The following is a 57,671-nucleotide window of genomic DNA, read 5'->3' on the forward strand; positions in this document are numbered from 1 at the left end:
ATTTCCCCTTCGTTTCCGTTGGGAGTGCAAAGGTAGGAATCTTTTACCAAATTCCAAATAAAATAAATTTTATTTTTAAACCCGTATCCCTAATTTGCTTTTCAATCCTGCCAACCTCTCAGTCAGCAATCCATTCCTTCCGGAGCGGGTGGCAAAGATAGAAAAATAAGTTAACTCATTATAAAAAAAATGTAACCAATGCAATAAATAGAGTTATTAAGCTTATAATCAATTAGTAAATTTCTGAAATAACTTTTTGAAATTATGGCCCGTTTAATATTGTTAGATGATATCTTGTTGGGGAAAGAAGGGCTTATCCATCATAGTGATGGGGATACAATACTGTTGCAGTGAATATGTACAAATGATAAACCATTTCAATATCCGGCTATCAATGACCGAAAAGGTTGCTCCATACGAAAACCCCATTGCAGAAAGAATCAAGGGGATTCTAGCGCATTGATCATGGCCATACCTCTATTGAGCAAGCAATAACTGTAGGGGATGCCACAAACATATATAACAATATCAAAATTCATGACAGTTGTGGGAGGCTTACCCCAATAATGGCACACGAAAGAAATAGGCTGAAAAAGCCTTAGTATTAACAATCAAAACTGTTGCGCTTTCTATTTAATCAAATTGTAGAGTTCATCCAATTTTGGCGACAATACAATTTCAATTCGCCTATTTTTACTTCTGTTTTCCGCATTGGTATTTGCACCTAAAGGCTGGAATTCTCCTTTTCCTGTAGCCGTCATTCTTACACTTTCTACCTTCTCGTTTTCGGTTAAATAGCGCACCACCGATGTTGCCCTTAATACACTTAAATCCCAGTTATCTTTAATCTGACCAAGGTTATTTATTTTCTGATTATCAGTATGCCCTTCTACCGCGATATTAATTTCAGGCTGTTGCTTTAATACATTAGCCAATTGGGTTAAGGCTTGTTTGCCTTTTTCATCAATAACAATACTTCCAGAAGGGAATAATAACTTGTCTGTTAAGGAAACGTAAACCTTGCCGTTTTTAATTTCTACCGTCAGGCCACTTTTAGTAAAGCCTAATAATGCCTGCTGAAGCTTTTCTTTTAACGAGTTGGTTGCTTCATCGCGTTTCCGCAGTACTTCTTCTACCTCTTTTAAACGCTTTTCTCTCGCAGCTAAATCTCCTGATAATTTAGTGATTTCGCTGGTTGAGTTATTCTTAAGTTTTTTGTAATTCGCATCAACTTCATTGTAGTTATGCTGTAAGTCTCTTAACTCTTCAGCCATTAAGGTGGTATCCTTTTTTAGCTTGGAAACTTCTTTTTCCAGGTTTTCAATTTTAACCAATCCTTCATTAAAAGCGGTATACAAAGAATCTTTACTGCCCAACAATGCTTTATACTTTTTTGGAGATAAAACCACACAGGAGGTTAGCGCGGAGATAAACAATAAAACGGCAAAAGTTAAAAAGGTATTTTTCATGTTTAGTACAGAATATTTAGTATAAAATTTAGTTGCAGAAAATTTATCAATAGTCAAATCAAAACTTTAGAACTGGCATTAGGCAATTTAAACAATGGTTTATTGAGTGTTAACTGAAAACTACCAATTGAAAACTGATTATTGATCGATAGCATTTCGTAAAAATGCAATTAATGGATTTACTGTTCTAAAAGAACTTATTAACTTATTAACGAGTGTAGGCTTAAAGAATTCTTCATCAGCTAATTCCATTGTGGCTTCAAAACTTTTTAATTTCAGAAATTCGATATTGGGATCAGCAGGATCATACCCTTTTGGCGCATTTTTTAAAGCATTTGAAGTGCCTAGTTTAAAACTACTTTTAAAATCCTTATTGTTGATAATATCTTTGAATTCGCCAATGTTATAATCTATCTCCTGCCTGATGAGTTTAACGTGTGGGGCCTCTGGCATCCAATATCCGCCGGCAATAAAACTTTTTCCCGGCTGAATGTGCAGGTAATACCCCGGTTCGTTTCCGCCTTTACTTTTTGCAGAAAACCAAACGCCAAAATTATTTTTATAAGGATCTTTATTTTTACTGAAGCGAACATCACGATAAATACGCATCAGGCTTTTCTTCGCATCTGTTTCTGCAGAAATTAATGGATCAACTTTAGACAGATCCGGAATCAGCGCTGAGATTAAGTTTAACGCATCTTGCTTTGCTTCTTCATATCTTGGTTTATTTTCAGCAAACCACTCACGGTTATTGTGATCCGCAACATCTTTTATAAATTTTAACGTTTCTTTCTTTAACATAAATAGGGTATTGAATTTAAACCGTTCAACCGGCTCAGATCATAAACGCAGGTAAAACAGTTAAAACGCCTAAAGGTTGGTGTGATCTGCTTTCATTTTTACAACTAATTGGCTAAACTACTTATCGTAATATGGCTTATACTTGATATTGGGCGATAAAACATGAAGCAATATAATTCTGGAATACCGGTAATTGAAAGGATAAAGGATAAAGCAGCCGGCAAAAATAACAATCAGATAATGCCAGAAGGTATCATCCGTTAAAGGGCCAAAAAGAAGATAGGTGGCAAAACTTGCAGTAAGCATTTCGATCACATTCATGGCGTAACTTACATACATAGCCGCATAAAAGTAACCCGGTTCAATTTCTATCCGCTGGCCGCAATGGCCGCAAACCTCTTTTGTATGTTGAATGTTCCAGCCATACATACTGCCTGTAAAAATATCACCTCTACGGCAATGCGGGCATTTACAATGCACAATGGCGTAAAGTTTTGAGGTTTGTTCAGCCATTGATTAATTCAAATTAAATGGCTCTTTTTTCATCTCCAGATGAATATTTTTCTTCCGATATTTTTTATACCAAACCACTCCAACTACAATAGCCATGAGATACGGAATGGCCAGAAGATAAATTACACCAGTGTTTAAGCCGGCGGAAACCGTGTTTCCATTTTTGTTACCCTGTTCAGCGTTAATACTGCACATGGCACATTGGGCATTAACCGGTAATACCGTTACGAAGTTTAGCGCCGCCAGAAATAAGATAAAAATGATTTTCCTTTTCATGTTTACAAATATACTGATTTAACGATTGGAGCAGGTTAAAAATTATGTCATAAAAAACCCCCGCTGATGAGGCGGGGGTTAAGAGCGTGTATAAAAAGAATCTACCTAAAATAGCGAACCTGAAAACGTGAAGTTAGGATTTTGCACACTTCTAAACTGACCGAGATTTTCACCAGTTATCGGATTGTTGAAATACTCCAGCGTAAAGGTATCTGTATTAATGCGTTGGGTAGTTAAAGGCCCCATTTGTGTTACGATTAATGCAGCATTACCTGTTGGTGCAGAAGCCGTAAATTTATAAACGCCAGCAGTAGTTTTCGTAAACGTATAAGGAAAATCGGCAATAAATCTGTTTGCACCCTGGTATACATCTGCGCTGAGCAACATTGTATTATTAATTGTATTAAATACAAATGCCATTTGATCTAATCTCAGATTATATCCGGATGCAAGCGTACCTGCTGCTGCTGCTGCTCTACGCGTAATAAATTCTGTTCCCCACCCCGGATAACTTGTACCATTTGGAACGATGATTGCAGAATATTGTATACCAATTAACAAGTGTAGCGGGTAAATGCCAGTAGGAGATGATAATACTTCCAGCCTTGTGCCTTCCACGGTAGTAAAGAAAAGCTGCTTTACCGGGTCCCAGGTAAGTTCACTGATAGATTTACCTTTGTATAATAAACGTTCTTTAAACCTGATCCCATTTAAAGTAAAGGCAAATCCTGTAGCTGTTGTACTCACACCACCATTGCCATTATCCCAAATTAAGGTAACTACCTTTTGGCTGTAATTGATAGAAGTTTGAACCTTCACTGCATCAACTAAAGTAAAATACAAACTTCCGTTAAAATCAATATAGTTAACTATATCTGAAATCGAGTTGCCAAATTCCTTTGAATCATAGAAGTTTTTTTCGGCCAAAGTAGCTTTAACTAATACCAGTTTACTTTTCAGCAATTTACCGGTTAACATAATCGAATCACCCACCTGTTTATCAAATGTAAATTCGAAATCAGAATAAACACCCCAACCAGCAACACCACCAAAAGTATTAGGATCTGGGTCGGCCAGAATATGCATATAACTATAGGTATCAAACGATAATGTTGGATTTTGCTGCGCTTTTATACGGTACGTGCTCTCCATGCTTTCAACAGCCAGGTCATAGTCAATATCGGCATACATGTTAACTTTATTATCCTTCGTAAAATTAAAATAGAATGAATAACCACCACCACCTTCAGGATATAAAAATGCTTTCCAGCCGTTTGTACTTCCTATAAGTTCATTATTGTACTTTGTTACTGTAGCCGAAACCCTTTCTTCAGGTCTCTGGCCGTCAATCAATACCTCTTCCTTTTTACAACCAGTAAACAGGGCAAGAGATAAAAGTGTATATATTAATATTTTTTTCATGTTGATTTCTCCTTAATTAATGCCCCATTGTTCCATAAAAATAAGAATTGGTATTTGTGCTTTTGTAAAATGCACCCAATGATCCAACGAATCCAATTTCGCCTGGAATGATTTGATTGATCCAGTTCGCTCTAAAAGAACCTGTTCTGAAATAGCTGTTAACACCAGCCATTCGAGCATTAATTACACCCATGTTGCCGTAGGGTACAGGATCCACGGCTGGAACTGTAGCGGTAGGTTGTGTAGCGTTCAAGGTAAAAGTAGTAACCCCGGTAGCTGCATTTAATGCCAAAGTGTAGTCAGCATCGGCAGAATAGGTTGTCGTACCAGCAGCATTCGTGAAAGTATATCTTAAAGTCATCAGATTAGCAGCTCTAAAAGTCATTTTAAAATCTTTAAGAACAAATCCACCAGCAGCCATAGAAGTTTTAGCTGCATTCCATAAAGCTAAGAATTCAGCAGACTGATTAGGATCAGTAGTAGGATTACTAGTAAGCGTGGTATAGCCTATTCCAACACCGATCATTCTGGAAAGAACAGGGGCAGAAACTTTGAACAATGCTAATTGCACCTCCCTTTGTAACTGATAAAAATCTATATTAAATGAAGTTTTAAAATAGTCTACCACATATTGCTCTTTCTTTCTGAGTTTTAACTGCGCATCTGCCGGTAATGAGGCTACTAATCCATTATATTGCACTCTACCTAACATCAGCATGTTAGATGATTGCTCTGCAAAATCTTCTAAAGGAGATACCCTGGCATACTGCGTAATAAAACCTAAAGAATATGCTTCTGCAAGAGATCGTTGTGTCCAGTTGGCTTCGTAACCACCCCGAGAAACAGTTTGATATTCAGGTGTAAAATCTACCGTTTGGTTCAAAATGTGGGTATATTCATGCTGAATTACCTGAATCATCTGTTTAACAGAATTGATGTCGGTTTTATCGAACGAATTGATTACATAAAGTACAATCTTACGGCCACCCTCTGCAGTTCCTAAAGTGATTGTTCCGTTACTGTTATATTCAGCACTACCAGCCAAAACAAATTGTTTTGGCGATATTTTCTTTATAAAATCAGCGCCTCCTGCAGCCTCGAACGGACGAATCCATACATCGCGAACCATTTCCATTGCAGGGATAACCTGCTCCTCTAAAGGCGGCGTAATATTTTTCCCAGATGGTAATTCAAAACGATCAAATCTGTATTTCGTTTCAATATTGTACGGATTTAAAAAATTCTGATCTAACCAGATATCAGTTGAATTTTTATTGGTAATAATATTTTGATCTATTGCATTAAGATTGGCATTTAGCTTACTTTCCTTTTTACAAGATGCCAGAATTGTTAACATCACTAATGCCACAAATCCATATTTAAATGTCTTTTTCATAATTATCTTGGATTTAAAGTGATACCGGATAGTGTTACTTGAGATGGAAGCTGAAATAATTTACGAGGATCATCAGCTGCTAGTTCAATTGTTGTAAAAGAACCATTTAGGGCATAAACCCTATGTGTAACCGGAATTTTGTATCTCAAAATATCGAACCAGCGTAAGCCCTCCTGAGTAAACTCCTTTTTCTTAAAATCGAGAATAGTGGTAATGAGCCCTGTCTTTGGGTCTGTTGTGCCATAAAAAGCAGCAATTTTTGCTAATGTTACAGCATGGGCTGTAGCACTATAGTTTAAGATTCTTGTACTCGCATACATATTCAGATCTTGTATTGCCAGCGAATTTTGTCCTGTCGATGCGTAAGCTTCTGCGCGGTTTAACAGCGTTTCATCTGCTGTAAGTACCGGTACAATTGTATAAGGATCTCCAATAGTTGCATTCGGACTTGTTTTAACAAAATATTCCTTCCACTTTAACATGCTATAATGCGGCTGGCCATAGTAAGCTGATTTATACGACCATCTTGCTCCCGTAACATTAACTGTAAAAACTTCATTATTTATGGTTTGACCATATCCATAACGAGGGGTATATGTTCTTGCCCATGAGGAGGGTGTTTCGATAAGCAGTAAAGTAGATGGTTCTGTAGCCTGAGTAAAATACAGGTACATTTCATCAAGCGTATAGGTATTGTAACGCGTATTCCATGGCCTTAATATCGTTGCAAATGTATTGGAAGGAGAAACTGCACTCGAATATTGAATTACCTTATCATAATCTTTCTTGAATAAGAAGAATCTTGCAGCAAATGCATTTCCTGCAGCAACATTAAAGTGATATTTTGGAATTTTATAGGCGGTATTTTTTAAAAGGGGTAATCCTTCCATGAGGTCTTTTTCAATACCGGCATATACAGATGCAACAGTCCCTCTTGAATATTGACCTATCACAACCTTTTCTGGTGAGGTTACATATGGAATTCCCGGAGAATCATTCGCTGTTCCAGCCTCATATGTCTTCGAAAAAAGTGTAACCAACATAAAATGGGCATAAGCTCTGGCTACTAAAGCCTCACCTTTGTAAGGCAAATATGCAGTTTGATCAGAAGCTTTATTAATGGCCTCTAAAGCTGCATTCGCAGAAGCAATTGCGGTATAACATGCATTCCAATAATTCGTTGGTGTATCTTCTGTGTAATTATCATTATCTTTCCAATAATAAGGAAATACGATTTCCCTTGCCTCATCGCCTATTCCAGGGCCTTTGTCTTCTGCATTATCTGATGATGTTTCCGTAAATGCAATATAATTTCCTTCCGGATAAGCGCTGGTTAATAGCTCTGCCACTTTATCAACGGAATTCAATTGCGTCCGCTGATCTGGCGATTGCTCCAGAAGCTTCTTGCACCCAAAGTTAGAGATTAAAGCAAGCGCGACAATTGATATATATAATTTTTTCATGATATTTTTATTTAGAATCCTACTTTTAATGATAAGGTAAACTGACGGGGAATAGGCAAGGCTACACCGCCAGACCCAAAGAATTCCGGATCCTGCCCATTCAGTTTTTTATCAGAATAAATCAAAAATAAATTATTACCTACAGCACTAATTGATGAGTTTGTTAAGCCAAGTTTCTTCGTGTATTTTGGCGGAATATTATAACTTAAGATCACTTGTTTCATTCTCACAAATCCACCGTCCGCTACTCGTTCTGTAGAATAGTTGTAATTGTTATAAGCGTAAATACTTCTAAAGCCTATCGCTTCGTAAGCATCCAAAATTGAAGGTACATTTGTTTTCAACTCATCTCCCTGCATTTCCCACCGGCTTAAAAATGCTTTAGGCATAGCATCTAAATCAGTATAGCTTGTCTTGAAAGCTGGCGAAAGGCGTACTTTATTACCCGCTGCAAAAGTAACTAAAGCTGAAAGCGTAAAATCTTTGTACTTGAAGGTATTAGAGAAACCTCCTGTATATTTTGGATCAATCGGCCCTTCATATTTCAGGTATTTAATAACGTTACTCTGAAGATACACGTCTCCACTTACAACACCTTCGTTATTGATAAACTTCGGGGATCCATTTAAGGGATCTAAGCCCTGGAAATCGAGAGAAAATAAGCCTCGTTGAGCATAACCTTCTAAAGCACCTCCATCTGCACCAATTAATCCAAATATCAATGGCTGGTTTTTCAGATTAGTAATTTCATTTTTATTAAACCCGAATATCATTTGAGAAGACCAGCTAAAATCAGTGCTCTTTAAAACCCGGGCACCAAGAGCAGCCTCTATGCCCTGCGATTTCATATCTGCATAGTTAGCTTGTTTAACAGATTCACCTCCTATTCCACCATTTCTAAACTCTCCTATCAGATCGAAACTTTTACGCTTATAAGCGTCCACGGTAAGTGTTAGCCTGTCATTAAAAAAACCTAAATCTAAGCCGACATTCAATTCATTCAACTTTTCAAAAGTTAACTCAGAATTTTCAAGGCCATCTATATATAATTTAGTTTCTTTTTCAGGAATATATGGCCTTCTGGTTGCCATACTTCTTAATACCAGGCTAGAATTTTGAGCAGTACCCATGCTTGCAACTAAACCATAGGTTGCACGAAGCGTAGCACGATTAACTATTCTTTTTATACGTTCATTTTGCATAAAATTTTCTGTATCTATATTCCAGGCTCCCGAAACGTTCCATGTTGGTAACCATCTTGCTGTAGGTGATTCACCCAGTAAGTTAGACCCATCATAACGGCCTGTTGCATTGATGCTGTATTTACCTTTATAAGAATATGCACCTCTTAAAGAATAGTTAAGGTATCTTTCATAGCGATAATTCATGCTATAATAATTGAAACCACCTTCTACATTTGATTTTACGATATTTGGATCTATAAATGGAACACCGCCTTTATCATACTGGTAACCATAACCGTCAAACACCTTATTTTGTCTGTTGATATAACGCATCTCTTGGGTTGCAAAGAAGTTAACCAAGTGATCGGTGTTAAAGGTTTTATCATACTCCAGACTGTTCCGAACATAGTAATTGACAATATTATCGTCGTTTGTTTTATAAAATCCGCCATAAGGCAACACTGAGACTGGCAAAGCATTGACATCATCCGGATTGCGGTATAAAAATTTATTGTTTGATCTTATAGTCGCATCATTGGGACTTATACCCGCCCGATATGCTTCAGCCATATTAGAATTTTCGGTTATCTTATGCTCCTGGCTTGTTTTAGCATAACGGTAAGCACCATCAAACGAGTACTTTAAATCTTTTGTAATTTTGTATCGCACACCACCCTGAACTTTAAAATCAATTAGGTTAAGCTCTAAAGTATTGTTTTCTAACTCATGCAGAATGTTAAAAGGCGCATAATTCTGGGTAAAGAATTCACGGTTTCCGTTTGCGTCATATGCGGTTAATGTTCGGCTGGTATTTAATGAATAACTGAATGGATTGATGTCAAAATCACGATCATATGTGCCGTAAACCGGGTTACCGTTTCTACCCAATGTACCCGGCGCTTTCTGGTCGCGGATTGAACCCTGTGTAATTAGCTCAATACTTAACCTATCATTGATTTCAAAATTGCCACGAAGGTTACCTGTAAAACGTTTCACGTTATCACCAACAGTCCATCCGTTATCTTGTAAATAACTGGTTGATGCATAAATTTTGGACTTTTCAGTTCCTGTTGAGATACCAATTGAATGTTCCTGCATAAAAGACTGCTTGAATAAAATATCAAACCAGTCTGTATTGGTATCTGCGTAACGTTGTAAAAATTGTTTCTGGCTAAACGCATCATTTTTTAAGCCATATGTTCCGGTAGCCGGATCATATTTATACATTTCATTGTACATTTTAGTAAATACGCCACCGTTTGCACTCCGTGATGAGCTTGAATGGTTTAACCACCCTTTATTTTGCATTTCCAGATAAACATTCATCTGATCAGCAGAATTCAGGATATCGAAGTTATCATAGGAAGGTTTCATGTAGCTGGAGAAGTTACCGGTATAAGAAATTACTGGTTTCCCTTGTGTATTCCTACCTTTCTTGGTCGTAATAATCACCACACCATTCATTGCTCTTGCACCATACTGGGCTGTAGCAGCAGCATCTTTTAAAATATTAAAGCTTTCAATGTCATCAGGATTAAGTCCGGCCACTGAAGATCCAACCAGGGTAGATGGATCGCCTGTTGATAATTGTTCGTTCGATATGTTTACTACATCTTCCAGAATAATTCCATCAACTACCCAGAGCGGTTTGTTATCACCCGAGATAGAGGTAGCACCACGAACGCGAATCTTTGGTGCAGCACCGAAAGTACCCGATACGTTTTGTACTGAAACGCCGGCAACACGCCCTTCAAGCATTCTACTTACATCGTTAATACCGTCTCTTTTTACATCAGATGCCTTGAGAGAAGTGGCAGAACCGGTAAATAACTTTTTATTTAAATCCTGATATCCGGTAGAAACGATATTAACCTCGCTAAGTTGCTCTGCATCTTCACTTAAGATAACATTTATCAGCGTTTTACCTCCTATTTCAACCTCTGTGGTTTTATAACCTATATAGCTAAAAATCAAAGTGGCACCTTCTTTTACCGTGATTACATAATCTCCGGATGATGTAGTAGATACCGCATTTGAAGCGCCTTTTTCACGAACACTAACCCCAGGGAGCCCATTTCCATTTTTATCTTTTACTTTACCCGTAATCTTTACAGCAGCGAAATAGTCGGCCACTTTATCAAAGAGTGTTTTGTCTTTTGGTTTTATTAAGATTGTTTTGTCTTCAATACTATAGCTTAAATCCCTGCCGGAAATGATTTTTGTCATCACTTCTTCAATAGTTGATTGATTAAAGTCTGCATTGAATGTAGTTGTACTTTTTATTTTATTGGTTGATAATAAAACGTCGTAACCAGATTGCTTTCTGATTTCTTTGATCATTCTCTCTAACGTTACATTTTTAGCCTTTAATGTAACAAGCTGGCCAAAAGACGCTGCACTAACCTGCATTAGGGAGGCAAGCAATATGACCGTAATTAACTTCATCATCAATAGCAATTTAGGTATGTAGCGGCGATGCATACATAAAATTCTAACATAAATTTTGTACATTTAATAGTCTGTTTTTTGCGAGACACAATACTGTTTAAGCGCATCATGTGCCTTCGCGGTTATCCAAGAAATAATTGATTTTGTATCGTTTCCGGTTTGCCGGAAATAGCCAGACAGATAAATAGAGGGGTGTTGCAAGCACTCCTCTATTATTTATTCAGCTTTCGATCCTCAGAAGTGTTGTCGAAGTTGGTTCATAGTTTTTTGGTTTAGGTTATGGTTGATAGTTAATAATATTTTTAGAGATAAAGGTTAGTTACTCCTCCATCTGTACACGTTAATCTTTGTAAACAATCAGTTTATTTCCCTGCATCTCAAAACGCACCTCTCCGGTTTGTTCAAATTTGTGTAATACCTTAGAAATTTTATCAAACCTGCTTACTGTTCCATAATACATTACATCTTTGGCTTCTTTGTCTGCATATTCTACTTTGACATTGTACCATCTGGCAATTTTACGGAGAATACTTACTTGTTTCTCGTTATTGAACATGAAGTATCCATTTTTCCATGCTATAGATTCATCTGTATCCACTGCATTTATTTCAATTCCATTTTCGGATAATACAGATTGCTGACCCGGTTTCAGGATTTCGTAATCTGATAAGTTTTTGAGTGCCGAAATGCGTACACTACCCTCTAATAGGGTCGTTTTGGTAGCATTTTCATCTGTATAACTACTAATATTAAAGTGCGTGCCCAAAACTTCCAGTTTCTGTTTTTCTGTTTCAACAATGAAGGGATGTGCAGCGTCTTTTGCCACTTCAAAATATGCTTCTCCTTTTAATTTCACTTTACGATTACCCGCAGTGCCGATATTTAAGGGATATTCCAGTGAGGACGCTGCATTTAACCAAACGTTAGACCCATCAGGGAGTCGTATTTGCCATTCCCCACCATTTGGTGTTGAAATGGTATTCGTTTTATTGCTATCAGTTTCATCAGCAAGGTTTACAACATTATAAACCAAATGACCACTGGCAGTTTTTGAAATGGATAAACCAGCTTCCCTAATCAAATCGCCATCGGCAATGTCATTCAAAGAAATTTTCTTGCCATTGGCCAGCGTTAAAATTGCCTTATTACTACCGGGAGCAATATCGGTTGCTAAAACATATTGTCTTTCTTTACCCGATTGGATCCGTAATGTTACCGCCAATGCAAGGGCAAGAACTGCAGCCACTGCAAGCCATTTTAAATAAATCTTAACTGGAGATTTTTTAACAACCAAAAGCCTGTCGGCAGATAGAATTTCCCCCAGTACCTGATTCCACTTATAATGATCAACACTTTTAGAATGTTCTGCTTCTTTAGCAGCTTCATATGCATAGAGCAGATTGGTTATTTCTGCGGATACCATGGAAGGATATTCCTCAATCAGAATGAGCAACTCTGCTTTTTCATCTGCCGCCAATTGGCCAGACTGAAACTTCGCAATCAGAAATTTAACTCTTTCTTCCATAGATCTTATACTAAGAAGCTGCAAGCACAAAAAAGGACTACCGGAAATTGAATTTTTTTTATTTTTTTATTGATAACTCCAATAAAATCAACCAGAATAGCGAAATACCATGCTGAATCAGGTTTTCGCGAATGGTTTTTAATGCAATTACCAAAGCATTTTTGACGGTACTTGAAGATAACCCTAAAATCTCGGAAATTTCAGGGATGGTTTTTCCCTCTCCCCTACTTAGTTCATAAATTTTACGCCGCTGTTGAGGTAAAGCTTCTACTGCTGATGCAACTAATCTGTTGATCTCGTTAAGATGAATGGAGTCCAGCGTTACATTATCCTGATCAGAATGACGACTTTTTAACAGATTGATAGCCTTATCTTCTTTGATTTTTTTTCTAAGATGACTTAAACATTCATTAGAAACATATTTATAAAGATAAGCTTTTACGTTTTCAACATGCTCCAATTTATCTCTGTTTAACCAGATGCGAAGAAAAGCATCCTGAATAACTTCTTCTGCAGCATGTTCGGATTTGGTAAACTTAAGGGCAAATGATGCTAAAACAGAAACGTAATTATAAAAAAGAACGGAAAATGCTTTTTCACTTCCTTCAATAATCTCCCTAATCAGCTCCCGCTCTTTATCACTATCCTTAAAAGCCATACATCAATCAGTCATCGTTCTTTTGAAAATTAAAATAAATGAGGATAACAATAGAGATATGCGAAAGCTATCTAACCAGACGGCAATAAGCATGTACCAATAATACAAAATATTGCCTAATGTTCAACAAAAAACAACACTAAAAACGAGAATCTTTTAATATTGATAATAAGGAGAGATCATCAGGTAAACCACCACACCGGTAATGGCCACATACAGCCATAAGGGAAAAGTTATTCTGGCAATTTTACGGTGTTTATCGAAACGCTGAGCCAAAGCCCTCACATAAGTAACCAATACCAATGGAATAATGGCGATAGATAATAAAATATGGGTAAGCAGAATAAAAAAGTAAACATATTTAATTGCGCCTTCTCCTCCAAATTTCGTGGAAGGGGTAGTCATATGATAAGCGATATACATCACCAGAAATAATAACGAACAACCTATTGCAGATTTCATTAAATTTTGGTGGAGTGCAATCTTGCCATTCTTAATGGCCCAAACCGCAATAACCAATAGCACGGCAGTAATGCCGTTAATGGTGGCGTAGATCGGTGGTAAAAACGGAAGCGTAGGTGTATCGATCCCCAAATCCTTAAGCTTTACTACAAATAAAAATGCAACTGCTACAGGTATGAAGATGGAAAGAATGATAATCCACTTGCTATACTTTTTTTCAATCGAAGTATTTTCCATGAGTATTTTAATCTCTTTATTTTTTATGATTTATTCGAACATCCATTTATGATGATAGATGTTCGATTATAGTTGACTGTGGACTAATGACTCCAGACTCACGACTGAGAACTGCAAACTATCGCCCGTCTTTAACATTCCTCAAATACTCTGCAATCAATACTTTGATCTCATCTTCCAGCCGGGCTGTAGATTCCGGGCTGTCAGTTTCATAAATACCTCTTATGCGATGCTGTACATCGATTAATAAAATCCTGCTGCTAAAAATGTAACGGGGCTTTTCCTGACTTTCGTCGCTAATGACATCCAACAACAGGCCTTTGCGAATGAGTGGATAAGTGATGCTGGTATCGCCTGCAAGGACATTCCATTTCTCGGCCTTAGCACCTAACTGATCAGCATATGCTTTAATCTTCAATACGTCCGCAGGGTTTACAGACAAGCTTAAGAACTTCACCAAAGGTTTCTTTTCATATCCTGCTGCCAATTGCTGGAGGTATTTAGTTACACCTGCATTAGGTGCATCAGTATTAATCAAATTTAATACGATGATTTTGTTTTTTAGGGTTGCCCAGGAAACGCTGTCTCCACTTTGGTTAACCAATTTAAAATCCGGCACCTGATGATAGATGGTATCTGGAATCTTTTTACCCTTCACCGAATGAAATGTTGAGGCAACAACCTTTTCTCCAAAGATTGGAAGGCTTTTATACCGGTTCTTGGCGAACTGTGGCAATAAGTAAAAAAACAAAAATCCCGGTACAGCTAAAGTGCTTACCAGGATTAATACTTTTTGGATGGATTTTCCTTTCATTAATGATTCATCATGTGGATATTCAAAAATCCACCTTCAATTAACATTAAAACAATAAAGTAGATAATGAAAATTAATGATAATGTTAAAGAAAGCTGAAAACCAAGTTTCTCATATTTCAGGTGCATAAAATATGCAACAATATAAAATGCTTTTACCAAGGTTAAAGCGATATAAACGAAGTTACCAACGGCATGACTCATGTAATGGTTTGGTAGAACCCAAAGGGCAATAATAAACTCAATTACAGTAATCATTAACAGGATTCCAAACACCTGCCAGATTTTACCTTTTGATAAACCTGCGTGCTCCTCGTGCCCTTCTGTATGTGCGTGATGTTCTGACATGATAATATTTTTAAATGTGATGAATTAAACCAAATAGAAGAATGTAAATACAAACACCCATACTAAATCTACAAAGTGCCAGTATAAACCAACCTTCTCAACCATTAAATAATGACCTCTCTTTTCAAACGTGCCATTGATGGTCATTATCAATACAATGATGTTAATGATTACTCCACTAAATACGTGGAAACCGTGAAATCCGGTAATGGTGAAAAACAAGTTAGCAAACTGCTGTGCCGCAACGAAAGAAACATCTCCATTAAAGAATTCTTTCAATTTCTCAGCTGTTGGAATTTGAGCAAACCAAAACCCTTCATGGTGTAAGTGTGTCCACTCTAACGCCTGACAGCCCAAGAACATGAAACCACCAATAATGGTAGCAACCATCCACCAGATTACTTCTTTCTTTGCACGGCGATGACCTGCTTCAACCGCTAAAACCATTGTTACAGAACTCATGATTAAGATAAAAGTCATGATGCCTACGAAAACAAGTGGTGCACCTGAATCGGTGATACCCGGAACCGATTGGAAAACCAAATCAGGATCTGGCCAGGTCAATTTAGAAAAACGCTGAGCGCCGTAATAGATTAATAAAGAGGAAAAGGTAAAAGCATCTGACAAAAGGAAAAACCACATCATGATTTTGCCATATTCTACCGACCACGGAGAACGGCCACCATTCCATGGCCCGGTTTTAACTTGATCTAATTGTGATACTGAATTCATTTGGAAATAGTATAATAGTTTGTTAACAAATTTAACGGTTCAAAAGTAAAAAAACATACAGATATATCCATAATATATCTATAAAATGCCAAAAAATAGAAGCAATTTCCATTCTATATTTGCTTTTTGCAGGCGAGATGTTCTTGTAACTCCCCACCAAAGCATTAATAATCAATCCAACGCCACCTATAATGTGCAATAAGTGCAGGCCGGAAACCACATAAATAAAAGAAATTGCCGCATTATTACCCACAAGCGTTGCACCGGTTTTCACCATGCTTCCCCAGGCATTAAACTGCATAACACCAAATGCAATGGCCAAAATAACCGTTACCCATAACATATTGCGTTGCAGGCTGAAATTCAACTTTCTCATCGCCTTTGCTGCGAGCACCAGTGAAATACTGCTGGCAATAATTACCAAACTGCTATAAATAAATGCATCAGGTAATACCAAACCATGTCCTTTACCTTTTGATGCTGCAAATACCAGATAGTAACTGGTAAACCCACCAAACATAATGGTAGATGAAACCACAAAAAGCCAGACAATAAACTTCCGGGGTTTTGGGTCAAATGTATCTTGGATCTTTTCCATTGTTAGCTCCATAAAATTATTTTGCTATAAAATTTAATAATAATCCCAGCTGTACAGCGGGAATGTAAAAAAACGAGCAGAACATTACTTTTCTTGCATCTGCAAGGTCTCTGCTTAATAAAAGTTTTAATGCGAGCCAGCTAAATATCAAGCCTGCAATTAAAGATAAACCAGCAATGTAATAACCGCCAAAACCATAAAAAGTTGGAAGCAAACTCACCGGAATCAAAATCAAAGTACTCAAAAAAGTAAGCAATGCCGATGTCTTATCCCTCTTCTTAGTAGGTAGTAACCTAAAGCCTGCCTTCTTATAATCATCATCCAATACCCAGGCAATAGCCCAGAAATGTGGAAACTGCCAAACGAATTGAATTAGGAATAAAACGATTGCTACCCAATAATCAACTGGTTGAAACATCTCCGCCTTTAAATTCCCAAAAGCCGCAAGGTAGCCGATAAGTGGCGGCAAAGCCCCGGGGATGGCCCCAACAAATACTGCAATAGGTGATTTTCTTTTTAGGGGAGTATACACAAATGCATATAAAAAAATGGAGAAAACAGATAATAAACCCGTCTCCAGATTTAGCTTACCTAACAGCCAAGTGCCCAGAAAAGCCATAAAAACGCCAATAATTAAGCCTTGTCCGGTGGTCATTCTTCCTGCAGGCATTGGCCGGTCTTTGGTCCTGGCCATTAACTTGTCCAGATCCTTTTCAATAATTTCATTGAAACAATTGGCCGCGGCAGTAACTAAAAATCCACCTGCAATCAGGATCAACCAGTTTCCCCAATTTATAGATTGAACAATGTTGGTCTCACCCAACTCATTCATCCGTTTTACCCAATTGATGTCATGGCTTCTGCCAATCTGCATCTTCTGCCCGATCAAAAATGATATCGATGCCGAAAACACCACCGTAAACGATAGCCTGAATTTGATGAGTTTAGAAAAATCTGAGAAAACCTGTTTCAACTTCCTTAAATATTATTGCTTATAAGTACTGGTGCGATAAACCAACAAGTACAAATAAAACTGTAAACTAAATAACAACGTAGAGAATAATATATGCAATGCCTGCGCTGCCGGTGGAAATGCAAAATATGCTAATGCAAAACCACTTAATAATTGAATGAGCAGCGTAACTAAAATAAACCTCGCCGTTAATAACGGTGCGGCTTTGCCACTAAACCGGTCGATAACCATTTTGTATACAATTGCGTTAGCGATAACCACCAATATTGCCAGATCCCTATGGTAAGTAAAAATGGAATCCAGTCTTGAAATCCAGGTGTCCCTTAAACCATTCGACAATGATTTTGCCACTACATCAACAGACTCTCTTACTTCTGTACCTAAAATGATCTGAAGGATACTCAACATTACCGTAAATAGTAAAAATCCCTTTAACCAAAGTATCCGGTACATTATCACAGAAGGTGTTTTATTCAGCTGCTTGGCATAATTATAGGTATAGATTGAAATTGCCAAAATAACCAACGCCAGAAGCATGTGTACCGTAACTACCCATTGCGCCAGATTCGTAGACACTACTATAGAACCTAACCAGGCTTGATAACCAACCACCAGAATATTCAGCGCACTTAAAACGATGATTCTCTTTGCGATCTTTCTATAAGTAAAAGAATAAACCAATGTTAAAAACAAAAATATTCCTGCCAAAACTCCGGTTAACCTATTAATATACTCAACCCAGGTTTTAGTTGCGTTAAATTCTTCAGGAACGGTGATGCTTCGATCATGTCTGATTGAATCGGCCAATGCAACTTTACCCATACTTTCTAAGTATTTGGCAAATTTTTCATTTTTCTTTAACCGTCCTGCTACATACTTCTCTTTATAATCTGCCGGCAATTGCGAAACATCTGTAGGCGGAATATAACGATCGAAACATTTAGGCCAGTCAGGGCAACCCATTCCAGACCCTGTACTTCTTACAATACCGCCGGCAAGGATAACCATCAACGTAACGATAATGGTTATTAAATTAATCCTGATGAAATGTTGTTCTGATCTGCTGATCATTATACTTTTTTATGTGAAAGGGGTATCTGGATAAGCAGAAACTTAATCAGATACCCCTTTTAAATTGTATTAAAGCTTTCTAATTAGCCTTTATTTTCTTCAACAGGATTAGCTAATTCCCAATCTTGCTGTATTTTTTCTGCTTCTGCATTTCCTTCAAAATCGTGAGGCAAGTTAGAGCTCATGGTTTGAGAGAAAGGAACAGTTTGTGGAATAAAATCTGCGTCATGACCAGGTTTACTGTAGTCATATGGCCATCTGTAAACTGTTGGAATTTCTCCCGGCCAGTTACCGTGAATGTGTTCTACTGGTGCAGTCCATTCTAAAGTATTTGCTTCCCAAGGGTTTTGCGGAGCAACTTTACCTTTAAAGATTGAATAGAAGAAGTTAAACAAGAACGCCACTTGCGCTAAAGCCGCTATAATCGCTGCCCAGGTTACAAATACGTTTACCGTTAACCACTTCTTCATGAATTCAAATTCAGTGAACGCATAGTAACGACGTGGTACACCATCTAAACCTAAGAAGTGTAATGGGAAGAATACCAGATAAGCCGCAATAAAAGTTAACCAGAAGTGTAAATAACCTAACTTAGGATTTAACATTCTTCCGAACATTCTGGGAAACCAGTGATAAACACCTGCAAGCATTCCGAAGATCGCTGCAGAACCCATTACCAGGTGAAAGTGGGCAACAACGAAGTAAGTATCGTGTAAGTTAATATCTAATGATGCGTTACCTAAGAAAATACCGGTTAAACCGCCAGAAATAAAGAATGAAACTAAACCGATTGCAAACAACATTGCCGGTGTAAAACGGATATTACCGCGCCATAATGTAGCTAAGTAGTTAAATGTTTTTACGGCAGATGGTACTGCGATAATTAAGGTGGTAATCATAAATACACCACCCAATAATGGATTCATTCCCGTTACAAACATATGGTGACCCCAAACGATGAACGAAAGTACAGTGATACCAATCAGGGAGTAAACCATTGCATGGTAACCAAAGATTGGTTTACGTGAGTTTACAGAAATAACTTCTGATGAGATACCCAACGCTGGCATAATTACAATATATACCTCAGGGTGACCTAAGAACCAGAATAAGTGTTGCCATAAAATTGGAGAACCACCTTCATTCGGTAAAATATCAGTACCCATTACGATATCAGAAAGATAGAAACTGGTACCAAAACTCCGGTCAAATACCATTAACACAACCCCGGCCACAAGAACAGGGAAAGATAAGATACCTAAGATAGCGGTTAAGAAAAGTGCCCAGATGGTTAAAGGCATTTTCCAAAGATCCATACCTTTTGTACGCATGTTTAAAATTGTACTTACGTAGTTAATACCACCCATTAAAGATGATGCTACGAAAAGGACCATACTCACTAACCACAATGTCATCCCCATACCAGATCCCGGCATTGCCTTGGCAATAATAGAGAGCGGCGGATAAACTGTCCAACCACCAGATGCTGGACCTGTTTGTACAAAGAATGAAGACATCATGATCACACAGGCCATAAAGAATAACCAGTATGAAAGCATGTTCAAAAACGGCGATGCCATATCCCTGGCACCCAACTGTAAAGGAATTAATAAATTACTAAAAGTTCCACTCAACCCCGCTGTTAATACGAAGAATACCATAATGGTACCGTGAATGGTTACTAAAGCAAGATAAAAATCAGACTTGATACGACCGCCTTCAGCCCATTTTCCTAAAAATGTTTCTAAGAAAGGGAAGCTTTTATCCGGCCATGCCAATTGAATACGGAATAAAATTGATAAGCCCATCGCAATCACTGCCATGATAATACCCGTGATTAGATATTGCTTAGCAATCATTTTATGATCCATGCTGAAGATATACTTGGAAATTAAGGTTTCCTTGTGGTGTCCATGATCAGCGTGATCGTGATTGTGTTCGTCGTGTAATGCTATTGTTGACATAATTCTTTCGCTCTGCGGTAATATTATTTATTTAAAGCCATTTGGTTTGTTTTCACAGCTGCTGAATCAGTAGCTGATGAATCTGATGCCGCTTTAGGAGCAGCAGGAGCAACCGGCAAATTAAATTCTTTTCTCAAATCGTCGTTTAAATATGTTTTCTGTTCTGCCAGCCAGGTTTTGTACTCTGCTTCAGAAACTACACGTACTACTTTCTGCATGTTGTAGTGCCCTGATCCACAGATTTTAGCACAAAGAAGAACAAACTTAAAGTTTGGATCATTTGTTTCCTGCTGCATCTGTGCAGTAGTTTTTGTTGGCGTAAACTCAAAGAATGTTCTCATACCTGGTACAGTATTCAATTGAATTCTGAAATGTGGCATATAGAAACTGTGAATTACATCTTTACTGGTTAAGATTAATTTAATCGGTTTTCCTACCGGAAGAACCATTTCATCTGCCATCTCATCATCACGGGAGTGGATATCTTTAAAATCAATACCTAAAAGATTGGTTGCAGTAGTAAGTTTATAGTTCTTATCTCCAACAATTCCATCAGCTCCCGGGTAACGGATAGACCATTTGAACTGCTCTGAAGTAACTTCAATTTGCAATGGCTTATTATTAGGATCTTCAGTTTTGAAGAAAATTGATCTCCAGGTTAAGAAACCCATTAATACCAATACGGTTAAAACCAATGCCGGAACAATGGTCCAGATTTTTTCGATGGTATTATTATGTGGATAGTAATAAGCTTTTCTTTTAGCAGAATACCTGTAGATATAAGAAAATCCGAACAATAAAATGTGAGTAAAAACAAATACGATGGTGGTAATGATCAACGTTAAGTTGAACATTTCATCGATTTTCTTTCCATGCTCAGATGCGGCATCCGGAAGCAACATCGAACCATGCACCGTATATTCCCAATACACACCGTATAAACCCAACACCAGGAACAATGCAAATAAACTAGCATGAACCCTGTTCCAGTTAATACCTACCGGCTTACCTTGCGCTTCGCGGCTTAGCTCATATACTTTTATTGATTTACCAATAATTGCAATGAATAAACATACGGCAAGGAAAATCAGAATGTAAAAAATTACTGATTTATAAACCTCACCCATATCAACTTTCGGTGCCGCTGCTGCACCTGCTACTGATGCCTCCTGCGCAAACGCGCTCGTGTTCGCAAAAACAGTAAATAGTACTGCTAAAGCTGCGGTCGTTTTATTCGTGATAAACTTTCTTAAACTCATTTTCTTAAAAGTAGTACGCTGTACTGCTAATTATAATAATAATATAAATATTTGCCCTTATAATGTCACCTGCTAAAGTTGGTGATGCAAACTTTCTTGTAATAAAGGGTGATTTTTTGCAATCAAAGGTTTTTTACTCAATGATGTTAAAACCGTAAAGGTAAACAATCCTACGAAACCAATTGCAGTACCGATCTCAATCACTCCAAATCCATTATGACCTTCTTCTACTGCACCCGGCATAATCATTTGGTAATAATCAACCCAGTGGCCCAAAAGAACTACAATAGATACGAACAATAATTTCACATCTGTTCTTTTGTTATCTCTATCCATTAACAATAATACAGGGGCTAAGAAATTCATTGCCAGGTTTAAGAAAAACCAAAACTTGTAGTATTCAAAGCGTTTGTAGAAATAAACAGTTTCTTCCGGCATGTTTGCATAGTAGATCAATAAGAACTGAGCGAACCAAACGTAAGTCCAGAAGATAGAGAAACCAAAGATAAACTGACCTAAGTTATGTAAGTGGCTATTGTTAACCCATTGCATATAACCAGCTCTTCTTAATAAGATCAGGATAATTGCGATAGTAGCTAAACTACTTACCCACATTGCTGCGAAGTTATACCAGCCGAACATGGTTGAGAACCAGTGTGCCTCTAAAGACATAATGGTATCGAAAGCAAAGATCGGGGTAGTAAATCCGTAGATTACTAAAAAGATACAGGCATTTTTAAATCCTTTTCTGTATGATGCTAAACCACCCGCTAAATCTTCATTATATGATAACTTAACAAAAAGCATAGCGAAGATGCTATATACACCTAAGAATACAACCTGCCGACCTAAAAAGAATGGAACATTTAAGAAAACTGCTTTACCGGCAATTAATGAATCATAATTAGGGCTGTTTGGATCTGTTATTCCATCTGCATTCCAGTGATGGTATAAGTTGTGTGTAAATAAACCTGCTGTAATAATGACAATCAGTATTACGGCTGCAATCGGCAAAGTTTTAGCCATTGCTTGCGGTACGCGTAAAATAGATGCAGACCAACCAGCCTGAGCTACATATTGAACAGCAAGGAAAAACATACCCGACATACAAACGCATGCAAAGTAGTATCCCATAAGCAACAGGTTGGCAAAAGTACGCTCGTGCATTACTTTATCTCCAGCAATAAAACCGTAAGCAACAGCGGCAATACCTAAAGCGATACCGACTATACTTAAAGTTTTTACTTTTCCTGTAAACTCAAATTGTTCACTAAAATTAATATTGTGAGTTCCCATTTATATTCTGCTTTACTATTGTCCTTTTTGTAATTGTTGAACATACATCACTACCTTCCAACGATCTGTTGGTGTAATCTGTGAAGCATGCGAGCCCATGTTATTTACACCGTAAGTGATGGTGTGATAAATTTTACCTGGTGTAAGGTCTGCCATATTACCACCTCTTGATGAAGCACCTGTTTGATAAGCCGGAACACCGCTAAATTTCTCAATTTTTACCAAGTGTCCTTGTCCATCTCCCTTCTCGCCATGGCAAGGGCTACAAAACACGGTAAACAAATGCTTACCATCTGCCAGGTTAATAGTATCAACAGGTAACGGATTTACCATGCTCACACCCGCTGCTTCATATCCTTCTTTTGTATTTGGATACTCATCATATTCTGTAAAACCTACCGGTTTTGTATTGGCTGGTGGTAACTGAGCAGCATGACCTTTAAAACTTGGTACATGTGCGGTATCAACGGGCTGATCCGGATTTAAAGCAATCGGATCATACATATTTCTGGCATATTCTAAACCAGTACTGCGTTTATCTTTACAAGCTGTGAAAGTAGCTGCAAAAGCGATAGCTAAAAACGCCGTATAAACAAATTTATTCTTATTCATAGCTAATGTACTTCCTTTCATTATACTTTACTTCTAAAGCACCTGCATCTTTTAATAAACTATCAATTACAGTGTGTGCTGCGTTATCATTTGCATCAATGGCGATTACAAAACGATCGTCTGTTGCACGAAGATCCATTACTCTTGGTGCTCTTCCAGGAAACAAATGCGTAGATGCATAGTAGGTTAACACCATTCCGAAAGCACAAAACAGTACTGTTAATTCGAACATTATCGGAATAAAATCCGGCAAGGCAAAAGATGGTTTACCACCAATATTTACTTTCCAATCGATCACTGCACAGAAATAAATCAATGCAAATGCTGCGCAGGTTCCGGTGATACCAAAGCAAAATGCTGCAATATCGATTCTGGATCTTTTAATTCCCAATTTGGCTTCTATTCCGTGGATAGGCATTGGGGTATATACATCATAAATACTGATGTTATTTTCCTGAAGCTTTTCGATGCCGTGCATCATTTCGTCAGGATCGCCAAAACTGCCTAAAATATATTTGATATTACTCATTGTTATATTTTTGCGTAATCTTCTTGTTTAACACTATCAAATTTCTCTAAAGACTCTATGTATTCGGCTACATATTCTTTATTCTCATGACCTTCTTTAATCTGTTTCATTTTGGCCTGCTCACTTGCAGATTTCAACAACAACTTCACCTCTGCAATAGCGATGGAAGGTAATACCCTTAAAAACAATAAGAATAAGGTAAAGAATAAACCAATTGAACCAACGAATACGCTTACATCAACCCATGTTGGATAAAACATTGCCCAACTTGATGGAATATAATCACGGTGTAGTGAAGTAACGATAATTACGAAACGTTCAAACCACATACCTATGTTTACAACGATTGATAAAATCCAGGTAGCACGGATGCTTAAACGGATCTTCTTGAACCAAAGCAATTGTGGTGAGATTACGTTACAAGTCATCATCATCCAGTATGCCCACCAGTACGGACCAGTAGAACGATTGATAAATGCATATTGCTCATATTCTGAACCTGAATACCATGCGATGAAAAACTCAGTTAAATAAGCCACACCTACGATTGATCCGGTTAAGATGATGATTTTATTCATCGACTCAATGTGGAACATGGTGATGTAGTTTTCAAGGCCTAATACTTTACGTGCAACCAATAATAAGGTTAATACCATCGCAAATCCTGAGAAAATCGCCCCTGCCACGAAATATGGAGGGAAGATGGTCGTGTGCCATCCGGGAATTACCGATGTTGCAAAGTCCATTGATACAATCGTGTGTACCGAAAGTACAAGTGGTGTAGAGATACCGGCCAGGATTAACGACACCGCTTCGAAACGCTGCCATGTTTTAACACTTCCACTCCACCCGAAAGAGAAGATAGAATAAATTTTTCTGCGTGTACCTACGGCACGATCACGAATGGTAGCAATATCCGGTAATAAACCTGTATACCAGAATAATAATGATACAGAGAAGTAAGTAGAGATCGCAAACATATCCCATACCAATGGTGAGTTAAAGTTTACCCAAAGTGAACCAAACTGATTTGGTAATGGTAAAACCCAGTAAGCTAACCAGGGACGGCCCATGTGAGATACAACATAAGTTGCTGCACAGATTACGGCGAAGATGGTCATCGCCTCTGCTGAACGGTTAATGGAGTTACGCCAGTTCTGACGGAAAAGTAACAGTACTGCTGAAATCAATGTTCCGGCGTGACCGATCCCTACCCACCATACGAAACCGGTGATATCCCAGGCCCATCCAACAGTTTTATTTAAACCCCATGCACCAATACCATTCCAAAAGGTATAGCTTACTGCTACAACCCAAAGTAAAGCACCCAATGAGGCAAAAATGAACCCAATCCACCAGGCTTTGTTTGGCTTATTTTCTACCGGGCCTAAAATATCATCCGTAATTTTAGCATACGTGATGTTATCGCCGGTAATTAATGGTTCTCTAAGTATTGATTCGTTATGTCCTGACATAATTTGTATTTTCTTTATGCTAAAGCTTACGCTTGTACTTTTGTATCTGTGTTTCTAATTTTAGTCATATATCCGATACCAGGTTTTACGTTGATTTCTTCTAATACGTAGTAAATACGCTCAGAACGTAAAGCTTTTGAAACTTCTGAATTGGGATCGTTTGAATCGCCAAATACAATTGCATTTGCCGAACAAGCTTCTTGACAAGCCATTTTGATATCGCCATCTTTTAACGGACGTTTCTCTAATTTAGCTTTTAATTTACCGCCTTGAATACGTTGGATACACATTGAGCATTTTTCCATTACCCCACGTGATCGTGCGGTAACATCAGGGTTCAACACCAATTGAGTAAACTCGTTATTTAAGTAGTTATCGAAACGTGAATCATTCCAGTAGTTGAACCAGTTGAAACGACGCACTTTGTATGGACAGTTATTCGCACAGTAACGGGTACCTACACAACGGTTATACGCCATATGGTTTAAACCGTCAGATGAGTGAACAGTAGCCAATACCGGACATACCGTTTCGCATGGTGCGTGATCACAGTGCTGACATAACATGGGCTGGTGAACGACAGAAACGTGATCTAAATCTTCCAGATTAGCAATCTCTTTTTCTTTAGTTACATCACCTTCTGGTGTTTCATAGCTATAATAACGGTCGATACGAATCCAGTGCATCTCACGACGGCGGCGAACCTCATCACGGCCTACTACAGGAATATTGTTTTCTACGTTACAAGCAACCACGCAAGAACCACAACCGGTACAAGCATTCAAATCGATTGCCATTACCCAGTTATTGCCTGGTTTTTCATATTGATCCCAAAGATCATAATCTTTGTGTTCGCCTTTTTCGTTACCAGCTGCAGGATCTTTTAAGTATTCTTTGAAAGTAGCTTCTTTAATTACTGCACGACCTTCGAAAGAGTGGTGAGTTTGCGTCTGTGCCAATTCGTAGTAACCGCCCGTAGGGGTAATGGTTACGGAAGTAGCATATTGCATGGTTCCATTAATGAAAGAAACAAAAGGGAAAGCATTTTTACCCACATCATTACCCGCTTTACCAACTTTGGTACGGCCGTAACCTAATGCAATTGATGCCGTTCCTCTCGCTTGTCCAGGTTGGATCAATACCGGAAGATCTATTGAATATCCATTTGCAGCTTTAACTGTAACAACATCAAATTCTTTAACTTTTAAAGTCTCTGCATACTTTGGTGCAATGGCAACATAGTTATCCCAGGTTACTTTAGAAACCGGATCAGGTAGTTCTTGTAAAAACGCATTGTTTGCATTTTTACCATCACGCATTGGGATGTTTTCGTAAACCTGTAATTCAATGTCTTTAGCTAAAGATTTGCTTCTGTTTAGAATTGAAGCAGCAACCGGAGCAACAGACTGTGTAAATGTATAAGCTGTAGCAGCTTTCGGTGCGATACTGATTACGCCTTTCTCTAAAACATCATTCCATTTTAAACCCAGTGCCGGAAGCATTTTAGTTTCCCAGTTGCTACGAACAAACTGATAATAATCTTTAACTGGTGCATCAGCCCAAACCAATAAGCTTTCTTCTGCCTGACGGCTGTTGAAAACAGGGTTAATGGTTGGTTGAACAATTGAATAGTAACCTTCGTATGCGTTTGCATCACCCCATGACTCTAAATAGTTATGGTTAATGGCAACAGCATCACAAAGTGAAGCCGTTTCATCAGCACGATCTGCGAAAGAAATTTTTGCAGGTACGCTTTTTAATGCTGCTTCGAATTTCTTAGCATCGATATAATCGTAAGCAGGGTTACTGTTTAAGAATAAAACAGCACCAACTTCACCACGACTCATTTCAGCAACTAAGCCATTAAATTCAGCATCGTTACCAGCATATAAATAACAAGGATTATCTAAATCAATAGTGGTACCGTAACTGCCGATTGCAGCATTGATCGCATTTACAAGAATTTGAGTTGAAACATCGTTTGAACCACAAACAACAAGTGCTTTACCTTTATTTTGTAATAATTCTTTTGCAGCTAACTTGATTACCTTATCAGCTGTTGTATTGTTACCCAATGTTCCTCCAGGTAAAGACTGACCGGTAACTGCATTATATAATGCGATTAATGCCGGACCTTCTTCTGATAATTTTACAGGAACACGTGTATCTGCATTTGAACCGGTTAAGCTCATTCCACTTTCAAAATGAATGTGGCGGCTCATTTTTTTGCTTTCTAAAGATTTGTAGCTACGGTTTTTAGAATACTGTGCCGTAAACTCTTCTCCGCTAATCCAGGTACCTAGAAAATCAGCACCGAAACTTAAGATTAAATCAGCGCTATCGAAGTTATATTTTGGTAAAACTGCTTTACCAAAACTATTCTGATTGGCCTGAATAATACCAGTATAAGAAACAGCATCATATTGAACTAATTTAGCAGCAGGATATTTTGCAATAAACTGGGCTAAAACAGCATTGGTTGATGGGCTGTTTACAGTTGATGAAACTATACGGATTTTCTTTCCAGATGCCTGTGCTTTAGTTAATTCTGTTTTAACAAAACCGTCTAATTTTGCCCAGGTAGTTTCTTCATTTTTAAGAAGTGGCGCTTTTAATTTTGATACATCGTATAAATCCAATACAGAAGCTTGGGCTCTTGCATCAGTACCACGAAAGAACTCACCTGCATTAGGGTTTGGTTCAATTTTAATTGGGCGACCTTCTCTTGTTTTAACTAAAATACTCTGTCCATTAAAGCTGGACGTATAATAGTTAGGAATACCTGGAGTAACCTCTTCAGGTTTTACCAGGTAAGGAATAGATTTATGAATCGGGGCTGTTTGACATGCAGCCAAAGTAACTGCACCTAAACCAAAACCTAACGCCTTTAAAAAGTCGCGGCGTGGGGTAACGGTACTTAACCCTGCTTCATTTAAAACATCTTCTATTGGAAGTGGCTCGGCGAATTCGTTTTTGTTATTCTTAACAAAATCGGGTGTATTGTTATACTCCTCTAAGCCTTTCCAGTATTTTTTGTTGCTTTCCATTTAAGCTATATTACTGTTTATTCGAACGTTCTTACTAAACTCTATCTATTAATAGTGGCATTTACCACACTCTAAACCACCCAATAACGCTGGTGTAATTTTCTCGCCTTTTTTAATTTTCTCATGCGCTTCGATCACCTTAGCATAGAAAGCATTATTTTTCTGACCAGAAATATCAGTTTCCTTATGGCAGTTGATACACCATTTCATGGTTAATGGAGAATATTGGTAAATTTCTTCCATTGTATTAACCGGACCATGACAAGCAAAACACACAGGTTCTGTTGGCTGTAAACCTTTTGCTTTACGAATTGCATCTTCTGCAACCACTACGTGTTGTGAGTGATTGAAGTAAGCAAAATCTGGCAGGTTGTGCACACGCACCCACTCCATTGGTTTTGATTTACTCTCATCGTATTTCTGCGTTTCAGGATCGTAACCCAATGCATTGTAGATCTTTTTGATTTCCGGAGAAATTTCACCATCATACTTATCTCTTGCCTGTACTGCTTTATGGCAGTTCATACAAACATTTAAGGAAGGAATCGTAGCATTTTTAGATTTAAACGCTCCATTGTGGCAATACTGGCAATCAATCTGATTGATTCCGGCGTGCAACTCGTGAGAGAATTTAATCGGCTGTACTGGCTGGTAACCGGTATGAACCCCCGTATTCCACATACCCATCCAACCAAATGAACCTAAAGCAATGATTAGACACAAGATGAAGAACATTACGAACTTCTTGTTTTTAAACATCTTGCGAACACCCACTTTTAAAGGCACATCTTCTTCCATCTCAATGCCTTGTTTTTGTAAAATTAAGCGCTCCAATAATTTACTGGCACGACCTAAGATTACTAAAATAACAATAGCAACAATTACAATGGCAATGATCCCTGCAAGCGATAAACCAGAAGTACCTTCATCTTTTGCTGATGCAGAACCAGCAGCACCTTCAGCACCAGCTGCAGGCTTAGGCTCACCTTCCTGAATGTAGGCTAAAATGTCTTTTACTTTAGCTTCATCCAGTTCAGGGAAAGCAGTCATGGCTACTTTTCCGTTTTCATTGAATAACTTAACTGCCTCCGGATTTCCAGATGCGATCAGCGCCTGAGAATTAGGAATCCACTTTAAAAGGAATTCTTCTGAATGGCGATCGGTAACTCCGGTTAAGGCAGGACCGACTAATTTCGCATCTAAGGCGTGGCATGACGAACATTTAGCTTTGAAAAGCGTTCTCCCCTCTTTAGCATCCTGCGCGTTAACAGTCGAAACTGCTATTACAGAAATTGCTGAAAATAGGAATAACGACTTCCAAACACTTTTTAAAATCATCGAGATATCTCTCATAATGAACACTTTATACTTATTTAATTTACTTTTTGTTGTGAACTTGATGCCTGAGCTATGGTAGCCCCATCAAAACTTGAACAAAAGTATAACTTATTAATAAATCCCATGACATAATAGTGACCGGAAATACAATTTATAATCATTCTAAACAAATGTCGTTTCTGGCCTTTCAGGCAAGAAAAATGCCCATTTTTGACCTTCATCTCAAATGGGCATTTCGAAATCTATTTGCTTTATTCGATTTTCCTTTTTATTGTTTCAATATCCAGGCGAACATTAACGGAGCAACGATTGTCGCATCACTTTCTACAATAAATTTCGGCGTATTGATATCTAATTTCCCCCAGGTAATCTTTTCATTCGGAACTGCACCAGAATAAGAACCATAAGAAGTAGTAGAATCAGAGATCTGGCAGAAGTAGCTCCAGAAAGGAATATTTTCCATTTCCATATCCTGATAAAGCATTGGAACTACACAAATCGGGAAGTCACCGGCTATGCCACCACCAATCTGGAAGAAACCAATTCCTTTGCCACCACTATTTGCAATATACCAATCGGCTAACCAACCCATATATTCGATACCACCTTTAACAGTGGTTGCGGTAAGTTCATTTTTCATTACGTAAGAAGCAAAAATATTACCCATGGTAGAATCTTCCCATCCCGGCACAACAATTGGCAAATTCTTTTCTGCCGCAGCAAGCATCCATGAATTTTTCGGATCAATTTCATAATATTGTTCCAAATCGCCGCTCAGCAGCATTTTGTACATAAATTCATGCGGGAAATAGCGTTCGCCAGCTGCTTCTGCATCCATCCAGATTTTTTGGATGTGTTTTTGCAAACGGCGGAAGGCTTCTTCTTCCGGAATACAGGTATCCGTAACGCGGTTGTAATGGTTTTCTAAAAGATCCCATTCATCCTGCGGACTTAAATCGCGGTAATTAGGTACGCGTTTATAGTGTGAGTGTGCAACCAGGTTCATAATATCTTCTTCCAGGTTGGCACCAGTACAAGAAATAATGGCCACTTTATCCTGACGGATCATTTCTGCAAGTGAAATTCCCAATTCTGCAGTACTCATCGCGCCAGCAAGGGTAATCATCATTTTGCCCCCCTCATCTAAATGCGTTTCATACCCTTTAGCCGCATCCATCATTGCTGCAGCATTAAAGTGGAGGTAATTACGCTCCATAAACTGAGATATCGGTCCTCTTGTATTGCTCATTTTGTTTTGTCTTATTTGCCGCAAAAATAGGTATTTAGCTGGAAACTTAACCGCAAAGACTGCAAAGTTTTTCACAAAGCAGGCAAAGTAAAATTTTCATATCTTAATTAACGGCTAAGCCGATCATCAATAAGCAGCGAACAAATCACCATTGAACCGGTGAACTAATGACCAATGAACCGATAAATCTTAAATAAAATTTCAGTTAATTTGCGGCGATGAAAAAATATTACCTGATCATTGTTCTTGCCTTAATTTCCGGAAGCTCATTTGGCCAAATGAAATTGATTAAAAAGTTACTTTCTAACGAAAAAGACACGTTACGTAAGGCAAGTTTTTTACCGCTTCCCTCTTTCGGTTATGCACAGGAAACCGGCTTTCAGTTTGGTGTCGGTGCGATAGTGGGCTTTTATACCGATCGTGCAGATACAACAAACCGTCCATCTTCAGTAACCTTAAACCTAAACTATTCTACATTGAAAGCTTATAACATGAGTTCGATGGTAGATATTTGGGGGAAAGGAAATAAGCTTCATTATATTGGAGAATTACGCTTTAAAAGGATGCCATTTAATTTTTATGGCATTGGCAACAGCACGGAAGAAGCGAATGAAGATAAATTAATCCAGCAACAGATTAAGGTATTGCTTCAGGCCGAAAAACAGTTATTGCCAAAAGCATATACGGGTGCTTCCATTGGTTTTGAGAATTATAAATACAGAGATTTAGTGGAAGATGGCATTTTTAGCCGCGATCCTTATTATAACAACAGGCGGGGAAGTGTTTTCTACTTAGGCGTATCGCAGAGTTATGATTCCAGGAATAACAATAATTATACAACGAAAGGGCTTTTTGTAAGGGGAACTTACCAGTATGCCCCTGATGTTTTTTCGGATGGAAACTTTACCGGCAGTCAGATAAAAATTGACGCCAGAAACTTCTGGACGTTAAATAAAAGCTTCGCTATCGGTGTACAGGGATTATACAACACTGTTATTGGTAAAAATACACCAATATATTTGCTGCCGCAGATGGGCAATGATGAAATGATGCGTGGTTATTATGGCGGGCGATATAGGGATGAGAATTTACTGGCCTTTCAGGCAGAATTACGTTATCGCTACAGCAGCCGCTTTGGCGCCACACTTTTCGGTGGTACAGGTACCGTTTGGGGAATTGATGATTTCTCCACCAGTTCATTTAAACCCAACTACGGTGCAGGTTTTAGGTATTTCTTCGATCCGGAAAAAGGCATCAGTATTCGTTTAGATTATGGAATCGGAGAAAAAAGGCCAAACGAAAAACGCCAGAGTGGATTTTACCTCAGCATAGCGGAAGCGTTTTAGAAAATTGAATTCCAAAAATTCTAATTAAACCAAAGTTTATGCTGAACATAAAAACAGCATAAACTACTTAATTGCTCCTTTTTCGTTCTTCATCATTTCCGGCTTTTCTATCTAACTGCTTAATTTTATCATTCCCAAAGTTATACCGAACTGTAATGCGGAGTTGCTTGGCGTCATAATAATTTTTATATTCTTGCTTAATATTATTGATCAAACTGGTAAAGCGGTACTGATTGCTTCTTAATAAGTCACTTGAACTGATTGCCAACTGAAGTTTCTTATTTAAGAACAAGGCTTTAATACCTAAATCCAAATTATATTGGCTTTTATTATTATTCAAACCGTCCACTGTTGGCAACTGGTACCAGAAATTTACATCAGCAAAAACAGTTTTAGGTTTATTCAGTATCAGTTGATTTGAGGTGGAGAAATAAGCTCCAAATCCGTTCAGGTTATGTACTGTTTGCATGATATTAGATTTCGCTGCATTGTAGAAAACATCAATCTGATTAATACTCTGCCAAACTTTAAAAGGATTTATTATTACGGTGTTACTCAACTGGTAGTTATTGCCTGTGATAAAATTAATGGGTTTGGAAAACTGAATATTGCTAAATTCATCTACAAAATTGATATCATTAAAGCCATTTAGGGTTTTACTAAAGGAAAAGGCGCTGATTAGTTTATTTTTATAACTGTGCGAAAACTCCATATTGTGATTGAATGATGGGTTTAAAAAAGGATTTCCTTCCGCATAGGCAAACTGATTGCTATACCAGCGAAAAGGATTTAGTTTCCGGTAAGCAGGGCGATTTATCCTTCGCCCGTAGTGAATAGAAAAAACACTTTGCTCATTTAGTTTGTAAGAGATAAAGGCAGTGGGAAAAAGCTGGAAATACCGATTTTGATTACCCTCATTGATTGAAGTACCATTAACCTGGGTATATTCTCCACGTAATCCAACTTTAAATTCCCATGCATGGCTCCTTTTATTCCAATCCAGATAAAGTGCCTGGGTATTTTCTTTATAGTTAAAATTGTTAACCTGACTTATATCAGGTTCATAGCCATTATTTTCCTTATTAAAAAAGGCCACATCACTTTGGTTATTAATAAAGCTAATTTTTGCTCCCATTGATATCTTAAAGGTTTTGAATGGTAAATCTGCATCTACTTTTACTGTAAAAAAGTTGATGATTTGCTTACTGGCAGATAAATATTCAGCAAATGAATTTGGAATCACATTTCCTTGCTCCAGATAACTGGTATTATTAAAAAACCTGCTCCTGTTTTCATGATAACCAAACCAGTCTCCATTCAAAATAATCTGCTTTCCTGTTGAATCAATAAGGTGTTTTAGAAACACATTTGCTGCGCTAAAATCAGACCTGATCTTTGCAGCTGCATCAGAATTTAGCACGGAATCAATTCTTCCGGCTTGATTGTAAATCGCTGTTTTTATATTTTCTTCAGAATGAAAATTTGTTAAACCGCCATTGTATGATATACCCAATAAGGTCTTTTTTGACAACTGATCATCTATGCTCAATTGTACGGAAGGAACGGTTCTGAAGTTCCTATCCTTATTTACGGTATTCCAGGTTTGATTTTGATAAAAAATATTGGTTTGCTCAAAAGGCACCAGAGACCCTTTTCTAATATTAAAACTGGTGTTGATGGTAATTTTATCCTTTTGATAACTAAAGTTTCCACCAGTAGAAGCTGTTAGATAGGTAGCCTGTGTCAAAACTGCATTTACGGCCCCCTTAAAGCCAGACGTGTTAACTTTTTTAATTACAAAATTAATGAGTCCGTTATTCCCTTGTGCATCATATTTTGCCGGCGGATTGGTAATCACTTCTATCTTTGAAATTTGATCTGATGAAAGAGACATAAGGTAAGTTGATAATTCATCATCCGTTAATTGGATCAACTTATCATTGACCATCACATTTACTACACCTTTACCAATGAGCGAAATCCTTCCATTTAAAACCCTTACACCAGGAACTTTTGCCAGCAACTCCAAAGCATCGGTTCCAATGGCAGAAACACTGCTTTCTACGTTAAAGACTGTTCGGTCTATTTTACGTTCTATTAAAGGTTTTTTGCTACTTATCTCAACATCAGCAAGCTTATGAGAAGTATTTCTAAGCCGAATATTCATGATCGTATCTAGCTTTAAGCTAAACTTACGGCGCTCAGTCTCAAAATTAATACTTGTAAAATCGACCGAATATTGACCAGACTTTAAATTATAGTAAGCATAAAAGCCCAGGCTATCAGTTTGAGTATACCTTACATTATTCTTTTCATCAATAAGTTTTAAATTAACCAAAGGAATATTTCGGCTTTGCTGATCAGTTATTCGTCCCGAAAATTTAATCTGTGCCTCACTTGACAAACACACAAATAATATAAGAATAGAAAATATAATCTTATGCATTAAATAATTGACTGCAAGCACTTACTTTAAATAAAGTATCCATTCCATAAGCTTTTTTTAGCAACCGCCCTCTGAAAACTGTACAAATCCATCCAAAATGAGATTGCTCACTTTGCGAATGTTTTTTTCTTCGTTGATGAACTTCAGATTATTTTCGTCTGAGAGGTTTCCCAGTTCGATTAATACTGCAGGCACCTTAGCTTCCCTTAACAAAAGGAGATTGGCATCTTTCAAAGCATCTTTTACTTCAATGCCTTTTAGTCCGTTTAATTTATTAAGGATGCCTATACCCAAATTTTCGGCCACTTTGATGTTGCTGTTCAGTTTGGAAACGTAGACCTCGATTCCATTTGATGCCGTTTGATGATCAAGTGAAGCATTATGATGGATGGAAATAAATGCTGTGGCTTTTTGCTTTGGCAAGCGATCACGAAGTGATAAAAACTGATCGTCGCTTCTTGTCAGGATAACTTTTATACCTCTTTTTGCAGCTTCTTCTTTTAAGATCTTAACTGCACGAAGGTTTAAGTCTTTTTCCTTTTGTCCATCTAATGCCGTAATTGCATCATCTTTACCGCCATGACCAGCATCTACTACCAATACCATCTCCCTGGCTTTGAACGCAGAAGTCGCATTGGGGTTCACATTGATTGCATATTCAGAATAAGCCAACCCTGAAGTGCCGATGGCGGTGATTTCAGTTGGATTTTTAGCCAATGCAGCTTTGTTAATTTCCACATCTTTGCGGTTTACAAATGCGACTGAACAAATAAAGACAACTGGTACTGTTAGAAAATAAGAAAGCTTCTGAAGCTTTGAATTTGGTTCTTTGTACATAATCATAATTCTGTTTTTTAGCGGAAGTTTACTAAAGCTATTGATGGCGTAGTTCTTTGCCGGCATCGCCAGGCTCAACAGTAAAGAAGCATAAGTATTTTTATCAGCTATTCTTGATATTTCTCGGTCTGCCAGAAATTCATGATTATGGTCTACGGCGTTTCTCCAGAAATAAATCGCCGGATTGAACCAAAGAACAGTGGTAGCCAGATTCACCAGCGCCTTATCAAATGCATGCAATTGTTGTACATGAACCCGTTCGTGCTTGATTACTAACGCCCGCTCATTTGGGCGCAAAGCCGAATCAATCACAATCGTATTAAAGAAGGAACAATTTTTTATGGTCGACTGAGACTGAACCAGCAAAGCATCATCCTCCTGCCCAACCTTATATTTACGCAGCTGATTTTTAATATAAAAAAACATCCATAACCACCTTAATAAAAACATGACCGACACACCAGCATATATATAAGTGAGCGTATCCATCCAGCTAAAGCCAGGGTTTGTAGAATGACGGCCTTCAACAGCATCTTTTTCAAAACCAGTTTCTTTACTGTAAACCACTTCAGGATTATTTTCCCGATCAGCCACACTTACTTCATGTATGCGTTCCACCGTTAATGCCGGAATGGTGAAACTCAATAACAGCATCAGCAACAGGTAAATCCTATTCAAATTAAAAAAAGTGAGCTTCGCCAAAAACAGTTGATACATTACAAAAAATAGTGCAGTACAAGCGGAAACCTTGAGTAAATAGATTAAAATCATTTGTTCTGATTTTGGTTGATGATTTTTTTGATCTCTTCGATATCCTTTTCACTTAACTTTTCTTCTTTCACCATAAAGGATAAAAGGCTCGCTGGTGAATTATCGAAATAACCGGAAAATAGCTTAGAAAAAGTTGTCTTGGTATATTGGTCTTTAGTGATGGCAGGGAAATACTCGTAAGTTTTACCGTAAGCCTTGTAATTTACATAGCCTTTTTTTTCCAAAAGCCGCACGATAGAAGAAATCGTGTTATAAGGAGGCTTAGGCTCATCATCCAATTCATCAATAATATCTTTCACAAAAGCTTTTTGCAGTCGCCATAAAACCTGCATAATGCGTTCTTCCGTTTTGGTTAATTCTTCCATACCCAAACATATAACTTATTTTTCAGTTATACAACTGCAAAACAAGTTATATTACTGATTTTACAGTTATAACAGGAAACAAATTAAATAGTTAGCTGATAATGAAAGCCATATAGATATTAGCAAACGCAGGATGCTTTTAGCAACCAAGCAGTATACACCTTACAAAGACTTGGAAAATTTCTGGATAACAGGGTCTGCGGCTCCAAATGCTGCATATATACTATTGGACACCATAGTCCGGTCTTCCGATACAAATGCAATCCAGGTATGATATGCCTCCGCTTGCCTGGCTTTAGGTATGGAGAGCAACTGTTCGCCGATAGATCTTCTATTTCCGCTGGTTATACAAATGGAAAAATCATTTTTATCATCAAAAGCCAGTAGCATCACCTGATCGCTGGCAAGAAGATAACCGGCATCGGTCTGCTTATCCCAAGTAAACAGCAGCCCCAGTTCGTTAAACACTACACTGTGATTTTCAGGCGGGAGTAATTTTCCCTGAGCAAGTCTGATTTGTGAATAGTCAATTTTTCCATCGCCATTGAAACCATGGAGCATATTATAGGATTTTGCAGCATTATGTGCAGACATTCCTTTGGCCTTCGAATCTATATTAAAGCCCACACGGACAAAGTTAAGAACATGAGAAAGAAAGTACTGCATGCTTGCAAACTTACCCCTGCACTTATGCTGGCCGGCAGAACCTTTCTGATTCTTCTTGCTGGGCTTCGGTAAACTTCTAATTACCCATTTGCCATTTAGCTGGTAGCCGACTACGCTTCCAACTTTTCCGGTGAATCCACCGTTTACTCCATCTTTTAATATTGCCATAATTTTTGAGATTATGGGATGATTATACTAAAGATAGGATTTATTTGTGAATAGTTGAGCTTGCAACCCATATTTGCCAGGCATCAAACGGCGTTTATCCGGATACGATTGTCACAAGTCCGAACAAACTCCGACTCAACTCCGTTTTAAGTCCGGGTTAATGCTTGTTTACAAACAGGCAATTTAACTTCAGGCAAAGCAAAGCCTATCTATGTTATGCCTGCAAACCTTGACAGTGGGCAATTAATATCAATGCAAATGAGCCACTTATTTACTCAACCCTGCGAGCGCGTTGATGGTCAATGCTACAATTACAGTATTAAAAACAAAAGCAATCAAACTGTGGAGCAGCGAAAGTCGTCTGATTTTGCGGGAAGAGATTTCCACATCAGAAACCTGGAAAGTCATGCCGAGCACAAAGGAAAAATAAGCAAAATCGATAAAATCTGGCGCATCATCTCCGGGAAATTCTAATCCCGATCCTTTTTCAGATGCTGAGATCTGATTACTATTTTCATAGAAAAGATGTGCATACCGCATACTGAAAGTAGTGTGAACGAGAAACCAGGATAAAAACATGCCTGAAATTGCGATAACCAGATCGAGCGGTTTAACATCATGATTAATTAGCAATAAAACTACGGCAAGTAAGCCTGCGAAAGTAGAGACTAAAACAATGGCAAAAATTTCGCCCCGGGTTTCATCTTGCTTCACTGCCTTTAAACGAGTTTCTGCAGTAGAAGTATTGAAGAACATATACCAATGCATGCTAATTAACATAAGACAGAAAATATCCCAGCCAAACATGATATGGGTAAGTGTTTCAGTTTGAAAAAGCAGCGACGCAAAGAAACCTGATACGCCAACAAAAAGACTGATCAGCAATATATATAAAGCCGACATCTTTTGAATGCCTCTTAATTTCGGTTCGATTTTCACTGCTTAAATTTTAACTTGAAATGTTCTTTCACCTGGCCTTTTTTAAAGTAAACCAACCCTATCCAGAACAAATCTACCGTTACGGTAACATCCGGATGATTTTTGATCTCTTCCCAGGCTTCTTTCATGCCCTTGCTCCAATAAATGTCGTCAAAAATTAATAAAGAATCTTCAGTAACCTTTGGCAAGCACCATTTAAAGTAATTTAACGTAGCGTCTTTTCTATGGTTGCCATCAATATAAACGAAATCAAGGCTGGGTTGCCTTGCAATGATATCAGGCAAAATACCATCGAAATTGCCAACATGAAGCTCAATGTTACTGAGGTCCAGATCGTTAAAGTTTTGCCTGGCAACTTCAGCCGTTTGCGGACAACCTTCTATGGTAATAATTTCCGCATCGGGACATGCCTTAGCCAAATAAGCAGTTGTAATCCCCAAACAGGTTCCCAACTCTATTGCAGTTTTGGGGTTAGTATCTTTTGCCAAACGATAAATCAGCTTTGCTAAACGCGGGCTTTTCAATGCATTCTTGGCAATCTGATTTACCTTCTTTGTTCTGTTTTTATTAAGGTGTGAACCAGCACCGAGATCTGTAACGGTGATAATGGATTCGTCAGAAAAAAGTTTTTTTCTTTGTTGTTCTATATTTTTGTATTCAGATTTGTCGGTAAAATTGTAAATTACCTCATCAGCGAGCTTGTACACAAATGGTGAGTGCGTTCCATGTCTCGTTTTTGCTGTTAATCGATGTTTTAGGTAATCGGTGATAAATTGAAATAGCATACTGCAAAAGTAATTAATCGCCGCATACAGGTTATATATTTTATGGAAAATATCACAGAGATAAGTGCTTTAGTAAAATTGCTCGATGATCCTGATGAAGAGGTATATCATCATGTAGAACAAAAATTGCTCGAATATGGTGGAGAAGTTATCCATTATCTTGAAAATGCCTGGGAGCAATCTTTTGATGGTCTTTTGCAGGAACGTATTGAAAATATTGTGCATCAGATTCAGTTCAATACGGTTAAAGAAGACCTGAACTTATGGTATTTAAGTGGTGCATTTGATTTACTTCAAGGCGCGACGATTATCAACCGTTACCAATATCCTGATCTTGACGAACAAAAAATCATTAATCAAATCGAAGAAATTAAACGCGATATCTGGTTGGGTTTGCAATATGAGATGAGTTCGGTAGAGAAGGTAAAACTGATCAATCATGTTTTGTATCAGCAATATGGTTTTGGCGGCAATACTAAAAACCACCATGATCCCCAAAACTCCTATTTAAACCAGGTTTTAGAAAGCAAGAAGGGAAACCAGATCTCGCTTGCGATTATTTACTCTACGCTTGCGCAAAAATTAGACCTGCCGGTTTACGGAATCAACTTGCCGCAACATTTTATTTTAGGCTATATTGATGACAGCAAGCAGGAAGGGACCGATTATAGTGTTTTATTTTACATCAACGCCTTTAACCGTGGAAATATCTTCGGCAAACATGATGTAGATCAGTTTCTGCGTCAGTTAAATTTAGAGCCCCTTCCCGAGTATTATAAACCTTGCAGCAATACCGATATTATCCGTAGGGTAATCAGAAACCTGATTTCTGCTTACGAAAATGCCGGTGCGACAGAAAAAGTTAAGGAATTAAACGAACTACAAGATATTATTAAAGAAGAACCCAAAACCAATTAACATTTTAAGATGCAAACTAAATCACTATTTTTTCTTTCCCTTACCTGCCTGTTTATTTTCTTCAGCACTAACCTTTCGGCACAAAAAATCAGTAAACCCCATGTGATTGCCTATTACACGGGCAAAGGAACAGTGATTGACAGTTTCCCGATAGAAAAAATTAGTCACCTTATTTACAGTTTCGGCCATTTAAAAGGCGATAGTCTCCATATCAGTTCTGCAAAAGATTCTGCCCTGATTACCAGGATGGTTGGTTTAAAAAAGCGAAACCCTGATTTAAAAGTAATGATTGCGATGGGTGGCTGGAGTGCCTGCCCCGATTGCTCTGAAGTTTTTAGCAGGGCTAACGGAAGAAAAATGTTTGCTAAAACAACTAAATCCCTTATGGATTATTTCAAGGCAGATGGCATCGATATCGATTGGGAATATCCGGCGGTAGAAGGCTACCCGGGTCATAAATATATGGAGGCCGACAAGCAAAACTTCACTTTGCTGATTAAGGCATTAAGAGATGAACTGGGTAAAAAAGCAGAAATCAGCTTTGCTGCCGGCGGAAGTAAGAACTGCCTGGATTCTTGCTTTGAGTGGAAAAAGGTAATGCCTTTAGTTAATCGGGTAAACCTGATGAGCTACGATCTGGTGGGCGGTTATGCAAAAACAAGCGGTCACCATACGCCGCTTTACTCCACCAAAAAACAACAGCTATCAGCAGATTTTGCAATAAAAGAAATGATTAAATACGGCGTTCCTGCCGATAAAATCGCTTTAGGTGCTGCTTTTTACGGTAGAATATTTGAAAATACCACTGATGCCAACCATGGTTTATATCAGCCAACAAAATTTATTGATGGTGTTTCATCCAGAGATTATAAATCGTTTTTCAGCAAAGAAAGTGGCTATCAATATTTTTGGGATGATGAAGCAAAAGCCCCATACTATTACAATGCCACCACCAAACGTTTAGTAACATTCGATGATGAAAAATCAATTGCATTAAAAACCAGGTATGTAATTGACCAGAAACTCAACGGTATTATGTTTTGGGAATTAAACGATGATCCTTATAAAAACGGCTTGCTTGATGTTATTGATACCGAATTGAAAAAATAAATGGCGACTGTATTGTAAATCAAGATATGAATATTTTTGATTTCGTTTCGGTGTTTCCCAAGCGAAACGCTTCTTGAGATATTTATCAGCAGTGGGTTAAAACGATCGTCTTCCTGAACTTGATTCAGGATCTTTTCTTTTCCACGATATTATAATTGATAGGCAGCATAAAAATTGTTAAAATTAGTGATCAACAGCGCTTAGAAAAAGCTCAACATGCCAAATTACGATAATTTTATATTTACGATGCAGCCGCAGTTTAGGTGCTACTTGCAATTGTAGATCATTTCATACTTATCGGTTGATGTATCGGGTGTACCTGCACCACCATTGTAAAGTGTAGACGTAGATGTTTTATTTAATACGGTTGCATTCCCCTTCGAATCAAACTGATATGAATATACGGAATTGTCTATCACCAAAATACTCCCTAATGGATCAAATGAGGTGTAAGACTCTGAGGCTATGAAATTTTTTGAGGCTTTGCCAAAATAACCACCTTTCTGGTAATCAACGAAAGTTGTTAATGGGTCTGAACTAAAAGATGTATTGACAGCTTTTTCACTTCTATAGGTAAATGTTGTAGTATTCTGGATTTCTCCGGTTGAGCCTTCTCTAATCACAGATTTAATTAAATTGCCATCTGCGTAGCTAAAAACGTTAGTTTCCACTAAAATTCCACCTTGATATGTTTCAACTTTATTAAGGTACCCATCTGCATCATAGCCATACTTTTTGGTGTTTTCAAATCTCGTAACGCCAGCCTCAATTTCTCCCCCGCTTCCACTGGATATTGTCCTTCCCTTGGATAAAACAAGTTCATCCACAACGCCATCCTGATCAGTACCTGTAATTTTGCTTGCAGTAAATACACGGGTGTAGGTTTCGCCGGAGGAAAGAGACTCTTTGATTGCCTGACCAGCTGCATTATATTCAAAACTGAGCGTAAAATCATCAAAACCGCTGGTTACTTTCCAGCTAATTAACTGACAGCCATTACTATTAGGATCGCTGTAATCAATTTCTTTCTTGCAACTGAAAATAGAAACCATGGCAACAAATGCTACCATACAAAATTTAATTTTATTACTCATTTTTATAATAACTGAGGACGTAAACTACTGGCGACAAATATATTAAAAATTAACTCAACTTATTGCCAGCAGATTTTGCTTTCGCAAATCTACGTTTCAAGCTATTGCGAAATGTCAGAACTTTTGCTTTTTCAGCCAGTCTGCCATCAGATTAAACCAATCCACATCTGAAGTTTTATTAATTAAGCCAAAACCATGCCCCCCCTTTTCATAAAGGTAAACGTCTGAATTAATACCTTTGCCCTTTAGCGCTTCACTCATTAAGATACTATTGGCATAAGGAACGGCATTATCATCTTTCGCATGAACAAAATAAGCTGGTGGCGATTGCTGATCAACATTTTTATTTGCGGAGAAATAATGCTTCAGGCTATCTGCAGGGTTATCACCCAATAAATTTTTCATTGTTCCGGCGTGCACAGATTCTTCGAAACTAATTACCGGATAAACCAATACTGCAAAATCTGGACGAAGATCTATTTTTTCCGGATTTGCGATTTTCAAATCATTATAGTGCGTTACCAGGGTAGAAGCAAAATGCCCGCCTGCGGAGAAACCCATAATGCCGACTTTTTTCTTTTTGATTCCGAATTTTTTTGCGTTCTTTTTCACCAGATAAATCGCCTGTTGCGCATCCTGTAACGGGCCATAGGTTTTATCAAGCATGATCTGATCGCTTGGCAAACGATATTTGAATACAAACGCCGTAACACCAATGGCATTGAAACGCTTCGCCACATCTATCCCTTCATGACTAAAAGCCAGCGCACCGTAACCACCACCCGGACAAATAATTACCGCTGCACCAGTTGCAATATTTTTTGGCGCCCTAAAAACAGTTAAAGTAGGGATAGATACTTTGGTGATGCTTAATGTTCCGTTTGCCCTCACTTCTGTATTTTCTACATAGGTTGATGGTGTAGGCTTTGCGCCCGGAATACTCCCTGCGTAAATTGGAATAACTTCCTGGGCATTTGAAAGACTGAAAACCATAAGCAACAGTGTGATAAAAAGTGATGTTTTAACCATATTAAAATTCCATTAAGTATGCTTTCAAAAAGTCGTTGATATCGCCATTTAAAACGGCATCAGGATTTGATGTCTGGTAATTGGTGCGGTGGTCTTTAACCCTTCTGTCATCCAGCACATAACTTCTGATTTGCGATCCCCACTCAATCTTTTTCTTCGAACCTTCTACTGCTGCAATGGCATCATTCCGCTTACGCTCTTCAATTTCATACAATTGAGATTTCAGTAAGCGAATGGCATTTTCCTTATTTTGCAATTGCGATCTCGACTCCTGATTTTTAATGATAATCCCCGATGGCTTATGGTATAAACGAACCGCAGTTTCCACTTTGTTTACGTTCTGTCCGCCTGCACCACCTGCCCTGAAAGTTTCAAATTCTATATCTGCCGGATTAATGTCGATCTGGATGGTATCATCTACCAACGGATAAACATATACGGAAGCAAAAGAGGTATGCCTGCGGGCATTGGAATCGAATGGAGAAATCCTTACCAAACGATGTACACCGTTTTCACCTTTCAAATATCCGTAAGAAAAATCACCGTCGAATTGAAGCGTGACCGATTTAATTCCGGCAATCTCCCCTTCCTGGCTATCCTGTTCGGTTATTTTATAGCCGTTTTTCTCCCCCCACATGATGTACATCCGCATCAGCATATACGCCCAGTCGCAACTTTCTGTACCACCTGCACCTGCCGTGATTTGCATCACCGCAGAAAGCTGATCTTCCTTGTTGCGAAGCATATTTTTCAGTTCCAGTTCTTCCACAGCTTTAGTACTCGCTTCGAACTGTTCTTTCATTTCTGCTTCAGAAGCATCGCCAGCCTGAAAAAACTCCAGCATTACGGCAGCATCTTCTACTGCATTATTGGCATCATTGAAACCATCTGTCCATTTTTTCTTTGAACCGATTTCTGCCAGAATTTTTTCTGCTTTTTTTGGATCATCCCAGAAATCGGGTGCCATGGTTAATTTTTCTTCTTCGCGAATGGCGTAAAGTAGCTCATCAACGTCAAAGATGCCTCCTCAGGGACGTTACTCTGTCCCTTAAATCCTGCAAATTTTCTTTTGTCATAATGGCAAATATATAAAATCGCATTGAGCATAGCGCATGGCAAAAAGCATTTTAACGAGAAATGAATTTTGTTTAATCATTATCCTAAACAGGGTAACGCCCTTTTGAACTATTTCTTCATGCCCATATAATCAAGCGTTAAATTGGAAAGCAACTTAACGCCCAATACAAATCCGCTTTCATCCAAATAGAAATCTGGTGTGTGGTGCGAAGGTGCTTTTAAAGGATCTTTACCCTTTGGCATCCCGCCCAAAAACACGAATAAGCCTGGTACTTTCTCTTGAAAGAATGAAAAATCTTCTGCACCAGTAACCGGAGGGCGGAGCAAAACATGATCCGCACCGGCAGTAGCCTGCATGCTTGGCAGCATTTTTTCTGTTAAGGCTATATTGTTAAACGTAACCGGATAATGGCTACTGAATGGGATTTTAACTTCGGCTGTTGCGCCATATGCCTCAGCTGTTTTGGTGGCAATTGTTTTAATCCGATCGATAAACATCGCCTCATCCTGATTACTGAAATTACGAACCGTACCTAGCATAACAACCTTCTCCGGAATGATATTGGAGCGCACACCTCCGTTAATAGCGCCAACAGTAACTACACCCGGGTTCTCCGTCAGATTCAAATTGCGACTCACAATGGTTTGCAAATTATTAATGATTTGTGCAGAGACCACAATCGGATCGATACCACTCCATGGATATGCACCATGCGCCTGACGACCGGTAATGGTAATCTTCATATCATTAACAGCGGCCATTGTTCCGCCAGGGCGATAAGCTACATTTCCAACTTCAGTTTGAGAATTAATATGCAAGCCGAAAATAACATCAACCTTTGGGTTTTCTAACACGCCTTCTTTGATCATTAAAGCTGCACCACCCTCATCACCGGCAGGTACACCTTCTTCGGCGGGCTGAAAAATAAATTTAACCGTGCCCTGAATTTCTTTTTTCATTGAACTCAATACTTCTGCAACGCCCATGAGTATGGCAACGTGACTATCATGTCCGCAGGCATGCATTACACCAACTTCCTGCCCGTTGTATTGCGTTTTAACTTTTGATGCAAAAGGAAGATCAACGCGTTCAGTTACTGGCAAGGCATCCATATCTGCCCGTAAGGCAACCACCGGACCAGGTTTACCACCTTTTAATATACCCACTACCCCGGTTTTAGCCACACCAGTAGTTACTACGAAACCTAAAGAAGTAAGGTGTTTTGCAACAATGCCTGCCGTTCTTACCTCTGCATTTCCGAGTTCCGGATGTTCGTGAAAGTCTCTCCGCCATGCGATTACTTTTTGTTCAATGGCATCTGCTTTTTTTGAAACCTCTGCTTTTAGAGGCGATTTTTGAGCAAATGAACTCAAAGAAATTAAAGATAACCCAATGAGATAGGTATATTTCATAAAAAAGGAGTTAAATTTTAGGTGAAATGGTGATCGAAGCTAAGAATTTTTGATTGATAATACAATTTTGTTAGTATCCGTAGGGCTATATCACTAGAAAACCGTGAAACCAGGGCATGATTAAGGCAAATTACAATCCGAAAACCAATCCTTTAAATAATAAAAAAACCATCAATTTTGAACATTAAAAAGACCGTTTTAAATTTTTGCTTTATTACTTTTACAAAAAAACAAAGATTATGTTACCGAAAATAAATTTTACAGAAACAGCGGCTTACCAATATTTAGCCGATCATTTTATTGATATTAACCAGAAAAGTATTAAAGATCTTTTCGCTGAAGATGCAGATCGTTTCAACAAGTTTTCTGTTTTTTTTGAGGATATTCTATTAGACTATAGCAAGAACCGCATTAGCGATGAAACTTTGGCATTATTGATCCAACTGGCGCGTGAGTGTAAATTGGATGAAGCGATAAAATCAATGTATGCGGGTGATAAGATTAACGAAACGGAAGACCGCTCTGTACTTCACATCGCCCTGCGTAATTTAAGCAATACGCCGATTTTAGTTGAGGGTAAAGATGTAATGCCGGATGTAAATGCGGTGCTTGCCAAAATGGAAAAGTTTAGCAACAGCATTATCAGTGGCGAATGGAAAGGTTATACCGGCAAAGCCATTACAGACATTGTAAATATTGGTATTGGAGGTTCTGACTTAGGACCGGTGATGGTTACTGAGGCTTTAAAACACTATAAAAATCACTTAACCATTCATTTTGTATCTAATATTGATGGTACACACCTTGCAGAAACCCTTGAAGGTTTAGATGCAGAAACGACTCTGTTTTTAGTGGCATCGAAAACTTTTACGACACAAGAAACCATGACTAATGCACACTCTGCCCGTTCATGGTTTTTAGGAAAAGGTGGTAAAGAAAATGACATCGCAAAACATTTTGCCGCATTATCTACCAATGCAAAAGATGTATCTGCCTTTGGTATTGATACTGAAAACATGTTCGAGTTTTGGGATTGGGTTGGCGGCCGTTATTCTTTATGGAGTGCTATTGGTTTATCAATCTCTTTAAGTATTGGCTTTGATAACTTCAAGGAACTGCTTGCCGGTGCACATGCCGCAGATAATCATTTTAAAACTGCTGATTTTGAAAATAATCTTCCGGTAATATTAGGTTTGCTTGGGGTTTGGTATATCAATTTCTATAACGCCGAAACGCAGGTAATTTTACCTTACGACCAATACATGCACCGTTTTGCTGCCTATTTCCAACAGGGAGATATGGAAAGTAATGGTAAACATGTAGATAGAAACGGGAACGAAGTGGATTATGAAACCGGACCAATTATATGGGGAGAACCTGGAACAAACGGCCAGCATGCCTTCTACCAATTGATTCACCAGGGAACGAGAATCATTCCAGCCGATTTCATCGCACCTGCACAAAGCTTAAATCCGCTTGGCGACCATCATCCGATTTTACTGTCTAACTTTTTTGCCCAAACAGAAGCCTTAATGAATGGCAAAACCGAGGATGAAGTGGTTTCAGAATTGAAAAAAGATGGCAAATCAGAAGAAGAAATTTCAAAAATTGCTCCTTTTAAAGTGTTTGAGGGGAATCGTCCAACCAACTCTATCCTATTGAAAAAAGTAACACCATATACTTTAGGTAGCCTGGTAGCCATTTATGAGCATAAAATCTTTGTTCAGGGCGTAATCTGGAACATTTTCAGTTTCGACCAGTGGGGGGTTGAATTAGGTAAGCAACTGGCCAAGAAAATTCTACCAGAGTTAGATGGTAATGAAAAGGTAGAAAGTCACGATAGTTCTACCAATGGCTTAATCAATCAATACAAGGCCTGGAGATAAATAAACAAAAAAAGCGAGTGTAATACTCGCTTTTTTTGTTTTAAACCTATAATTTAGGGCATCCTTAATACTTTCACATTTTGTGAATCCAAATTAACTTATTTAGAAATAATCTCTCGCACTCGCTTTGATCGTTTCGCATCACTAAAAAAAATTACTAATGAAAAAAAGATTTCTTTTTGCTTTGGCTATTTCCGGCCTGTGCTTTAGCGCATCTGCTCAAAAGGTACAGTTCTCGGAATTTGACTTAGACAATGGCCTCCATGTCATTCTTCACCAGGACAAAACAGCACCGGTTGTTGCTGTATCGGTTATGTATCATGTTGGATCAAAAGATGAAGAAACATCGCGTACTGGTTTTGCCCACTTCTTTGAACATTTACTATTTGAGGGTTCTCCAAATATTAAGCGTGGCGAATTTATGAAACTGGTGAGCAGTAACGGTGGTCAGAATAATGCCAATACCTCTCAGGATCGTACATTTTACTACGAAGTTTTCCCGTCTAACCAGCTGGAACTGGGTTTATGGTTAGAGAGCGAAAGAATGTTACACCCGGCAATTAATGAAGCTGGCGTTAAAACGCAGAACGAGGTGGTTAAAGAAGAAAAACGCCTTCGGGTGGATAACCAGCCTTATGGCAAGTTTACTGAGAAAATTTTCTCGCACTTGTTTTCAACCCATCCTTATCGCTGGCAGCCTATTGGCTCAATGGATCATTTAGACGCAGCCAAGCTTGATGAATTCATTGCTTTCTTTAAAAAATATTATGTACCAAACAATGCGGTATTAACCATTGCCGGCGATTTAGATGTTGACAAAACAAAAACGCTGGTAAAATCATATTTTGCTGAAGTTCCGAAAGGTGCAGTAATTGTTCGGAAGAAGTACGAATTGCCAGAGATTACAAAAGAAATAATCGATACCGCTTACGATGCAAACATTCAGATTCCGGCAATCTTTGCTGCATACCGCGTTCCAGGAATGAAAAGCAGGGATAGCAAAGTACTTGGCATGATCAGCTCAATCTTATCCGGTGGCGGCAGTTCACGATTAAGCACTAAAATGGTTGATGAGAAGAAAACTGCGCTTCAGGTTGCAGCATTCAATTATTCGCTGGAAGATTATGGCGCATACATTACACTAGCACTTCCAAATAAAAATACCCCGCTTAACGATCTGTTGAAAGATATCGACGAAGAGGTTTTACGTTTACAAACAGATTTAATCAGCGAAAGCGATTATAAAAAACTTCAGAATAAATTTGAGAACGATTACGTAAGTGCTAACAGCAGAATGCTTGGTGTAGCTGAAAATCTATCTTCGGGTTATACATTCCATGATAAAGATACTGATGACATTAATAAGGAATTGGAAGTGATCAGGTCTATTACCCGCGAGGAGATCAGAGACATCGCTAAGAAGTATCTAAATAAAAACCAGAGAGTTGTATTGTATTACTTACCTAAGAAATAAGCAGCGCGAGTTTCATACTAATTTTAAAATCATGAAGAAAATCTTTATCATAGCTGCAATTTCCTTATTGGCTCAGGGTATTTCAGCACAAACGATCAATAGAAGCCAGAAACCAAAGCCAGGACCAGCTCCGGTAATTACCATCGGCGACCCGATAATCTATAAACTAGCCAATGGCATTACTGTATTGGTAGTAGAAAACCATAAGCTTCCTAAAGTGTCTGCCAGCTATAGTATTGATGCTGGTCCGATAACAGAAGGTGCTAAAGCAGGTGTTTCAGCATTAACGGGCAGCATGTTGAATGAAGGTACCACAACAAAAACCAAAGCACAATTTGACGAAGCTGTAGATCAGCTGGGGGCTGATGTAAGTGCAAGTTTTAGCGGAGGTTCGGCATCTGCTTTAACACGGTATTTCCCTCAGGCTTTTGCTTTAATGGCAGAAAGCATTAGAAAACCAGCTTTTCCCGAAGCCTCTTTTGAGAAACTAAAATCACAATTGATCACCGGCTTAAAATCAAATGAGAAAAATGCAAAGGCTATTTCCAGCCGTGTGGTAGATGCGCTTGCGTATGGAAAAAACCACCCAAGTGGAGAATTTGAGACGGAAGCATCTGTTAATGCCTTAACGCTTGCAGATATTAAGGCAACTTATGCTAAATATGTTACTCCTTCCCGTGGCTATTTAACTTTTGTTGGCGACATTAAACCTGAGGCTGCAAAAGCCCTGGCAGAAAAAGCCTTTGGCGATTGGAAAGGTGCTGCATTAACGCTTCCGGTGTTAGCCAAAGTAGCTAACCCAACCAAAACCGAAGTTGATGTGGTAAATGTAAGTAACGCGGTACAGTCAGAAATTACTGTTGTTAATTTAATTGATTTACCGATGGGTAATCCTGATTATTTTCCGGTTTTACTGGCCAACCAAATATTAGGCGGCGGCTCAGAATCAAGGTTGTTTAATAACCTGAGAGAGAAACATGGCTTTACTTATGGTGCTTATTCTTCAACAGGTTCCGGCCGTTTTCAATCTAAATTCGCTGCAACAGCAGCAGTGAGAAATGAAAAGGTAGACAGCGCAGTGGTTGAATTCTTAACCGAAATTAACACCATCCGTACAACGAAAGTAACGGCAGAAGAATTGCAGAATGCAAAGAACCTTTATAATGGAAGTTTTGCATTAGGCTTAGAAAATCCGGCCCGTATTGCTGGTTTCGCAAGCAGTATTTTAATCAATGATTTGCCTAAAGATTTTTACCGTACCTATCTGCAGAAATTGAATGCGGTAACTACTGATGATATTTTGCGCGTGGCAAAGAAATACTATAACCATGATAACACCCGCATAGTAATTGTTGGTAAAACGGAAACCTTTACACCAGGCCTGAAGAAAGCAGGTTTCAGCGTAAATGAGTTTGATAATGTAGCAGAACCTGTTAAAGCTACTGCAAGCACTGGTACAGCAGCAGTTAAATCAGCCAAAGAGGTTGTTGACAGTTACATCACTGCAATTGGTGGTGCTGCTGCGATTAAAAAGATAACCTCATTGCAGCAAAATGCCGAAATGGAAATGCAGGGCCAGAAGCTTACCGTTACCATTAAAGATATGGCTCCAAACCTAAGTTCAATGGAGGTTTCTATGATGGGCCAAACGGCCATGAAACAAGCTTTCAACGGTACAACTGGCTACCAGATGCAAATGGGTAAAAAATCGGAATTAACAGGTGATGATTTGACTGAAAAGAAGGAAAGTAAAGGGATTGTGAACCAACTTTATTATGCTACTGACGGCACGAAATTAGCAGCTGCAGGAACCGCTAAAGTGGGCACCGCTGATGCTTACAAGCTGATTGTTACTTCACCTTCCGGCAAAAAGAAAACCGAATATTATGATGTAAAATCTGGCTTACTTTTGAAAGATGAAAAAACGGTAACCAAGGGTACGATGGAAATTACACAATCTACTGAATACGGCGATTACAAAAAGGTTGGGGATGTATTGTTTCCACATACTTTAAATCAGAATATTCAAACCCCACAAGGCGCACAGGAATTTGCTATTAACGTGAAGGAAATAAAAATCAATCCTCCTTTAAAAACAGAGGATTTTAACTAGTATAAATTAAATGTTTATCTAAGCCATTGCATTAAAAAATGTAGTGGCTTTTTTATGGTTATGAAGTTTCGAGTTCATAGCAAGCAATTAATCCAATCTTTCGATTTGTAACTTTAATCTATTATTCCTCTCCTTGTTATGGAAATGGCTAAACCCATACATCTTTAAATTGTTATAATATTAAACACAACATCATGAAACATTTAAAACTGGTTTTGAGTATGGCTTTATTTGCTTGTTCTTTGCAACTTTTTGCGCAAACGAATAAGGCGACAACCATTAAGATAATTGAGGAAAAGGATTATACCTTCGTTGCAAACTCGGCAATACCGATGTCTAACATGGACGTTTCGCAAATTTTATCACGAATGCCCGGATCACAGGGTGGAGGAATGATTAATTTAACCGGGAGCCAATATGATTTTATAGTCACCAAAGATAGCGTAGTGGCCTACCTACCCTATTATGGCCGTTCTTTTAGTCCGCCGCTAAATCCAAACGAAGGTGGCATTAAATTTACCTCGAAAGATTTTAGCTATAAAGAAACGAAAAATAAGAAGGGCAATTACAACATTCAAATCAACACGAAAGATTTAAAAAGGGAGAACTTCAGACTTTCGCTTAGTGTAACGCCAAATGGTTATGCTACCCTTGTTGCCAGTGGTTATAATAAACAACCCATTACTTTTAACGGTTATTTAAGCGAATCGAAGAAAAAAGATCAATAATAGAAAAGCCAGATTTATACATCTGGCTTTTCTATCATAAATTGAGCACACCATTATTGTTTTGAAATTTTAATTTCGAAGATATGCGGCCATTTCTTGCCTGTAACGAACAATCTCTTTGAAGCCTTGTCGTACGCGATTCCATTAAGGACATTATTTGCCTTTTCATCATCCGTTTTAAAATAATCTGCAGGAAGCAACCCGGATAAATTAATTTTACCCTCAACGGCACCAGTTTCCGGATTAATGATTAAGATATTATTAGTGGTATACACATTAGCGTAAATTTTTCCATCAATTACCTCTAATTCATTTAATTGCTGAATGGCTCCCTTATTGTCGAATACTTCAAGCTCACCGGTTGGTTTGTAGGTGTTTTTATCCAGAAAGAATATCGTACCAGAACCATCCGTTTTTAAGATTTTTTCTCCATCAAAGTTTAATCCCCATCCTTCTTGTGTGCCTTCATGGTAAGTGAATTCAGATAACTTTTTGAAGGTATTCTTATCGTATACAAAGCCTGTTTTTTCCCTATACGTTAACTGAACAATTTTATCGCCTACCACTGTCATCCCTTCTCCGAAGTACTGTTTATCCAAATCGGCTTTTAATACCACTTTTCCTGTGGACGGTTCCACCTTACGTAAACTTGAATGACCATAATCACCAGCACTCTCATAAAAATAACCATCATGATACTCTAATCCTTCTACATAAGAAGAAGTATCGTGCGGCAGGGTTTTAATCACTTTATAAGTATATTCAATCGGTGCCTGAGCAGCCAACACATTTACATTTGATGTTAAATCCTCTGATTTTCCATCGCCAAATATTTTTGCGGTAATGATATGATTACCTAATTTCAGACCTGTGGTTTTTATTTTTATGGCAGAGGTATCAGCTTTCGCATCCATTTTGGTGCTGTCGATCAGGTAAATCACCGAATCTACTTTGCTTTCATTTCCGAAGAGCACCTTTACTTCAAATTCATTTCCAGATGCAACATTGAGTCCCATCATGGGTGAAACAAAAGATCGGTAAGTTTTTGGAGCATCATCTTTACAGGCACCTAAAAAAGCAACTGTAATTCCTAAAAATAAGCGGGTTCTGATTTGTTTAGTCTTCAGGCCAAAAAGCATCTTCAATGTGATTTAATGTATAACTATTTTTTGTAAAGGTAATCGCAATTATATCAAAACGAATATCATTTTGATGATTCATGATTTCAATATATTCTGCAGAGGCCAGTTCCATCTGCTTTTGTTTGGCTGTATCTACAAAATCTTCAGGTTCGCCAAAAGCAATAGAAGTCCTCGCTTTTACTTCTACAAAAACCATGATTCTATTTTTGTATGCAATTAAATCCAGCTCCGCCTTCCCATACGTCCAGTTTTCATCCAAAATTTCATAACCATTGGCTTCCAGGTATTCCTTCGCTATTACTTCCCCTTGTTTGCCTAAATCGTTGTGAAGCGCCATGTTTTTTAATGAACCGATTATTGAATGAGTGAATGAATAAGTGAGTTTTGAATGAATCGTTTCTTGCTATCTCCTTCTTGTATAAATAATGAAACTCAATCCTTACTTAACAATTACCGAACCTAAAAACTTATTAATTTCCCGTTCCACGCCTTTAATTACACTATATCTTTGCATTAAAATGATTTGATTATCGGCATCTTTTTCATCTTTAATTTCTTTTAATAAATTTGACAAAATACGATCGACTTTCCGCTTCTTCAAATGGAAAATTCCACCTAGAATAGTGGCTTTAAGATTCATGGATTCATCTTTCACATAAATTAAATGTTTGTTTAACCAGTTTTCACTTAGTGCATATTCGGATGTTGATAGGGTAATGGCTAAATCGGCAATATCACGATCTTCGTGTTTGATAAAATGATTGGCAGTGGGTAATCTGCCATTATCGATTTCAGATTTATAGTAATCGATGATATTTTTGCAAAGCTGATTTTCGAATTCAACATCGGCCAGATTCTGCATCACAAAAGAGCCAATGTACATATCATCTATATTATCCCAGTTTACAAATTCATGTCCGTAGGCTAGCAGTAATCTAACAATTTCTTTTTCCTGGACCTCATCAGTATCTACTTTTGGCTCACCATAGCCAGATGGTCCGGCATTGTCATCCCATAAATTATCTGGCGGACCCAGGGGTTCAGGTGCACCAGAACCATATGAATTCGGCTGATTACTTTGTGCATTTGCCCGCTGATTACTTTCAAAGTTCTTTTTAACCTTGCCTGAACGGATTTTGTTTAATTCAGAAAGCAGCACACTTTCCTCAATTTCCAATAAACTACTGCTTTCCCTGATGAAAACAGAAGCTTTAATCTGATCAGGGATTTTGGCTATACTTTCTACAATGTCGCGAATAATACCCGCTCTTTTAATTGGATCATCACCTGCATCTTTCAGCAATACACTTGCCTTGTAGAGAATAAAATCTTTCCTGTTATTTTCCAGGTAGGTTTTAAAAGCACCAGCGCCTACATGATGCATGTAAGAATCGGGGTCATGCCCATCGGGGAAGGAAACGATTTTCACGTTCAATCCTTCTTCCAGGATCATGTCTAATCCCCGCAGCGAAGCCTTAATCCCTGCCGCATCTCCATCGAATAAAATGGTAATGTTTTGCGTAAAACGACCGATTAATTTAATTTGCTCAACTGTTAACGAAGTACCTGAAGAGGCCACCACATTTTCTATTCCGGCCTGATGTACCGACAACACATCTGCATAACCTTCGGCAAGGTAGCAGTTGTCTAAATCGCGAATGGCTTTTTTTGCGTGGAATAAGCCATAGAGCACATTGGATTTATGGTAAATTTCACTTTCGGGCGAGTTTACATATTTAGGAACATTCTTGTCTGTCTTGAGTGTTCTACCACCAAAACCAATAATTCTTCCGGTAAAGTTATGGATAGGAAACATCACGCGACCGCGGAAACGATCGTAGATTTTTCCGTTATCATTCTTAATGGATAAACCAGTCGATTCTAAAAACTCCAGTTTGTGGCTTGCATTGATTGCATTCTGCGTCAGTGCATCCCACACATCAGGAGAATAGCCCACTTCAAATTTCTTCAGAATATCTTCTCTAAAACCACGCTCTTTAAAGTAGCTTAAGCCTATTCCTTTACCTTCTTCTGTTTCCCACAGTTGCTTTACGAAGAAGGCAGCAGCGTATTGAGATACGATGTAGAGACTTTCTTTCGCACTTTGTGCCTCTGCCGCTTCCGGTGAGAGTTCAGCCTCCTCTACTTCTATGTTATATTTATTGGCTAAAAACTTAAGCGCTTCGGGGTATGAATACTTTTCATGATCCATGATGAAACGCACCGAGTCGCCACCTTTTCCACAACCAAAGCACTTATAAATACCTTTGGTTACTGATACGTGGAACGATGGGGTTTTTTCTCCGTGAAAAGGGCAATTGCCGATTAAACTGGTTCCGCGTTTTTTTAAGTGCACAAAATCCCCTACTACCTCCTCTATACGGGCGGTATCCATTATCTTATCTATCGTTTCGCGGTTGATCATATTGCTTAATCGTCATCGTAAGAAGGCACTACGAGACCAATCTAGTTTATTATTTTTCTTTACAGATTGCTTCATGCCATCGCTCAATCCCAGCCCTTCAATTTGCAATGGCGATCCCCTAACTATTATTTCGAAGAGGTACACTCCATTGCCGTCCTTGCAAGGAGGAACGACGATAGTTTTGAAATCTACTTCACCAATGGTAATAACTGATCTGCCACCAATTTATTTCCTATATCATTCAAGTGAACCCGGTCGTTTGTTAAAATACCTTTTTCTTTATCTTCCGGATTATTCTTCTCTTCATATTCACCGAAAACTTTTCTTAAATCGCAGAGCGGAAGATTATTCTTTACGGCCAGCTCCCTGATTCCGGCAGCATATTTATTCAGGTCTGCGTCCATTTCATTGGTGCCATCTTTTTTCTCTCCAATTACAGAAGGCGTGCACAGCACTACTTTACTTCCAACGCCTTGAATCTTATTAATCAATGCCTGATAAAACTTAAAATACTTATCGAAATCTGTTCCGGTATGTGAGGTTTGCTTATGCCAGACATCATTAATCCCAACGTAAATAACCACTAAATCAGGTTTTTTATTTAAAACATCATCTTCCAAACGGAGATATAAATCGTAAATTTTATTTCCGCCAATTCCAGCCCCGAGTACTTCATATTTGGTAGAATCAAGCGATTTTTTAATCAGGCTTACATATCCGTTTTTAGATACGCCCATTTGTGTAATCGAATCGCCGAAGAAAATAATTCGTTTTGGTTTAACAGTCATTGATGTTAATATAATCAGGCAAAAGCCAATTAAAATGGTGGTTCTGAGCAAGGTTTTCATCTTGTTTATTTTGGTTGGTTATTTTGATTGTTTTTCTTAAAATCCAGATCCTGAAAATCGAAACTAAAATCCGTCAATGGTGAAATGGCTTCCATTTTAAATCCGTCTGCTGTGGCATTATTGTTCAAACCGAAATTCACAAAAGCATCAGCATCCAAACTTCTGTCATACCATTTCACAATAAACGTATTTCCTTTGTAGTAAGTCATATCGCCACGAAGCTTAGGCGAATTTTTAGCTTGAAAATGCATTTTACCATTTACTTCGCTAATCGTAACGTCACCAAACCACGTATCATGATAGGTTCCATAAAAGCTTTTAACATCAGGCCTGGATGAAGTGGCTTTTTGTTGAGCAGCGATATCTGCCCAAACTTTGGTTACCATTTCATTAGCCTCTTTCTCATCGGCAAGGCGGCTATCATTAGAAGACTTAATTCTATCCCGACCTTTTACCCCCAGATAACCATCTTTAATGGAATTGGTGATCGCACTAAAAGCTGCACCAGATTGTTGATTGGTTAAAACAATGATACCTAATTTCAGTTCTGGTAAAATCGTTACCTGCGTTACGATTCCAGACAAGCCACCGGTGTGGGTAGCCTGGAACTTACCATTCACGTTACTCAGAAACCAACCCAATCCATAGCTGTTAAAGCTGCCCTGATTGCCACCTACAATAATGGTTTGAGGGGTCCATAGTTCTTTGGCAACGGCCTGACTAAATAATTTATGATCGAGCTTCGCTCCATATTGGCCACCATCAATCATTGCCTGAACCCATTTACTCATATCGGTTACGTTTGAATAAATACCGCCTGCGGCATTTGCAATTTCACCAAAACTAAGCCCCACAGGCAGTAATTTACCCTGGTAAGGGGCATGTCCGTCAATTACATTCGATTTATCTTTTAAACGATACCATGAAGCGGCA

General features: G+C 38.3%; 48 protein-coding genes (1 of these 48 running past the window's edge). 7 read left to right on the forward strand and 41 right to left on the reverse strand.

Translation table 11 applies throughout. The annotated features are described in order from the left end of the window. Positions 1 to 629: 629 nt before the first annotated feature. The 26 genes from GJU39_RS08400 to GJU39_RS08525 all read right to left on the reverse strand — a co-directional run bounded on the left by GJU39_RS08400 (position 630) and on the right by GJU39_RS08525 (position 31,158). Positions 630 to 1,469: an OmpA/MotB family protein gene (locus GJU39_RS08400; protein WP_154280343.1), complete on the reverse strand. Its 840-nt coding sequence runs from the start codon at positions 1,467 to 1,469 to the stop codon at positions 630 to 632. Between the two features lie 138 nt (positions 1,470 to 1,607). Beyond that, a complete protein-coding gene (locus GJU39_RS08405) occupies positions 1,608 to 2,270 on the reverse strand; it encodes a DUF2461 domain-containing protein (protein ID WP_154280344.1) in 663 nt (220 codons plus the stop codon). A gap of 117 nt (positions 2,271 to 2,387) precedes the next feature. Beyond that, positions 2,388 to 2,783: a DUF983 domain-containing protein gene (locus GJU39_RS08410; RefSeq protein WP_154280345.1), complete on the reverse strand. Its 396-nt coding sequence runs from the start codon at positions 2,781 to 2,783 to the stop codon at positions 2,388 to 2,390. Between the two features lie 3 nt (positions 2,784 to 2,786). Continuing rightward, entirely contained in the window at positions 2,787 to 3,059 is a 273-nt protein-coding gene (locus GJU39_RS08415; RefSeq protein ID WP_154280346.1) for a hypothetical protein, read from the reverse strand. 105 nt (positions 3,060 to 3,164) lie between these two features. Next, positions 3,165 to 4,481, reverse strand: a complete 1,317-nt coding sequence (locus tag GJU39_RS08420; RefSeq protein ID WP_154280347.1) for a DUF4302 domain-containing protein — start codon at positions 4,479 to 4,481, stop codon at positions 3,165 to 3,167. Between the two features lie 16 nt (positions 4,482 to 4,497). Then, positions 4,498 to 5,877: a zinc-binding metallopeptidase gene (locus GJU39_RS08425; RefSeq protein ID WP_154280348.1), complete on the reverse strand. Its 1,380-nt coding sequence runs from the start codon at positions 5,875 to 5,877 to the stop codon at positions 4,498 to 4,500. A gap of 2 nt (positions 5,878 to 5,879) precedes the next feature. Then, on the reverse strand, positions 5,880 to 7,340 hold the full coding sequence (locus tag GJU39_RS08430) for a RagB/SusD family nutrient uptake outer membrane protein (protein WP_154280349.1): 1,461 nt from the start codon (positions 7,338 to 7,340) through the stop codon (positions 5,880 to 5,882). Between the two features lie 11 nt (positions 7,341 to 7,351). Further along, positions 7,352 to 10,972, reverse strand: coding sequence for a SusC/RagA family TonB-linked outer membrane protein (locus tag GJU39_RS08435; protein WP_154280350.1), 3,621 nt, complete (start codon positions 10,970 to 10,972; stop codon positions 7,352 to 7,354). A gap of 340 nt (positions 10,973 to 11,312) precedes the next feature. Then, positions 11,313 to 12,497 carry a FecR family protein gene (locus GJU39_RS08440; protein ID WP_154280351.1) on the reverse strand — a complete coding sequence of 395 codons (1,185 nt, stop codon included), beginning with the start codon at positions 12,495 to 12,497 and terminating at the stop codon, positions 11,313 to 11,315. Between the two features lie 58 nt (positions 12,498 to 12,555). Continuing rightward, positions 12,556 to 13,155, reverse strand: coding sequence for an RNA polymerase sigma factor (locus GJU39_RS08445; RefSeq protein ID WP_154280352.1), 600 nt, complete (start codon positions 13,153 to 13,155; stop codon positions 12,556 to 12,558). A 156-nt stretch (positions 13,156 to 13,311) separates the two neighbouring features. Beyond that, entirely contained in the window at positions 13,312 to 13,854 is a 543-nt protein-coding gene (locus GJU39_RS08450) for a DUF420 domain-containing protein (protein ID WP_154280353.1), read from the reverse strand. A gap of 118 nt (positions 13,855 to 13,972) precedes the next feature. Further along, a complete protein-coding gene (locus tag GJU39_RS08455) occupies positions 13,973 to 14,668 on the reverse strand; it encodes an SCO family protein (protein WP_154280354.1) in 696 nt (231 codons plus the stop codon). Next, positions 14,668 to 15,015 (reverse strand): cytochrome C oxidase subunit IV family protein, encoded by a 348-nt coding sequence (locus tag GJU39_RS08460; protein ID WP_154280355.1) that lies wholly within the window; start codon positions 15,013 to 15,015, stop codon positions 14,668 to 14,670. Before GJU39_RS08460 ends, GJU39_RS08455 begins: the two co-directional genes overlap by 1 nt. A gap of 24 nt (positions 15,016 to 15,039) precedes the next feature. Next, the gene (locus tag GJU39_RS08465; RefSeq protein ID WP_154280356.1) at positions 15,040 to 15,747 is read right to left on the reverse strand and encodes a cytochrome c oxidase subunit 3; all 708 of its coding nucleotides are present in this window, start codon (positions 15,745 to 15,747) and stop codon (positions 15,040 to 15,042) included. A gap of 31 nt (positions 15,748 to 15,778) precedes the next feature. Further along, positions 15,779 to 16,345, reverse strand: coding sequence for a cytochrome c oxidase subunit 3 (locus GJU39_RS08470; RefSeq protein WP_154280357.1), 567 nt, complete (start codon positions 16,343 to 16,345; stop codon positions 15,779 to 15,781). 16 nt (positions 16,346 to 16,361) lie between these two features. Further along, entirely contained in the window at positions 16,362 to 17,318 is a 957-nt protein-coding gene (cyoE, locus tag GJU39_RS08475) for a heme o synthase (protein ID WP_154280358.1), read from the reverse strand. 12 nt (positions 17,319 to 17,330) lie between these two features. Further along, positions 17,331 to 18,389, reverse strand: coding sequence for a COX15/CtaA family protein (locus GJU39_RS08480; protein WP_154280359.1), 1,059 nt, complete (start codon positions 18,387 to 18,389; stop codon positions 17,331 to 17,333). A gap of 83 nt (positions 18,390 to 18,472) precedes the next feature. Continuing rightward, on the reverse strand, positions 18,473 to 20,353 hold the full coding sequence (locus tag GJU39_RS08485) for a cytochrome c oxidase subunit I (protein WP_209437609.1): 1,881 nt from the start codon (positions 20,351 to 20,353) through the stop codon (positions 18,473 to 18,475). 23 nt (positions 20,354 to 20,376) lie between these two features. After that, a complete protein-coding gene (locus tag GJU39_RS08490) occupies positions 20,377 to 21,612 on the reverse strand; it encodes a cytochrome c oxidase subunit II (protein ID WP_154280360.1) in 1,236 nt (411 codons plus the stop codon). A 72-nt stretch (positions 21,613 to 21,684) separates the two neighbouring features. Then, positions 21,685 to 22,908, reverse strand: coding sequence for a quinol:cytochrome C oxidoreductase (locus GJU39_RS08495; protein WP_154280361.1), 1,224 nt, complete (start codon positions 22,906 to 22,908; stop codon positions 21,685 to 21,687). A 15-nt stretch (positions 22,909 to 22,923) separates the two neighbouring features. Next, entirely contained in the window at positions 22,924 to 23,541 is a 618-nt protein-coding gene (locus tag GJU39_RS08500) for a c-type cytochrome (RefSeq protein WP_154280362.1), read from the reverse strand. Then, the gene (locus tag GJU39_RS08505) at positions 23,513 to 24,049 is read right to left on the reverse strand and encodes a DUF3341 domain-containing protein (protein ID WP_154280363.1); all 537 of its coding nucleotides are present in this window, start codon (positions 24,047 to 24,049) and stop codon (positions 23,513 to 23,515) included. Before GJU39_RS08505 ends, GJU39_RS08500 begins: the two co-directional genes overlap by 29 nt. A 2-nt stretch (positions 24,050 to 24,051) precedes the next feature. Next, positions 24,052 to 25,524: an NrfD/PsrC family molybdoenzyme membrane anchor subunit gene (nrfD, locus tag GJU39_RS08510; RefSeq protein WP_154280364.1), complete on the reverse strand. Its 1,473-nt coding sequence runs from the start codon at positions 25,522 to 25,524 to the stop codon at positions 24,052 to 24,054. A 26-nt stretch (positions 25,525 to 25,550) separates the two neighbouring features. After that, a complete protein-coding gene (locus GJU39_RS08515) occupies positions 25,551 to 28,571 on the reverse strand; it encodes a TAT-variant-translocated molybdopterin oxidoreductase (RefSeq protein ID WP_154280365.1) in 3,021 nt (1,006 codons plus the stop codon). A gap of 48 nt (positions 28,572 to 28,619) precedes the next feature. After that, complete coding sequence (locus tag GJU39_RS08520; RefSeq protein WP_154280366.1) at positions 28,620 to 29,924, reverse strand: c-type cytochrome; 1,305 nt, start codon at positions 29,922 to 29,924, stop codon at positions 28,620 to 28,622. A 253-nt stretch (positions 29,925 to 30,177) separates the two neighbouring features. Further along, a complete protein-coding gene (locus tag GJU39_RS08525) occupies positions 30,178 to 31,158 on the reverse strand; it encodes a deoxyhypusine synthase family protein (RefSeq protein ID WP_154280367.1) in 981 nt (326 codons plus the stop codon). A gap of 218 nt (positions 31,159 to 31,376) precedes the next feature. Between GJU39_RS08525 and GJU39_RS08530 the strand changes: the two genes are divergently transcribed. Then, positions 31,377 to 32,504 carry a BamA/TamA family outer membrane protein gene (locus GJU39_RS08530; protein WP_154280368.1) on the forward strand — a complete coding sequence of 376 codons (1,128 nt, stop codon included), beginning with the start codon at positions 31,377 to 31,379 and terminating at the stop codon, positions 32,502 to 32,504. 67 nt (positions 32,505 to 32,571) lie between these two features. On the opposite strand, the gene GJU39_RS08535 is transcribed toward GJU39_RS08530, so the two are convergent. The 6 genes from GJU39_RS08535 to GJU39_RS08560 all read right to left on the reverse strand — a co-directional run bounded on the left by GJU39_RS08535 (position 32,572) and on the right by GJU39_RS08560 (position 39,481). Further along, complete coding sequence (locus GJU39_RS08535; protein WP_154280369.1) at positions 32,572 to 34,950, reverse strand: outer membrane beta-barrel family protein; 2,379 nt, start codon at positions 34,948 to 34,950, stop codon at positions 32,572 to 32,574. Positions 34,951 to 35,007: 57 nt separating this feature from the next. Further along, on the reverse strand, positions 35,008 to 36,558 hold the full coding sequence (locus GJU39_RS08540) for an N-acetylmuramoyl-L-alanine amidase (RefSeq protein WP_154280370.1): 1,551 nt from the start codon (positions 36,556 to 36,558) through the stop codon (positions 35,008 to 35,010). Further along, on the reverse strand, positions 36,555 to 36,923 hold the full coding sequence (locus GJU39_RS08545; RefSeq protein ID WP_154280371.1) for a BlaI/MecI/CopY family transcriptional regulator: 369 nt from the start codon (positions 36,921 to 36,923) through the stop codon (positions 36,555 to 36,557). The genes GJU39_RS08540 and GJU39_RS08545 overlap by 4 nt, the downstream gene beginning before the upstream one ends. 162 nt (positions 36,924 to 37,085) lie before the next feature. Next, positions 37,086 to 37,757, reverse strand: coding sequence for a DUF6266 family protein (locus GJU39_RS08550; protein WP_154280372.1), 672 nt, complete (start codon positions 37,755 to 37,757; stop codon positions 37,086 to 37,088). Positions 37,758 to 38,024: 267 nt separating this feature from the next. Next, the gene (locus GJU39_RS08555) at positions 38,025 to 38,696 is read right to left on the reverse strand and encodes a DUF1345 domain-containing protein (RefSeq protein ID WP_154280373.1); all 672 of its coding nucleotides are present in this window, start codon (positions 38,694 to 38,696) and stop codon (positions 38,025 to 38,027) included. Beyond that, entirely contained in the window at positions 38,693 to 39,481 is a 789-nt protein-coding gene (locus tag GJU39_RS08560; RefSeq protein WP_154280374.1) for an O-methyltransferase, read from the reverse strand. The genes GJU39_RS08555 and GJU39_RS08560 overlap by 4 nt, the downstream gene beginning before the upstream one ends. 42 nt (positions 39,482 to 39,523) lie before the next feature. Between GJU39_RS08560 and GJU39_RS08565 the strand changes: the two genes are divergently transcribed. Continuing rightward, the gene (locus GJU39_RS08565) at positions 39,524 to 40,399 is read left to right on the forward strand and encodes a transglutaminase-like domain-containing protein (RefSeq protein WP_154280375.1); all 876 of its coding nucleotides are present in this window, start codon (positions 39,524 to 39,526) and stop codon (positions 40,397 to 40,399) included. A gap of 9 nt (positions 40,400 to 40,408) precedes the next feature. After that, entirely contained in the window at positions 40,409 to 41,509 is a 1,101-nt protein-coding gene (locus tag GJU39_RS08570) for a glycoside hydrolase family 18 protein (RefSeq protein ID WP_154280376.1), read from the forward strand. A gap of 266 nt (positions 41,510 to 41,775) precedes the next feature. On the opposite strand, the gene GJU39_RS08575 is transcribed toward GJU39_RS08570, so the two are convergent. From GJU39_RS08575 to GJU39_RS08590, 4 genes are all read right to left on the reverse strand, one after another. Further along, entirely contained in the window at positions 41,776 to 42,603 is an 828-nt protein-coding gene (locus tag GJU39_RS08575; RefSeq protein ID WP_154280377.1) for a hypothetical protein, read from the reverse strand. A gap of 114 nt (positions 42,604 to 42,717) precedes the next feature. Next, positions 42,718 to 43,632 (reverse strand): alpha/beta hydrolase, encoded by a 915-nt coding sequence (locus GJU39_RS08580; RefSeq protein ID WP_154280378.1) that lies wholly within the window; start codon positions 43,630 to 43,632, stop codon positions 42,718 to 42,720. Position 43,633: 1 nt separating this feature from the next. Next, a protein-coding gene (gene prfB / locus GJU39_RS08585) for a peptide chain release factor 2 (protein ID WP_154280379.1) occupies positions 43,634 to 44,708 on the reverse strand; the annotation gives its coding sequence in 2 pieces (ribosomal slippage) (positions 43,634 to 44,647 and positions 44,649 to 44,708; 1,074 coding nt in all). 109 nt (positions 44,709 to 44,817) lie between these two features. After that, positions 44,818 to 46,122: an amidohydrolase gene (locus tag GJU39_RS08590; protein ID WP_154280380.1), complete on the reverse strand. Its 1,305-nt coding sequence runs from the start codon at positions 46,120 to 46,122 to the stop codon at positions 44,818 to 44,820. Positions 46,123 to 46,361: 239 nt separating this feature from the next. Between GJU39_RS08590 and pgi the strand changes: the two genes are divergently transcribed. The 4 genes from pgi (at position 46,362) to GJU39_RS08610 (ending at position 52,323) form a co-directional block, all read left to right on the forward strand. Further along, entirely contained in the window at positions 46,362 to 48,008 is a 1,647-nt protein-coding gene (gene pgi / locus GJU39_RS08595; protein WP_154280381.1) for a glucose-6-phosphate isomerase, read from the forward strand. Positions 48,009 to 48,168: 160 nt separating this feature from the next. After that, complete coding sequence (locus GJU39_RS08600; protein ID WP_154280382.1) at positions 48,169 to 49,482, forward strand: M16 family metallopeptidase; 1,314 nt, start codon at positions 48,169 to 48,171, stop codon at positions 49,480 to 49,482. 31 nt (positions 49,483 to 49,513) lie between these two features. Beyond that, complete coding sequence (locus GJU39_RS08605; RefSeq protein WP_154280383.1) at positions 49,514 to 51,595, forward strand: M16 family metallopeptidase; 2,082 nt, start codon at positions 49,514 to 49,516, stop codon at positions 51,593 to 51,595. 194 nt (positions 51,596 to 51,789) lie between these two features. Further along, entirely contained in the window at positions 51,790 to 52,323 is a 534-nt protein-coding gene (locus tag GJU39_RS08610; RefSeq protein WP_154280384.1) for a DUF4251 domain-containing protein, read from the forward strand. Positions 52,324 to 52,376: 53 nt separating this feature from the next. Here GJU39_RS08610 and GJU39_RS08615 read toward each other — a convergent pair whose 3' ends face one another. The 5 genes from GJU39_RS08615 to GJU39_RS08635 form a co-directional block, all read right to left on the reverse strand. Continuing rightward, positions 52,377 to 53,462, reverse strand: coding sequence for a glutaminyl-peptide cyclotransferase (locus tag GJU39_RS08615; RefSeq protein ID WP_154280385.1), 1,086 nt, complete (start codon positions 53,460 to 53,462; stop codon positions 52,377 to 52,379). Then, positions 53,440 to 53,802, reverse strand: coding sequence for a YraN family protein (locus tag GJU39_RS08620; RefSeq protein WP_154280386.1), 363 nt, complete (start codon positions 53,800 to 53,802; stop codon positions 53,440 to 53,442). The genes GJU39_RS08615 and GJU39_RS08620 overlap by 23 nt, the downstream gene beginning before the upstream one ends. A gap of 102 nt (positions 53,803 to 53,904) precedes the next feature. Then, the gene (dnaG, locus tag GJU39_RS08625; protein ID WP_154280387.1) at positions 53,905 to 55,890 is read right to left on the reverse strand and encodes a DNA primase; all 1,986 of its coding nucleotides are present in this window, start codon (positions 55,888 to 55,890) and stop codon (positions 53,905 to 53,907) included. A 188-nt stretch (positions 55,891 to 56,078) separates the two neighbouring features. Beyond that, positions 56,079 to 56,738, reverse strand: coding sequence for an SGNH/GDSL hydrolase family protein (locus GJU39_RS08630; RefSeq protein WP_154280388.1), 660 nt, complete (start codon positions 56,736 to 56,738; stop codon positions 56,079 to 56,081). Positions 56,739 to 56,743: 5 nt separating this feature from the next. Further along, a protein-coding gene (locus tag GJU39_RS08635) for a serine hydrolase (RefSeq protein WP_154280389.1) crosses the window boundary here: on the reverse strand, positions 56,744 to 57,671 show its 3' portion. It continues 653 nt past the right edge of the window; 928 of the gene's 1,581 nt are visible here — the last part of the coding sequence; its start codon lies off the right edge, out of view; it ends in the stop codon at positions 56,744 to 56,746.

The organism is Pedobacter petrophilus (genome assembly GCF_009674725.1).
Classification (GTDB): Bacteria; Bacteroidota; Bacteroidia; order Sphingobacteriales; family Sphingobacteriaceae; genus Pedobacter; species Pedobacter petrophilus.

What these genes read in the sequence shown, in the direction of transcription:
- GJU39_RS08450 (WP_154280353.1), bottom strand. Translation starts at nt 13,854, where the DNA reads ATGGAAAATACTTCGATTGAAAAAAAGTATAGCAAGTGGATTATCATT.
- dnaG (WP_154280387.1), bottom strand. Translation starts at nt 55,890, where the DNA reads ATGATCAACCGCGAAACGATAGATAAGATAATGGATACCGCCCGTATA.
- GJU39_RS08445 (WP_154280352.1), bottom strand. Translation starts at nt 13,155, where the DNA reads ATGGCTTTTAAGGATAGTGATAAAGAGCGGGAGCTGATTAGGGAGATT.
- GJU39_RS08465 (WP_154280356.1), bottom strand. Translation starts at nt 15,747, where the DNA reads ATGAATTCAGTATCACAATTAGATCAAGTTAAAACCGGGCCATGGAAT.
- GJU39_RS08470 (WP_154280357.1), bottom strand. Translation starts at nt 16,345, where the DNA reads ATGGAAAAGATCCAAGATACATTTGACCCAAAACCCCGGAAGTTTATT.
- GJU39_RS08540 (WP_154280370.1), bottom strand. Translation starts at nt 36,558, where the DNA reads ATGATTTTAATCTATTTACTCAAGGTTTCCGCTTGTACTGCACTATTT.
- GJU39_RS08610 (WP_154280384.1), top strand. Translation starts at nt 51,790, where the DNA reads ATGAAACATTTAAAACTGGTTTTGAGTATGGCTTTATTTGCTTGTTCT.
- GJU39_RS08590 (WP_154280380.1), bottom strand. Translation starts at nt 46,122, where the DNA reads ATGAAATATACCTATCTCATTGGGTTATCTTTAATTTCTTTGAGTTCA.
- GJU39_RS08500 (WP_154280362.1), bottom strand. Translation starts at nt 23,541, where the DNA reads ATGAAAGGAAGTACATTAGCTATGAATAAGAATAAATTTGTTTATACG.
- GJU39_RS08410 (WP_154280345.1), bottom strand. Translation starts at nt 2,783, where the DNA reads ATGGCTGAACAAACCTCAAAACTTTACGCCATTGTGCATTGTAAATGC.
- GJU39_RS08460 (WP_154280355.1), bottom strand. Translation starts at nt 15,015, where the DNA reads ATGTCAGAACATCACGCACATACAGAAGGGCACGAGGAGCACGCAGGT.
- GJU39_RS08455 (WP_154280354.1), bottom strand. Translation starts at nt 14,668, where the DNA reads ATGAAAGGAAAATCCATCCAAAAAGTATTAATCCTGGTAAGCACTTTA.
- GJU39_RS08620 (WP_154280386.1), bottom strand. Translation starts at nt 53,802, where the DNA reads ATGGCGCTTCACAACGATTTAGGCAAACAAGGGGAAGTAATAGCGAAG.
- GJU39_RS08615 (WP_154280385.1), bottom strand. Translation starts at nt 53,462, where the DNA reads ATGCTTTTTGGCCTGAAGACTAAACAAATCAGAACCCGCTTATTTTTA.
- GJU39_RS08480 (WP_154280359.1), bottom strand. Translation starts at nt 18,389, where the DNA reads ATGATCAGCAGATCAGAACAACATTTCATCAGGATTAATTTAATAACC.
- GJU39_RS08415 (WP_154280346.1), bottom strand. Translation starts at nt 3,059, where the DNA reads ATGAAAAGGAAAATCATTTTTATCTTATTTCTGGCGGCGCTAAACTTC.
- nrfD (WP_154280364.1), bottom strand. Translation starts at nt 25,524, where the DNA reads ATGTCAGGACATAACGAATCAATACTTAGAGAACCATTAATTACCGGC.
- GJU39_RS08580 (WP_154280378.1), bottom strand. Translation starts at nt 43,632, where the DNA reads ATGGTTAAAACATCACTTTTTATCACACTGTTGCTTATGGTTTTCAGT.
- GJU39_RS08515 (WP_154280365.1), bottom strand. Translation starts at nt 28,571, where the DNA reads ATGGAAAGCAACAAAAAATACTGGAAAGGCTTAGAGGAGTATAACAAT.
- GJU39_RS08565 (WP_154280375.1), top strand. Translation starts at nt 39,524, where the DNA reads ATGGAAAATATCACAGAGATAAGTGCTTTAGTAAAATTGCTCGATGAT.
- GJU39_RS08520 (WP_154280366.1), bottom strand. Translation starts at nt 29,924, where the DNA reads ATGAGAGATATCTCGATGATTTTAAAAAGTGTTTGGAAGTCGTTATTC.
- GJU39_RS08405 (WP_154280344.1), bottom strand. Translation starts at nt 2,270, where the DNA reads ATGTTAAAGAAAGAAACGTTAAAATTTATAAAAGATGTTGCGGATCAC.
- pgi (WP_154280381.1), top strand. Translation starts at nt 46,362, where the DNA reads ATGTTACCGAAAATAAATTTTACAGAAACAGCGGCTTACCAATATTTA.
- GJU39_RS08505 (WP_154280363.1), bottom strand. Translation starts at nt 24,049, where the DNA reads ATGAGTAATATCAAATATATTTTAGGCAGTTTTGGCGATCCTGACGAA.
- GJU39_RS08605 (WP_154280383.1), top strand. Translation starts at nt 49,514, where the DNA reads ATGAAGAAAATCTTTATCATAGCTGCAATTTCCTTATTGGCTCAGGGT.
- GJU39_RS08400 (WP_154280343.1), bottom strand. Translation starts at nt 1,469, where the DNA reads ATGAAAAATACCTTTTTAACTTTTGCCGTTTTATTGTTTATCTCCGCG.
- GJU39_RS08600 (WP_154280382.1), top strand. Translation starts at nt 48,169, where the DNA reads ATGAAAAAAAGATTTCTTTTTGCTTTGGCTATTTCCGGCCTGTGCTTT.
- GJU39_RS08535 (WP_154280369.1), bottom strand. Translation starts at nt 34,950, where the DNA reads ATGCATAAGATTATATTTTCTATTCTTATATTATTTGTGTGTTTGTCA.
- GJU39_RS08575 (WP_154280377.1), bottom strand. Translation starts at nt 42,603, where the DNA reads ATGAGTAATAAAATTAAATTTTGTATGGTAGCATTTGTTGCCATGGTT.
- GJU39_RS08490 (WP_154280360.1), bottom strand. Translation starts at nt 21,612, where the DNA reads ATGAGTTTAAGAAAGTTTATCACGAATAAAACGACCGCAGCTTTAGCA.
- GJU39_RS08420 (WP_154280347.1), bottom strand. Translation starts at nt 4,481, where the DNA reads ATGAAAAAAATATTAATATATACACTTTTATCTCTTGCCCTGTTTACT.
- GJU39_RS08570 (WP_154280376.1), top strand. Translation starts at nt 40,409, where the DNA reads ATGCAAACTAAATCACTATTTTTTCTTTCCCTTACCTGCCTGTTTATT.
- GJU39_RS08485 (WP_209437609.1), bottom strand. Translation starts at nt 20,353, where the DNA reads ATGTCAACAATAGCATTACACGACGAACACAATCACGATCACGCTGAT.
- GJU39_RS08630 (WP_154280388.1), bottom strand. Translation starts at nt 56,738, where the DNA reads ATGAAAACCTTGCTCAGAACCACCATTTTAATTGGCTTTTGCCTGATT.
- GJU39_RS08560 (WP_154280374.1), bottom strand. Translation starts at nt 39,481, where the DNA reads ATGCTATTTCAATTTATCACCGATTACCTAAAACATCGATTAACAGCA.
- GJU39_RS08425 (WP_154280348.1), bottom strand. Translation starts at nt 5,877, where the DNA reads ATGAAAAAGACATTTAAATATGGATTTGTGGCATTAGTGATGTTAACA.
- GJU39_RS08435 (WP_154280350.1), bottom strand. Translation starts at nt 10,972, where the DNA reads ATGATGAAGTTAATTACGGTCATATTGCTTGCCTCCCTAATGCAGGTT.
- GJU39_RS08545 (WP_154280371.1), bottom strand. Translation starts at nt 36,923, where the DNA reads ATGGAAGAATTAACCAAAACGGAAGAACGCATTATGCAGGTTTTATGG.
- GJU39_RS08440 (WP_154280351.1), bottom strand. Translation starts at nt 12,497, where the DNA reads ATGGAAGAAAGAGTTAAATTTCTGATTGCGAAGTTTCAGTCTGGCCAA.
- GJU39_RS08430 (WP_154280349.1), bottom strand. Translation starts at nt 7,340, where the DNA reads ATGAAAAAATTATATATATCAATTGTCGCGCTTGCTTTAATCTCTAAC.
- GJU39_RS08525 (WP_154280367.1), bottom strand. Translation starts at nt 31,158, where the DNA reads ATGAGCAATACAAGAGGACCGATATCTCAGTTTATGGAGCGTAATTAC.
- GJU39_RS08550 (WP_154280372.1), bottom strand. Translation starts at nt 37,757, where the DNA reads ATGGCAATATTAAAAGATGGAGTAAACGGTGGATTCACCGGAAAAGTT.
- GJU39_RS08530 (WP_154280368.1), top strand. Translation starts at nt 31,377, where the DNA reads ATGAAAAAATATTACCTGATCATTGTTCTTGCCTTAATTTCCGGAAGC.
- GJU39_RS08495 (WP_154280361.1), bottom strand. Translation starts at nt 22,908, where the DNA reads ATGGGAACTCACAATATTAATTTTAGTGAACAATTTGAGTTTACAGGA.